The 47,285-nt window shown below is 67.9% G+C and carries 46 protein-coding genes and 1 pseudogene; 21 read left to right on the top strand and 26 right to left on the bottom strand.

Annotated features, from left to right (window positions below; translation table 11 throughout):
- Positions 1 to 282 precede the first annotated feature (282 nt).
- The 6 genes from tyrS to NI2_RS32630 all read right to left on the bottom strand — a co-directional run bounded on the left by tyrS (position 283) and on the right by NI2_RS32630 (position 5,824).
- A complete protein-coding gene (gene tyrS / locus NI2_RS32655) occupies positions 283 to 1,569 on the bottom strand; it encodes a tyrosine--tRNA ligase (protein ID WP_067499147.1) in 1,287 nt (428 codons plus the stop codon).
- A 51-nt stretch (positions 1,570 to 1,620) separates the two neighbouring features.
- Entirely contained in the window at positions 1,621 to 2,466 is an 846-nt protein-coding gene (locus tag NI2_RS32650) for an alpha/beta hydrolase (protein WP_067499145.1), read from the bottom strand.
- Positions 2,467 to 2,667: 201 nt separating this feature from the next.
- A complete protein-coding gene (locus tag NI2_RS32645) occupies positions 2,668 to 3,093 on the bottom strand; it encodes a DoxX family protein (protein WP_067499142.1) in 426 nt (141 codons plus the stop codon).
- Positions 3,094 to 3,201: 108 nt separating this feature from the next.
- A complete protein-coding gene (locus tag NI2_RS32640) occupies positions 3,202 to 3,825 on the bottom strand; it encodes a DNA-3-methyladenine glycosylase (RefSeq protein ID WP_067499140.1) in 624 nt (207 codons plus the stop codon).
- A 37-nt stretch (positions 3,826 to 3,862) separates the two neighbouring features.
- Complete coding sequence (sigJ, locus tag NI2_RS32635; protein ID WP_133734294.1) at positions 3,863 to 4,681, bottom strand: RNA polymerase sigma factor SigJ; 819 nt, start codon at positions 4,679 to 4,681, stop codon at positions 3,863 to 3,865.
- 63 nt (positions 4,682 to 4,744) lie between these two features.
- Complete coding sequence (locus tag NI2_RS32630) at positions 4,745 to 5,824, bottom strand: NAD(P)/FAD-dependent oxidoreductase (protein ID WP_243750152.1); 1,080 nt, start codon at positions 5,822 to 5,824, stop codon at positions 4,745 to 4,747.
- A 252-nt stretch (positions 5,825 to 6,076) separates the two neighbouring features.
- Between NI2_RS32630 and NI2_RS32625 the strand changes: the two genes are divergently transcribed.
- From NI2_RS32625 to NI2_RS32610, 4 genes are all read left to right on the top strand, one after another.
- Positions 6,077 to 7,573 (top strand): multicopper oxidase family protein, encoded by a 1,497-nt coding sequence (locus NI2_RS32625; RefSeq protein WP_067499137.1) that lies wholly within the window; start codon positions 6,077 to 6,079, stop codon positions 7,571 to 7,573.
- Between the two features lie 73 nt (positions 7,574 to 7,646).
- Positions 7,647 to 8,378, top strand: a complete 732-nt coding sequence (locus NI2_RS32620) for an ABC transporter ATP-binding protein (RefSeq protein WP_067499135.1) — start codon at positions 7,647 to 7,649, stop codon at positions 8,376 to 8,378.
- Entirely contained in the window at positions 8,375 to 9,130 is a 756-nt protein-coding gene (locus NI2_RS32615) for an ABC transporter permease (RefSeq protein ID WP_067499133.1), read from the top strand. The genes NI2_RS32620 and NI2_RS32615 overlap by 4 nt, the downstream gene beginning before the upstream one ends.
- A gap of 52 nt (positions 9,131 to 9,182) precedes the next feature.
- On the top strand, positions 9,183 to 9,803 hold the full coding sequence (locus NI2_RS32610; protein ID WP_067499131.1) for a TetR/AcrR family transcriptional regulator: 621 nt from the start codon (positions 9,183 to 9,185) through the stop codon (positions 9,801 to 9,803).
- 6 nt (positions 9,804 to 9,809) lie between these two features.
- Here NI2_RS32610 and NI2_RS32605 read toward each other — a convergent pair whose 3' ends face one another.
- From NI2_RS32605 to NI2_RS32595, 3 genes are read right to left on the bottom strand one after another with little or no spacing between them, the layout of a single operon-like run.
- Positions 9,810 to 10,034 (bottom strand): Trm112 family protein, encoded by a 225-nt coding sequence (locus tag NI2_RS32605; protein ID WP_067499129.1) that lies wholly within the window; start codon positions 10,032 to 10,034, stop codon positions 9,810 to 9,812.
- A 10-nt stretch (positions 10,035 to 10,044) separates the two neighbouring features.
- Positions 10,045 to 10,488, bottom strand: coding sequence for a GtrA family protein (locus NI2_RS32600; RefSeq protein ID WP_067499127.1), 444 nt, complete (start codon positions 10,486 to 10,488; stop codon positions 10,045 to 10,047).
- A complete protein-coding gene (locus NI2_RS32595) occupies positions 10,485 to 12,716 on the bottom strand; it encodes a hypothetical protein (RefSeq protein ID WP_067499157.1) in 2,232 nt (743 codons plus the stop codon). The genes NI2_RS32600 and NI2_RS32595 overlap by 4 nt, the downstream gene beginning before the upstream one ends.
- Positions 12,717 to 12,930: 214 nt before the next feature.
- Between NI2_RS32595 and NI2_RS32590 the strand changes: the two genes are divergently transcribed.
- Positions 12,931 to 13,971: a glycosyltransferase gene (locus tag NI2_RS32590; protein ID WP_243750153.1), complete on the top strand. Its 1,041-nt coding sequence runs from the start codon at positions 12,931 to 12,933 to the stop codon at positions 13,969 to 13,971.
- The gene (gene rffA, locus NI2_RS32585) at positions 13,968 to 15,104 is read left to right on the top strand and encodes a dTDP-4-amino-4,6-dideoxygalactose transaminase (RefSeq protein ID WP_067499122.1); all 1,137 of its coding nucleotides are present in this window, start codon (positions 13,968 to 13,970) and stop codon (positions 15,102 to 15,104) included. Before NI2_RS32590 ends, rffA begins: the two co-directional genes overlap by 4 nt.
- A 56-nt stretch (positions 15,105 to 15,160) precedes the next feature.
- Here the strand turns inward: rffA and NI2_RS32580 are convergent, their stop codons facing one another.
- Positions 15,161 to 18,118 (bottom strand): AMP-binding protein, encoded by a 2,958-nt coding sequence (locus NI2_RS32580; RefSeq protein ID WP_067499155.1) that lies wholly within the window; start codon positions 18,116 to 18,118, stop codon positions 15,161 to 15,163.
- 496 nt (positions 18,119 to 18,614) lie between these two features.
- On the opposite strand from NI2_RS32580, the gene NI2_RS32575 reads away from it, so the two are divergent.
- The 4 genes from NI2_RS32575 to NI2_RS32560 all read left to right on the top strand — a co-directional run bounded on the left by NI2_RS32575 (position 18,615) and on the right by NI2_RS32560 (position 22,861).
- Positions 18,615 to 20,021, top strand: coding sequence for a family 2B encapsulin nanocompartment shell protein (locus NI2_RS32575; protein ID WP_067499119.1), 1,407 nt, complete (start codon positions 18,615 to 18,617; stop codon positions 20,019 to 20,021).
- 11 nt (positions 20,022 to 20,032) lie between these two features.
- Complete coding sequence (locus tag NI2_RS32570; RefSeq protein WP_067499116.1) at positions 20,033 to 21,379, top strand: family 2 encapsulin nanocompartment cargo protein terpene cyclase; 1,347 nt, start codon at positions 20,033 to 20,035, stop codon at positions 21,377 to 21,379.
- Complete coding sequence (locus NI2_RS32565) at positions 21,376 to 22,251, top strand: geranyl diphosphate 2-C-methyltransferase (protein WP_067499114.1); 876 nt, start codon at positions 21,376 to 21,378, stop codon at positions 22,249 to 22,251. The genes NI2_RS32570 and NI2_RS32565 overlap by 4 nt, the downstream gene beginning before the upstream one ends.
- A 238-nt stretch (positions 22,252 to 22,489) precedes the next feature.
- Positions 22,490 to 22,861, top strand: a complete 372-nt coding sequence (locus NI2_RS32560) for a hypothetical protein (protein WP_243750151.1) — start codon at positions 22,490 to 22,492, stop codon at positions 22,859 to 22,861.
- 1 nt (position 22,862) lies between these two features.
- Here the strand turns inward: NI2_RS32560 and NI2_RS32555 are convergent, their stop codons facing one another.
- The 3 genes from NI2_RS32555 to NI2_RS32545 form a co-directional block, all read right to left on the bottom strand.
- Positions 22,863 to 23,594 carry an aspartate/glutamate racemase family protein gene (locus NI2_RS32555; protein WP_067499111.1) on the bottom strand — a complete coding sequence of 244 codons (732 nt, stop codon included), beginning with the start codon at positions 23,592 to 23,594 and terminating at the stop codon, positions 22,863 to 22,865.
- Entirely contained in the window at positions 23,594 to 25,081 is a 1,488-nt protein-coding gene (locus NI2_RS32550) for an NCS1 family nucleobase:cation symporter-1 (protein ID WP_067499151.1), read from the bottom strand. The genes NI2_RS32555 and NI2_RS32550 overlap by 1 nt, the downstream gene beginning before the upstream one ends.
- 83 nt (positions 25,082 to 25,164) lie before the next feature.
- On the bottom strand, positions 25,165 to 25,887 hold the full coding sequence (locus NI2_RS32545; protein WP_067499109.1) for a GntR family transcriptional regulator: 723 nt from the start codon (positions 25,885 to 25,887) through the stop codon (positions 25,165 to 25,167).
- A 106-nt stretch (positions 25,888 to 25,993) separates the two neighbouring features.
- Between NI2_RS32545 and NI2_RS32540 the strand changes: the two genes are divergently transcribed.
- Entirely contained in the window at positions 25,994 to 27,172 is a 1,179-nt protein-coding gene (locus NI2_RS32540; RefSeq protein ID WP_067499107.1) for a serine hydrolase domain-containing protein, read from the top strand.
- Between the two features lie 117 nt (positions 27,173 to 27,289).
- Complete coding sequence (gene ilvA, locus NI2_RS32535; RefSeq protein ID WP_067499149.1) at positions 27,290 to 28,504, top strand: threonine ammonia-lyase; 1,215 nt, start codon at positions 27,290 to 27,292, stop codon at positions 28,502 to 28,504.
- A gap of 33 nt (positions 28,505 to 28,537) precedes the next feature.
- Here ilvA and NI2_RS32530 read toward each other — a convergent pair whose 3' ends face one another.
- The 3 genes from NI2_RS32530 to NI2_RS32520 form a co-directional block, all read right to left on the bottom strand.
- The gene (locus NI2_RS32530; RefSeq protein ID WP_067499105.1) at positions 28,538 to 28,861 is read right to left on the bottom strand and encodes a DMT family transporter; all 324 of its coding nucleotides are present in this window, start codon (positions 28,859 to 28,861) and stop codon (positions 28,538 to 28,540) included.
- Between the two features lie 31 nt (positions 28,862 to 28,892).
- Complete coding sequence (gene argH, locus NI2_RS32525) at positions 28,893 to 30,314, bottom strand: argininosuccinate lyase (protein WP_067499103.1); 1,422 nt, start codon at positions 30,312 to 30,314, stop codon at positions 28,893 to 28,895.
- Positions 30,315 to 30,465: 151 nt separating this feature from the next.
- The gene (locus NI2_RS32520; protein WP_067499100.1) at positions 30,466 to 31,668 is read right to left on the bottom strand and encodes an argininosuccinate synthase; all 1,203 of its coding nucleotides are present in this window, start codon (positions 31,666 to 31,668) and stop codon (positions 30,466 to 30,468) included.
- 174 nt (positions 31,669 to 31,842) lie between these two features.
- Between NI2_RS32520 and NI2_RS34605 the strand changes: the two genes are divergently transcribed.
- The 4 genes from NI2_RS34605 to NI2_RS32515 all read left to right on the top strand — a co-directional run bounded on the left by NI2_RS34605 (position 31,843) and on the right by NI2_RS32515 (position 33,394).
- A complete protein-coding gene (locus NI2_RS34605; protein ID WP_166655845.1) occupies positions 31,843 to 31,983 on the top strand; it encodes a hypothetical protein in 141 nt (46 codons plus the stop codon).
- A gap of 21 nt (positions 31,984 to 32,004) precedes the next feature.
- A complete protein-coding gene (locus tag NI2_RS35500; protein WP_255284058.1) occupies positions 32,005 to 32,139 on the top strand; it encodes a hypothetical protein in 135 nt (44 codons plus the stop codon).
- 245 nt (positions 32,140 to 32,384) lie between these two features.
- Positions 32,385 to 32,537 (top strand): hypothetical protein, encoded by a 153-nt coding sequence (locus NI2_RS34335; RefSeq protein ID WP_157104720.1) that lies wholly within the window; start codon positions 32,385 to 32,387, stop codon positions 32,535 to 32,537.
- 56 nt (positions 32,538 to 32,593) lie between these two features.
- Complete coding sequence (locus NI2_RS32515; RefSeq protein ID WP_067499097.1) at positions 32,594 to 33,394, top strand: aldose epimerase family protein; 801 nt, start codon at positions 32,594 to 32,596, stop codon at positions 33,392 to 33,394.
- On the opposite strand, the gene NI2_RS34820 is transcribed toward NI2_RS32515, so the two are convergent.
- From NI2_RS34820 to NI2_RS32470, 10 genes are all read right to left on the bottom strand, one after another.
- A complete protein-coding gene (locus tag NI2_RS34820; RefSeq protein ID WP_218018539.1) occupies positions 33,360 to 33,689 on the bottom strand; it encodes a Fic family protein in 330 nt (109 codons plus the stop codon). The genes NI2_RS32515 and NI2_RS34820 overlap by 35 nt on opposite strands.
- A 177-nt stretch (positions 33,690 to 33,866) precedes the next feature.
- Positions 33,867 to 34,361 (bottom strand): Fic family protein, encoded by a 495-nt coding sequence (locus NI2_RS35580; RefSeq protein ID WP_218018538.1) that lies wholly within the window; start codon positions 34,359 to 34,361, stop codon positions 33,867 to 33,869.
- 233 nt (positions 34,362 to 34,594) lie between these two features.
- Positions 34,595 to 35,098, bottom strand: a complete 504-nt coding sequence (locus NI2_RS32505) for an arginine repressor (protein ID WP_067499094.1) — start codon at positions 35,096 to 35,098, stop codon at positions 34,595 to 34,597.
- A gap of 34 nt (positions 35,099 to 35,132) precedes the next feature.
- On the bottom strand, positions 35,133 to 36,065 hold the full coding sequence (gene argF / locus NI2_RS32500) for an ornithine carbamoyltransferase (RefSeq protein WP_067499092.1): 933 nt from the start codon (positions 36,063 to 36,065) through the stop codon (positions 35,133 to 35,135).
- Positions 36,062 to 37,264: an acetylornithine transaminase gene (locus NI2_RS32495; protein ID WP_067499090.1), complete on the bottom strand. Its 1,203-nt coding sequence runs from the start codon at positions 37,262 to 37,264 to the stop codon at positions 36,062 to 36,064. Before NI2_RS32495 ends, argF begins: the two co-directional genes overlap by 4 nt.
- On the bottom strand, positions 37,257 to 38,162 hold the full coding sequence (gene argB, locus NI2_RS32490) for an acetylglutamate kinase (RefSeq protein ID WP_067499087.1): 906 nt from the start codon (positions 38,160 to 38,162) through the stop codon (positions 37,257 to 37,259). The genes NI2_RS32495 and argB overlap by 8 nt, the downstream gene beginning before the upstream one ends.
- The gene (gene argJ, locus NI2_RS32485) at positions 38,159 to 39,385 is read right to left on the bottom strand and encodes a bifunctional glutamate N-acetyltransferase/amino-acid acetyltransferase ArgJ (RefSeq protein ID WP_067499085.1); all 1,227 of its coding nucleotides are present in this window, start codon (positions 39,383 to 39,385) and stop codon (positions 38,159 to 38,161) included. Before argJ ends, argB begins: the two co-directional genes overlap by 4 nt.
- Positions 39,382 to 40,440 carry an N-acetyl-gamma-glutamyl-phosphate reductase gene (gene argC / locus NI2_RS32480; RefSeq protein WP_067499083.1) on the bottom strand — a complete coding sequence of 353 codons (1,059 nt, stop codon included), beginning with the start codon at positions 40,438 to 40,440 and terminating at the stop codon, positions 39,382 to 39,384. Before argC ends, argJ begins: the two co-directional genes overlap by 4 nt.
- Before the next feature lie 27 nt (positions 40,441 to 40,467).
- A complete protein-coding gene (locus NI2_RS32475) occupies positions 40,468 to 41,691 on the bottom strand; it encodes a cation:proton antiporter (RefSeq protein ID WP_067499081.1) in 1,224 nt (407 codons plus the stop codon).
- A gap of 105 nt (positions 41,692 to 41,796) precedes the next feature.
- Complete coding sequence (locus NI2_RS32470; protein ID WP_067499079.1) at positions 41,797 to 42,444, bottom strand: TetR/AcrR family transcriptional regulator; 648 nt, start codon at positions 42,442 to 42,444, stop codon at positions 41,797 to 41,799.
- Between the two features lie 139 nt (positions 42,445 to 42,583).
- Between NI2_RS32470 and NI2_RS32465 the strand changes: the two genes are divergently transcribed.
- The 5 genes and pseudogenes from NI2_RS32465 to NI2_RS34330 all read left to right on the top strand — a co-directional run.
- Positions 42,584 to 43,720: a VOC family protein gene (locus tag NI2_RS32465; RefSeq protein WP_067499076.1), complete on the top strand. Its 1,137-nt coding sequence runs from the start codon at positions 42,584 to 42,586 to the stop codon at positions 43,718 to 43,720.
- Positions 43,717 to 44,655 carry a fumarylacetoacetate hydrolase family protein gene (locus NI2_RS32460; protein ID WP_067499073.1) on the top strand — a complete coding sequence of 313 codons (939 nt, stop codon included), beginning with the start codon at positions 43,717 to 43,719 and terminating at the stop codon, positions 44,653 to 44,655. The genes NI2_RS32465 and NI2_RS32460 overlap by 4 nt, the downstream gene beginning before the upstream one ends.
- A complete protein-coding gene (gene mhpA, locus NI2_RS32455; RefSeq protein ID WP_084477125.1) occupies positions 44,645 to 46,297 on the top strand; it encodes a bifunctional 3-(3-hydroxy-phenyl)propionate/3-hydroxycinnamic acid hydroxylase MhpA in 1,653 nt (550 codons plus the stop codon). The genes NI2_RS32460 and mhpA overlap by 11 nt, the downstream gene beginning before the upstream one ends.
- Positions 46,294 to 47,100, top strand: a complete 807-nt coding sequence (locus tag NI2_RS32450) for an SDR family NAD(P)-dependent oxidoreductase (RefSeq protein WP_067499071.1) — start codon at positions 46,294 to 46,296, stop codon at positions 47,098 to 47,100. Before mhpA ends, NI2_RS32450 begins: the two co-directional genes overlap by 4 nt.
- Positions 47,097 to 47,285, top strand: a pseudogene (locus tag NI2_RS34330) (mammalian cell entry protein); the annotation flags it as partial. The gene NI2_RS32450 and the pseudogene NI2_RS34330, both read left to right, overlap by 4 nt.

Here is a 47,285-nt window from a genome sequence, read left to right as displayed (position 1 = left end):
CCAGCAGATCACTGAATCTCTTCAGATCTTCCGTTGGGCAACTGTTCCAGCCTAACCACGCTCCCAGGCGATGTCAATCGTTACCCTGGTCACTTGATCTTGGCCTGTCAGGCGCTCTCCGGCTCTTGCGTCCGTGTCGCTCCGACTTCCAATAAGTTACGCGCCGGATAACGCAACGTCAAATCGCCTGGACACCACCGGATCCCCGCAGGTCAGCGCCTCGATGGACGCTGCGGAACCGGCCTGAATCACACGAATGTGATTCAGGCCTCCGCTCCTGGATCAGGCTATCCGACGGACACCCGCCATGTTCTTCTTTCCGCGACGCAGTACCAGCCACTGGCCGTGCAGGTAGTCGGTGTCCGACGGGGTCCAGTCGATGTCGCTGATGCGCTCGTTGTTCACCGAGGCACCGCCTTCGTTCACCGCGCGCCGTGCCGCTCCCCTGCTCTCGCACAGGCCCGAGGCCACGAGCAGGTCGACGATGGTGTCGGGCTCGCCGGGCGCGACCTCGGCGACCTTGCCGTCGATCGCGGTCTCGCGCAGGGCCGCGCCGAGCGTCGACTCGGGCAGTTCGCGCAGGTCACCACGACCGAACAGGGCCTGGCTCGCCAGTTCCACCGCCCGGGTCTCGGCTTCGCCGTGCACCAGGGTCGTCATTTCGGCGGCCAGCCGCTTCTGGGCCTCGCGTGCGAAGGGCCGTTCGGCGGTGGCCTGTTCCAGCTCGTCGAGTTCTTCGCGGCTCAGGAAGGTGAACCAGCGCAGGTACCGGACGACATCGGCGTCGGCGGTGTTCACGAAGTACTGGTACCAGGCGTAGGGGCTGGTGAGTTCCGGGTCGAGCCAGAGGCTGCCGCCGCCGGTGGACTTGCCGAACTTCTTGCCGTCGGCCGAGGTCACCAGGGGGACGGTGAGCGCGTGCACGTGCGCCCCGTCGACACGCCGGTTGAGTTCGACGCCGGCGATGATGTTGCCCCACTGATCCGAGCCACCGACCTGCAGTGTGCAGCCGTGTTCACGGCGCAGCTGCAGGTAGTCGTTGGCTTGCAGCAGCATGTAGCTGAACTCGGTGTAGGAGATGCCTTCGCCTTCGAGACGCCGTTTGACGGTGTCGCGGGCGAGCATGACGTTCACCGAGAAGTGCTTACCGATATCGCGCAGGAAGTCGACGGTGGTGAGCGGCCCGGTCCAGTCCATGTTGTTCACGATCACCGCGCCGGTCGGCGAATCGTCCAGGTCGACGAACCGCTCGAGCTGGCCGCGAATGCGCTGAGCCCATTCGGCGACCGTGTCCGTCGAGTTCATGGTGCGCTCACCCACGTCACGAGGGTCGCCGATGAGGCCGGTCGCGCCGCCGGCGAGCACGATCGGGCGGTGACCCGCGCGCTGGAAGCGCTTGAGCGCGAGCAGCGGGACGAGGTGGCCCGCGTGCAGGCTGGCGGCGGTGGGGTCGAAGCCGGCATACAGCGTCAACGGCTGCGCGGCCGCGGCTGCGCGCAACTCGTCGAGGTCGGTGGACTGCGCGATCAGGCCGCGCCAGGTCAGTTCGTCGAAGATGTCGCCGGTCACGAGGATCTATCTTTGCGCATCGCGTCGGCCGGGCGCACCCCGGTTATGGCCTCAGGTCCGGACGCGGGTGATCCAGGCGATCAGCTCGGCTTCGACCTCGTCGCGGTCGACTTCGTTGAGTACCTCGTGCCTGGCACCGGCGTAGACCCGATAGGTGAGGTCGGTCAGGCCCGCGTCGCGGTAGCGCTGGACCAGCAGATCGCTCAGTCGCAGTCCCGCGTTGAGCGGGTCCTGGTCGCCGACCATCACATAGATGGGCAGATCGGGACGCACGACCGGCTTCGCCAGCCGCTCGGTGGCGACGGTGGCCAGCTCGCCGAGGTTCGTCGGGTCGATGGCGAAGCCACACCAGGGATCGGCGATGTAGGCGTCGACCTGGGTTTCATCGCGGCTGATCCAGTCGGCGTCGGTGCGGGTCGGCTGGAATCGGGCGTTGAAGAAGGCGGTCAGGTCCCCGCCCGCCGCGGCCATCTCAGCGAACAGCCCGTCGACGGCGGTCGACCCGCAGAGCACGACGTCGTCGACGAGGTCGGCGTGATCGAGGATGTACTGCTGCACGGCGAAGGATCCGAGACTGTGCCCGAAGACGGTCACCGGCAGGCCGGGATGACGTTCGCGCAGGATCTCGGTGAGCGCCACCAGGTCGGCGACGAGCAGGTTCCAGCCGTCGGGGCCCAGCTCGCCCGGTACCTCGCCCATGCTGAGGCCATGGCCTCGGTGGTCGTCGGCGTAGACGGCGAAGCCGAGAGCGGACAACCGCTCGGCGAGATGGCCGTAGCGCTCGGAGTGTTCGCCCATGCCGTGCGCGATCTGCACGATGCCCTGCGGTTCGGTGTCCGATGGCAGCCAGCTGCGCACATGGATCTCGGTGCCGTCGGTGCTGGAAAAACTGAACACGGGCGCTCCTGGGATGCGATCTCGAACCGGTCCCTGATCGTCGCACCTGCGTGGCGCGCGCCACAGTGGCTTCGCAGACGAGATCCGCGCCGACACTTTGTCTCCCGCGACCGAACCCACCGTTCGGTCGCGGGACTGCCCCGAACACGCCGAGATCACCGGACTCGGTGTCCGGTGATCGTCAGCGTGCCGGGTTGTGGCTCATCGCGTCAGCGCGGTGATGGTGGCGCGGCGTTCGTAGGCGATCCAGGCGAAGATCGCGGCGAGCACCAGCGGGAAGATCGCCATTCCGGGCAGGTCGGCGATGAAGGCCTGGGTCGCGGCGGCGAGCACGGTGAGCACGGAGAGGCCGACGGCAGCGAGACCGCTGAGTCGCGGCACCATGAGGCCGATACCGCCCGCCACCTCGACCACGCCGATGAAGATCAGCAGGCCGAAGGGGATGGTGAAGTTCGCGGCGCCGTTCTCCATCAGAGTGTTCGGGATGACGAGCTTGGGGCCGCCGGAGGCGATGATGAAGAACAGGCCGAGCACGATCTGCAGGGTCCACAGGACGCGGTTGCGGATCTTGCCGGGGCGGTAGGTGGCGGCGGAGGTGGAGTTCGCGGAAAGCGTGGCGGTGGTCATCTTCTCGTCCTTCTGGTCGGTCGCGCTCGGTGGGTAGCGCGTTCAACTGATAGGACGGACCGTCGCCGCAGAACTCATCGCTGTCGGCGAAGAATTTCGAAATTCCTGCTAGATCGCGGGTTTGGTGGCACGCGGACTGCGCCGGTAGGTCGAGACGGCCGACGAGCCGGGCAACCAGAACCGCCAGGGCACCTCGGCGGCCAGGCTCACCCCCACGCGCGGACCCGAGGCGATCTCGTCGAGCGGCACCGGGGGCTTGAGCTCGAGCCGCACCTGCGAGAACCGGTCGAACAGCTCGGTTCCGTAGTCGGACGGGCTGATTCCCAGCGCACTGCCCACATTGCCCGGTCCCCGCGCGAGGTCGGCGTCGGTGCGTGCGGCGGGCCTGCGGTCACGGGCGATCTCGGCTCCCTCGACCACTTCCCCGGCCCGGACGAGCACCGCGCACGCGACACCGTCGAAGCCCGCGGTCACGTTGACGCACAGGTGAATTCCGTACGAGCGGTACACGTAGAGCCGCCCGGCGGGACCGAACATCACCGCGTTGCGCGCGGTCGGTCCCGGCCACGAGTGCGCCGCCGGATCCGGCCACGGCCCGGTCGCATCGCTCCCGTAGGCCTCGACTTCCACGATGCGCATCGCCACCGGCCCCGACCTCAACACCGATCCGAGTACCCGGCACGCCGCGGCGGCCGGATCGACAGCGAGTTCTTGAGCAGACACGACGTCCATTCTCACCCGCAACGATCGGCGCGGGCGCCACACCCCGTCAGCCGAGCAGGCCGCGCCCCTGGTTCAGGCCGGCGAGTTTGGTCGGGTTGACCTGGAAACGCAGGTTCTGGATCCGGCCGTCGACCAGGTCGAAGGTGAAGGCGGCACCTGGCGTGCCCGCGAAGGTGATCAGTGCGCCGAGTTCACCGTTGATGTCGGTGGCGGCGAGTTCGGCGCCGGTCGACGACGGTTTGGCGAGCACGCCGAGGATCCAGCGCGCGACATGATCGGGGCCGTGCAGGGGGCGGCGAGCGGCCGTGACGATGCCGCCGCCGTCGGACCAGCAGGTCACATCGGGAGCGAGCAGGTTCATCAAGGCGTTGAGGTCGCCACCGGAGCAGGCGGCCATGAACTGTTCGGTGACGCGGGCGCGAGCGGCCTTGTCGGCGTCGAAGCGGGGGCGTCGTGATTGGACGTGGCTCTTGGCCCGGTGCGCGATCTGGCGGATGCCCGCCTCGGAGCGGTCGAGTGTTTCGGCGATCTCGGCGTGGGAGTAGCCGAACACCTCGCGCAGCAGGAAGACCGCCCGTTCCACCGGGGTCAGCGTTTCCAGTACGACGAGCATGGCGGTGGAGACGGTGTCGGCCGATGCGGTGTCCTCGGCGATATCGGGTGTGGTGAGCACCGGCTCGGGCAGCCACGGGCCGACGTACTTCTCGCGGACGGCGCGGGCGCTGGTGAGCCGGTTGAGTGCGAGATTGGTGACGGTGCGGACCAGGTAGGCGCGGGGGTTGGCCACCGCCGACCGGTCGCTCTCGTGCCACTTCAGCCAGGCGTCCTGCAGGACGTCCTCGGCGTCGGTGACGGTACCGAGCATGCGGTAGGCGGTGGCGAACAGCAGCTGCGATGGTCGACGAAGGGGTCGTGCTCCTGCATGTGCTCAACCATGACGGACGAGATCGCGGGTCGCCGCGCCGCCCTTGGACAGCTGCACATCGACGGGCATCCGCTTGGTCACCTTGATCGCCGGTACGGGGGTGCTGCTGACCATTTCCTTGTAGGTGCGGGCGGCCCAGCCGGTGAGGTAGAACCGGCCGGGGGTGTCGTCGGCGCGGGTGAACTGGATGACGGCAGCGCGGCGTCCGAGGCTGACGGGCTGGTGGATGTAGCCGAACCGGAAGGGACGCACCGTCTTTCCGCGCAGCTCGGCGGCGATCGCATCGGCGGCGTAGGTGGCCGAGGGCAGGCCGCTCTGGCAGGTGCCGTGGATCCGGCCCCACGGTTGACGGATCGCGGCGGCGTCACCGATGGCGCGGATCGTGGGGTGCGAAACCGACTTCAACGTGGGCCCCACGACGATCAGCCCGCGTTCGTCGGTCTCGATCCCCGACTCGGCGGCCAGGGGTGACACGCGCACGCCGCTGGTCCACAGGGTCAGATCGGTGGCTATCCGTCGGCCGTCGGCGAGGACGACGGAATCGGCGGTCACCTCGGTCACCCGCTGACCGATCTCCCGCACGATGCCGAGCCGGTCGAGCACGGTGTTCAGGTAGGCGCGGGCCTTGGTGCCCATCATGGCGCCGAGTTCGCCGGAGCTGACGAGGGTGACGCGCACCTCCGGGTGGCTTTCGGCGATCTCGGTGGCTGCCTCGATGCCGGTCAGGCCACCGCCGCACACGGTGACGGTGCGGCAGGCGGCCACCCGGCGTGCGAAGTCGTGCGCACGCCGGGGATCGTTCAGTGTCCAGGCGTGGTCAGCGACGCCGGGGACCACGGAGGTGTCGGTGCTGCTGCCGAGGGCGTAGATCAAGTCGTCGTAGGTGATGTCGCCGAATCCGTCGACGTACACGCGGCGGGCGTTCGGATCGATGGCGGTGGCGAACCCCTGGACGAAGCGGATGCCGGTGCCGTCGAGGATCGTCGGGATGTCGTGGTGTGCCAGCTCCTGACCGGCCGCGATCTGGTGCATCCGGAGCCGTTCGGTGAACCGGGCCGATGGGTTGACCAGGGTGATGTGCACGTTGGTCTTCCTGGTGCGGCGGGCCAGGCGGACGGCCGCGAGCAAGCCGGTGTAGCCCGGCGCCGAGGACGACGATGCGGTGCGTGGTGGTGGTCATGTCCTGCTCCTTCTCGGTGAGGTTGTGCATGGGACAAGACAGGACGGTCGACCGTGACAACCCGTTGGAGTGACCCGCATCACAGCGGAAAGTCAGGGTCCGAATGGGTGACGCTCCCGATGTGACGGCGGGTCGGGCAGACCTAGCGTCGTGGGATGCGAACTCTCCGTCGGCTCGTCCTCGGCATCTGCGCACTCGCGATCGCTTTCGTCACAGTGATCGCGAGCGTGGTGACGTGGACGTGGTCGTCGGCCGACGTATCGACGGTCGGCACAACAGAGTTCACGCGACCGCTGAACATTCCGCCCCTGGCCGACAGCACCATCGATGCCGACGGGACCAGGGTCTTCTCCCTGGACATGCGCACGGGGACAACCGAATTCGAGACCGGTCGAGCCACCGAGACATGGGGATTCAACGGCAGCTATCTCGGGCCGACATTGCGGGCGAACCGGGGCGAGAAGGTCCGGGTGCGGGTGCGCAACGAGTTGCCCGAGGCGTCGACCGTGCACTGGCACGGAATGCACCTGCCCGCCGAGATGGACGGCGGGCCGCATCAGATGGTCGAACCGGGCGACATCTGGACGCCGGAATGGACAGTGGCACAACCCGCTTCGACACTCTGGTACCACCCACATCCGCACGGTGAAACCGAAGACCACGTGCGGCGCGGACTCGCGGGCATGTTCCTCGTCGACGACGGACCCTCACCCGCCCTGCCGAGCACCTACGGCGTCGACGACCTGCCGGTGATGGTGCAGGACGTGCGGTTGCGCGACAACCGGCTCGACGGCGCGCACAAGATCTTCCGCAATTCCGGCTTCCTCGGCGACCGGACGATGGTCAACGGCACCCTTGACCCATATCGCGAGGTGGGCGACGAGCTCGTCCGATTGCGACTGCTCAACGCCTCGACCGCGCGGGTCTACACCTTCGCCTTCGACGACACTCGCCCGTTCGCACTGGTCGGCACCGACGGTGGACTACTCGAACGGCCGGTGACTCTCGATCGGGTGCGGCTGTCGCCCGGCGAACGCGCCGAGATCGTGGTTCGGATGCGGCCGGGTGAGCGCACCGTGTTGCGCAGTGGTCGGTTGGATGTGGGCATGGACTTCTGGGGAAACCGATTCTCCGGTGGTGACGACAGTTTCGACGTGCTCGAGTTGCGGGCGGCCGAGACCCTGAGGCCCTCGAAGGACATCCCGGAACACCTTGCCGCGCAAACTCTTCCGAACCCCGACGACTCGGTGACCGAGCGGCGGTTCGAGCTCGCCGGTATGGCGATCAACGGGAACGCGATGGCCATGGACCGGATCGACACCGTCGTCACCCGGGGCGCCACCGAGACGTGGGTGGTGGCCAATGTCGACGGTCAGCCCCACAACTTCCACGTTCACGATGTGCAATTCCGGATCAGCGAGTACAACGGCGGCCCGCCACCGCCCGAACTGACCGGTGCCAAGGACACCGTGTTCCTGCCGCCGAACACGACGGCGCGGCTGGTGCTGCGTTTCGACGGACCCGCCGATCCGGACACGCCGTACATGTACCACTGCCACCTGCTGTGGCACGAGGACCAGGGAATGATGGGCCAGTTCGTGGTCGTGGAGCCCGGTCAGGCCGCCGCGACACTCCCGGGCCACGAGCACTGACCCTTGCCGTGCCGTCGGTGCGGAGTTAAATTCATCAGGTAGTGAATTCAACACTTGATGAATTGAGGCGACCATGTCGCGCACCGCATCATCACCCGCCGTGGAAGTGGTAGGACTGACCGTCCGCCGAGGGAAACGCACCGTGCTCCACGGACTGGATCTCCAGATCGAGCCGGGAACCATCACCGGGCTGCTCGGGCCGTCCGGATGTGGCAAGACCACCCTGATGCGCAGCATCGTCGGCACCCAGCTGGTGGAATCGGGCACGGTCACCGTGCTGGGCGAAGCCGCGGGTAGCGGCGGCTTGCGGCACCGGGTCGGGTATGTCACCCAGGCGCCGAGCATCTACGCCGATATCAGCGTCCGCGACAATGTCGCCTACTACGCGGCGCTCTACGGGCGCGACCGCGACGACACCGAGTCCGCCCTCGCCGCAGTCGGTTTGACCGATCACGCCGACCAGCTGGGCGACCAGCTCTCCGGTGGGCAGAAGACCCGCGCCTCGCTGGCGTGCGCACTGGTCGGCGGGCCCGAGCTGCTGGTTCTCGACGAACCGACCGTCGGCCTCGATCCGGTGCTGCGGGTGGAACTGTGGCAGCGATTCCGCGAATTGGCCTCGGCGGGAACGACGCTGCTCGTCTCGAGTCATGTGATGGACGAGGCCGAACACTGCGACCGGCTGCTGCTGATGCGCGACGGCGAGCTCGTCGCCCAGCTCAGCCCCGCCGAACTGCGGGAACGCACCGGCGAACAGAATCTCGAAACGGCGTTCCTCACCCTGATCACGAAGGGAACGCGGGCATGAGCACTCCCTACACCGCGACCACCGGGCGGATCCTGCGGCAGCTGCGCAACGATCACCGCACCGTCGCCATGATTCTCGTCGTCCCAGCTCTGCTGATGACGCTGCTGTACTTCATCTATCAGGACACACCACAGGCGCCACACGCTCCGCTGACTTTGTTCGACCGGGTGGGCATCACCATGCTCGGCATCCTTCCGTTCATCGTGATGTTCCTGATCACCGCCATCGCCATGCAGCGCGAACGCACCTCCGGCACCTTGGAACGGCTGCTCACCACTCCCCTGCGCAAACTGGATCTGCTCGCCGGATACGGCACCGCGTTTTCGCTGGCAGCCGCCGCGCAAGCCGCCGCGGCCTGTGTTGTGGCATTCTGGCTGCTCGATCTCGAAGCAGCCGGTAGTCCGGGGTGGGTAATGCTGATCGCCGTGGTCGACGCCGTGTGCGGGGTGGCGCTCGGCCTGCTCGCCAGCGCTTTCGCCCGGACGGAATTTCAGGCGGTGCAGTTCATGCCGGTGATCGTCGCGCCGCAGATCTTCCTGTGCGGCTTGCTCGTTCCGCGCGACCGGCTGCCCGGCTGGCTCGAGGCGATCAGCGATGTGCTGCCGTTGAGTTACGCCGTCGACGCGCTCCAAGAGGTGTCGGCCAATGCCGAACCCACCGCGACGATGTGGCGCGATATCGCCGTCGTTGCCGGGTTCGCGGTTGTGGCACTGTGTCTTGGCGCGGCGACGCTGCGCAGACGCACGCCGTAGCGGAGCACGGCGCGGAGCGGGTCCGCGCGTCGGTCGGTGGAGGAGTCCTGGGATGAGCGCGAAGAGATCGCCTGGCACACGGTCGGGGCGACGGCCGGGCAATGTCGACACCCGGGCGGCGATCCTCGACGCCGCCCGCGCGCGCTTCGCCGAGGCCGGGTTCGACAAGACCTCGATCCGCGCGGTGGCCGCCGCCGCGCAGGTCGACCCCGCCCTCGTGCACCACTATTTCGGCACCAAGCAGCAGCTGTTCGCGGCCGTCGTCGAATTCCCGGTCGACCCGGAAGCCACTCTCGCCATTGTGGATTCGGCGCCGCTGCACGAACTCGGTGCGGCGATCGTGCGCGCGGTGGTAGGGATATGGGACTCACCCGCCGGGCCAGGCATCGTCGCCATGGTGCGCAGCATGCTCACCGGCGACGCCGACATGACCCGCACATTCCTGCTGAAGGTGGTGCTGGAACGGGTGCGGTCCCGGATCGCGCGACCGGACGACGACGGTCACGCCCGGGTGTCACTGGCGGCGGCTCAGATGATGGGTGTCTTGATCGCGCGCAAAGTGATCTGTGTGGAGCCGCTTGCCTCGATGCCGCTCGACGCGGTCGTCGAGGCGGTCGGGCCGAGTATGCAGCGGTACCTGACGGGTCGGATCGATGCCGCTCAGCCGTACTGAACCGGCTCAGGATTCGGCGAGGAAGAATTCGTGTTCGGCGTCGGTGACGTCGCGGGCCTCGTCGATCAGCAGCACCGGGATACCGTTGTCGACCGGGTAGGCGCGACGCAGGCGGGGGTTGTAGAGCACGCTGGCACCGGCTTCGGTGCGCACCAGCTGCAGCGGGCCCTTGTCCTGGGGGCAGGCCAGCAGGCCGAGCAGAGTTGCGTCGATGGTGGATTCGTGCGCCATGGCGCCTAACCTACCGCGCCCGCCGGAACGAGATGTAGCGGTGTCCGAAGAAGCTGAGTACCGCGACCAGACCCATCACCACCACCGACGCGGGTTCGGCGGGAAACCCGAACGCCTTCACCGCGAGTTCCACGAGCACGACGTTCAGCACGAGCCCACCCGCGTTCACGCCGCAGAAGGCGACGAAGTCACGCAGGAGTCTGCCGCTGACCCGGAATACCAGGGTCCGGTGCAGGACGAACGCCACCACCGTGCTCACCGCGTACGCGGCGACGACGGACAGGCCGGGGCGGTCGTCGCCGAGCACCTGCAACCAGCACACGACGAGCACCATGCCGAGCAGCGTGTTGAACCCGCCGACGATCGCGAACGCCAATTCCTGACGCTTGACGATCCGCAGCAGTGGGCCGGGCGTGGCGAGCACGCCGTCGGCGGGGACCGCCTCGGTGGTCATCGCAGCGCGTCCGCGAGTTCGGCGTCGCCGTCGGGGATGGTTTCCGCGGCGGGCGCTTCCTGTTCGGGCTTGCGGCCGCGCACGTACAGCCACTGGAAGAACGCGAGCCCGAGCAGGCCGAGGCCGATCGCGGCGCCACCGATCTTCCAGCCCGGCGGACGCCAGGTCAGTTCGAGTTCGGCATCGGTGGTTCCGGCGGGGATGTCGACGGCGACGAAGCTCTTGGCGACCACCTTGAACGGGATGTCCTTGCCGTCGAGGCTCACCCGGTAGCCCGGCCAGCCCAGCCGCGCGAACACCACCCGTCCACCGTTTTCCGCGCTCACCCGCACCTTGCTGGTGGTGTCGCTCTCGGAGGTGGAGACCGCGGTCGCGTTCTCGACGGCCGAGATGCGGCCGTTGCGGGTGGAGATCAGCCCGTCCTCGCGTTCGAGCACCGCGATGTACTTCTCGTGGCCGGGGTAGTCGACCCACTTCCAGCCCGTCGGGGCCGGTTGGGTGGCGGCGTCAGGGTAGAGGGCGCGGTGCAGGACGACCCGGTCGACGTTCATCAGGTCGACCACGGTCTTGCCGGTCGACGGCTCGACGGCGAACGCGCGCCGGTAGGCGTCGGGGCAGACGCTGGTGTCCCAGCGCATGCAGAGCATGTCGCCGAACCAGTAGTGCCCGTTCGGGGTGTAGCCGCTGACGTAGGTGCGTTCGATGTCCTTGGCGTAGTTGCCGAACACCAGCGAACCGTAGGCGCCGTCGAGGGTGCGCTCTCCCGGCGGGATCAGGGCACGGTCACCGAGTTGCAAGGTCGTGCCCGCGAATTCGGGGAACGCGGCGCGGGCGGCGGCCCGGTCGCTCGGCAGGTTCCAGCTCATGGGTGTCGGCTGGGCGCGTTCGACCTGGATGTAGGCGATGGGGAACACCGCGATGATCGCGAGGGCGACCGCGGCGTTCGTGCTCTTCTGCACCGCCAGCCACACCACGGCCGCACCGAGCGCCGCGAGCGCGAGCGCGGCGATCACGTGGGCGATCCAGTTGTGCGGGTCGGCCGAGAACGACCGCACCCACAGCAGTCCGATCAGCACAGCCGCCGCGATGCCTCGCGCCCGCCAGTCCTTGAAGGTCGCGAACCGGCCGAGCAGCACACAGACCAGCAGCAGCAGACCGAGCGCGACCATCGGCAGCACCCGGGCCGGCCAGCGCAGCGGGCCGATGGTGCCGGGACCCGCTGTCCACATCAGTGCGGCGATCGCGAACACCGCGATGCCGGTGAGCTCACGCCACGCACCGCGCGCCCGGTTCCAGTCCACGAATGCCAGTGCCGGAACGAGGAACCAGGCGATGTAGACCACCGGCATCGGCTGCACGTAACCCCACCACGAGGTGAACGCGGGCAGCGTGGAGGGCAGGCTCGCGTTCAGCGATTCCGACCACGGCACGGTGAGGAACTGATCGTTGTTGATCTGGGCGGTGCCGCGCCAGGTGACCTTCGCCGACAGCATGCTCGGCAGGTAGGTGGCCAGCCCGGCCAGGGCGGCGAGGCCGGAGACGAACAGCAGCCGCAGCGTCGGTCGCCAGGTCCGCTGGTAGACGAGTTCGCCGACGGCGACCGCGCCGATCATCAGTCCGGCCTCGACCGCCGGGAAGATGTACTGCACCGAAATCGCCAGGTACAGATACACGAAAACGGGGATCGGGCCACCGTTACCCCGCGCGTAGCGCACACCGGACGCCCACGCGTGCACCATCCACGCGGTGCCGGTGAACGCCGTCATCCAGCTGGCCTCGTCGAAGAACAGCAGCCAGCCCGTGAACGGGATCGACACACCGGCCAGCGCCGCCCACTGCACGCGCGAGCCGTAGACCAGGCAGATCCGGTAGACACCGAGCCCCAGGATGATCGCGAAGATCAGCTTCACCACGGTCGCGTAGAGCACGAGGTTGTCCACCGAGGGCGCGATCAGATCGATCAGCAGCTGCGGCGGATTCAGCAGGCCCGCTTCCTCGATCGCGTAATTGCCCGCCATCCAGTGCTCGGGAACCATCACCGGCAGGTCGCCGTCGCGCAGCCGGTTGCCGAGCATCACCCACAGCGGCACGTACTGCGATTCGGTGTCGTCGGTGTAGAAGTGCCGGACGTTGGCGAGTAGCACCGCGCCATAGCCCGCGATCACGCCGAGGGCGGTGATCAAGCCCCAGATGTAGACGGAACGTCGGGACGGGTTTCTACTTTCCACCACGAGCACCAGACCCTACAGGCATCCCCGCGTGACAGCGCCTCGCACAGCCCGATCCGGCACCGCCGACCCGTCACCGTGCGGTGTTAGAGTGCCCACACCCCTCGCCTGCCAAGACACCGAAAGTCGACCCATGCCGCTTCCCACCGCACATTCGTCCCGGTCCGGCGCTGTGCCACGCGCGGGCGCCGCCGAGCGCAACGGTTCGCATCCGGTGCATTCGGTGTCGGTGGTCGTCCCCGTCTACCGGGGTGAGGACACGATCGCCGCGCTGGTCGCCGAACTGGACGGGCTCACCGGGCCGAGCACGACCCCGTCGGGTGCGCGGTTCGCGGTGGAGGAGATCATCCTCGTCCACGACAACGGGCCCGATCGCTCCGATGTGGTGCTGCAGGAACTGGAAGGCTCCTACCCGCAGGTGCGCGCGGTGTGGTTGAGCCGCAACTTCGGTCAAGACGCGGCGACCATCGCGGGCATGGCGGCCGCGCGCGGCGACTGGATCGTCACGATGGACGAGGACGGCCAGCACGACCCGGCCTTCATCGCCGACTTCCTCGACGCGGCACTGGCCTCGCGCGCGGATCTCGTCTACTCCAAGCCGTCCAACACCCGCCCGCACGGCTTCCTGCGCAACCTCACCTCGCGCGGCGCGAAGATAGTGCTGGCCACGGTGTTCGCCTTTCCCGATTCCACCCGGTTCGAGAGCTTTCGCCTGATCCGGGGCGATATCGGTCGTCAGCTCGCCGAGGTCGCGGCCAACGGCGTGTACCTGGATGTGGCGCTCACCTGGGTGGTCGGCAATACGGTCTCGGTGCCGGTGGTGTTGCGCGCCGAGGGCCGCGACGAGTCCGGCTACAACTACCGTCGCCTGTTCTCGCTGTTCTGGAAGATGGTGTTGTGCAGCGGAACTCGCGGCCTGCGGCTGGTGAGCATGCTCGGTGTGAGCCTGGCACTCGCCGGTGTCGCGATGGCCGCGTTCATCGTGGTGCAGGCGCTCACCCAGGACAATCACGACCCCGAGGGCTGGGCATCGATCATCGTCGTGCTGCTGCTGTGCTCGGGCGCCACCCTCTTCTCGCTCGGCCTGATCGCGGAGTATCTCGGTGTGGCCCTGCACATCCTGGTCGGTAAGCCGCTGTACCTGACCGTGCAGACCCCGACACCGCGCCCGGATACGATGCACGCGCCGGTCTCCAACCATCGAGTCGACGTCGCGGTGCCGGCAGCCGTGACGGACAAGGACCTCCGCGAGTGAACGACCGGATCATCTTCAGCAGGCCGTTCCGTGCCGCCGCCGAGCGTGCCAACCTGTCGGCCGTCCTCGATTCCGATCACAGCCACGGCGACGGCCAGTTCACCAAGTCGGCGACGGCCAAGATCAAGGCCATCACCGGCGCCGAACACGCGCTGCTCACCACCTCCTGCACGCACGCGCTGGAACTCGGTGCGCTGCTGCTCGAACTCGGCCCCGACGACGAAGTGATCGTGCCGAGTTTCGCGTTCACCTCGGCCGCCACCGCGATGGCGCTGCGCGGGTCGACCTGTGTGTTCGTCGACATCGACGACGCGACCGGCAATATCGACCCCGCCGCGGCCGCCGAGGCGATCACCGACCGAACCAAGGCGATCGTGGTGATGCACTACGGCGGTGTCGCCGCCGACATGGAACCGCTGCTGGCGCTGGCCGCGCAGCACGGTGTGGCGATCATCGAGGACAACGCGCACGGCCTCGGCGGAACCTGGCGCGGCAGGCAACTCGGCACCATCGGCACGGTGGGCACCCAGAGTTTCCACGACACCAAGAACGTCCATTGCGGTGAGGGTGGCGCGCTGCTGCTGTCGGACGAGATCCTGATGGGTCGCGCCGAGATCATGCGTGAGAAGGGCACCGACCGGGCCCGTTTCCTGCGCGGGCAGGTCGACAAGTACTCGTGGCAGGACATCGGTTCCAGCTACCTGCCCAGCGAACTCAACGCCGCGGTCCTGGACGCGCAACTGGCCGAGTTCGACACCATCCAGGCCGCCCGCCACCGGGTGTGGGACACCTACGCGGCCGCGCTGCCCGACTGGGCCGCCGCCAACGACGTGCGCCCGATGACGGTGCCCGCCGACCGTGGCCACACCGCGCACCTGTTCTACCTGCGGATGCCCACCGAGGACAGCCGCGACGGGATCATCGCGCACCTCGCCGAGCGCGGGATCGTCGCCCCGTTCCACTACATTCCGCTCGATTCGAGCCCGGCGGGGCTCAAGTACGGGCGCACACCGGTGCCGTGCACGCGGTCGGCGGAGTTCTCGGCCACCATCGTGCGGTTGCCGTTGTGGCCGATGCTCAGCGAGGCGCAGCTCGGTCGCGTCATCGATGCCGTGTCGGAGTACCGCGTCTAGGTTTCGGAGATGACGAAGGCCGCCCGGTTCGCCGGGCGGCCTTCGTCGTCGATGTGTCAGTCGCCGCCGAACAGTGCCGCCGCGCCAGCGTCGGTGAGCACCTCGTAGGTGTCGGTCTCCCGGTTGTAGATCCAGGTGCCCGGCCCGGCCTTCGGGTATCCGGCCGCCTGGACCGCCGACGCCGAGGGCCGGAAGCTCGCGCTGCGCGGGATCTCCTCGACCACGTAGACCAGGTCGGGCCGCTGACTGCGATCGAGCGCACGCATCGCCTCGGTGACATCGCCCGGTTCGATCCGGAACCCGTCGCGCACGCTCAGCGCGGCCGCGGCAAGGGTTCCCGACGGGGTCGGCAGGGCGAAGGCCACCTCGAGGTCGACCGGGGTGATGTCGTTGAGCACGTCGACGATCGGCTGGGTGAACACCGGACCACGAGCGGTGCGGATCACCGTGTCGCGGCGGTCGACGAGCCAGTAGTCGCCGTCGCCGTCGCGGCGGAACAGATTCTCCGTCGGCCACCAGGCGTCGCCCGCGCGGAACACCCCGCGCAGTCCGCCGTCGGAGATGTCGCCGCCGTCGACGGCCTTGCCGAGCAGCAGGCCGGGCTCGTTGTCGGCGCAGCGCCGGGCGAAGCCGTCGTCGCCGACGAGGATCTGCTCGCTGACCGGGTCGTAGGCCACCAGTTCCACCGTCGCGGTGCCGGGAACCGGCCTGCCCTTGGCACCGATCTTGGCGCCGGTGACATTGGCGAGCACCACGTCACCGTCGATGGAGGCGTAGAACTCGAGCACCCGCGCCGGCGGGAATTGCTCGATGGTCCTGCGCCACAGCCCCTTGGGCATACCGGAGCCGATGAACAACCGGATCGGATGGTTGTACCCGGCCGGGAAGACCTGCGCGTCGAGCAGATCGCGCAGCATGGTCCAGGTGTAGGTGACGACGGTGACGCCGTAGCGGTGCACCTCCTCGGCGAACCGGCCCGGGTCCATGTCCACCGGCCTGGCCAGCGCGATCCGGCTGCCGCCCGCGATGGCGCCACCGAGACTCACCAGCAGACCGGACGAATGATGCAGTGGCGCAAGGCAGTACACGGTGTCGCGGCGGTCGAGGTCCGCGGCGCTCGCGGTGCCGAAGGCGGACAGGGCCCAGCGGTGGTTGGTGATGTACTTCGCCTCGAGCCGGTCGCCGGTGCCGAGCACCAGCACGAAGGCCAGTTCGCGGGCGAGGCCGGGGTTGGGCCGATACCACGCGGGCACGCGAACCGTGTCGGGGTCGATCTGTTCGAGGTCGATCACCCGGTCGCTCGTCGGCACCGCGAGCCGGCGCTGATCTCCGCCGCCGAGCACGAGCACCCGGGCGTTCGTCCCGGCGGCGGCACGCAGGTTCTCCGGGTCGGTGACGAGGGTCTTCACGCCGGTGAGTTCGATGGCTCGATCGAGTTCGGCGCCGGGGGCGAGCAGCACGGCGACGGCTCCGAGGCGCGAGAGCGCGGCCACCGAGGCCAGCGCGCTCGGACGGGTCTCCATCACGATGCCCACCCGCATGGCGGGCCGGATACCGACCGAGATCAGGCCGCGCACCACATTGTCGACCCGCTGCTCGACGGCGGCATTGGTGTGCACGCGGTCGTCGAACAGGACCAGGTCCTTCTGGGGCGCGCGCCTGGCGTGTTCGCTGAGCAGTTTGCCGAGGGAGATGCGGGTGTGCGGCTGGATCATGCCCAGGCGGGTCAGACGCGGCAGTGCGCGCGCTGCCTCGCCCGCCATCTCGATGGAGCCGCGAATCGTGCTGCCCGCGACCCCTTCCAGCGCCTTGCCGACCCCGGCGCCCGCCTCGGCGAGGCTGGCGGCGGTGTGCACCATGCGGGTGGCCGCCGTGCGCGGTGCGTTGCCCGGCACGTGTTCCTGCATCGGGACGATGGTCTCGGGCAGCGGGCCGTGACCGTCCATCCAGGCGATCCAGTCGCGCACCATCGGCCAGGTGTGGTTGGTGGCCGTCGAACCGGCGACCAGACCGAAATGCCCCGCGACGAGGCTGGCTTCGTACACCTCGGCGTGCGGCGCGGCACGCACGATGCCGCGCACGGCGGCAGGCTGGCCGATGTCGTCGACCTCGCCGACGAAGGCGAGGATGGGGCACTTCAGTTCGGCGAGCGAGACAGGATGATCGCGAATCACAAAGCCGCCGAGCATCATTCGGTTGTGCGCGACGAACTGCTTGAGCAGATCGGCGACGGCGGGGCCCGCGTATCCGACCCAGCCTTCGCTGTTGAGGAAGCGGCGCTGACGCTCCTTGGGCAGCAGCGCCTCCCGGTCGTGCAACTGCAACAGGAAATCGATGCGCGACTTCGCGGTCTTCACCGGGTCGAGCATCTGGAAGCCGAAGCGCACCATCGATTCGGTGATCGGCAGCCGGTGCATCACGTGGTCGGCCAGGAAGTCGGCCACCTCGGACACCAGGCCGTAGGGCAGCCCGAACGGCATGCCGGCCACGATGTCGACGGGGCTGCCGAAGGTGACGATGGAGGCGACGCCCTTGCCGTAGCGGTAGGCGGTGGTCTGGTAGGCGAACATGCCGCCCTGGGAGTAGCCCATCAGGTGCACCTGCGCACCGGTGGCCTCGCACACGGTGTCGATGGCGGAGTTCACGGCAAGCACGTGATCGGCCAGGTCGCGTTCCCAGCCGCCCTCCTCGGTGGCGGGGGAACCGAAATCGATGACCCAGCAGTCGATTCCGCCCGCGTTCAGAATCCCGACGGCACCGCCCGCCGCGTTCACGTCCCAGATGTCGGCGTTCACCATGAGCGGCGGAACCAGCAGCGCCACCGGACGACCGGGTGTCGTGTCGTCGGGGAAGTAGTGCCGCAGGCGGTACATGCGCCTGCGTTCGACGACCTCGAACGGCGAGGACTCGACGTCGTGCGCCAGTCCGCCGAAGCGGATCACCTCCAGCCCGTTCTGCGCGGTAGCCAGCAATCGCTGCACCGACCCGACCACACCTTTTGGACTGATATTCACCGTTCCCACCTGACCCTACTGACTGTGATGCACCTCACACACCCCGATGTGCTCATATGAGCTAACCACACCGGACCTCCATTATGTGTCGGCTGTGACAGGCCGCATGTTGCGGCGTTTCATGTCACACCACGCCGATCGGGGGCCCCTTCGTCACCGGCGCGGCCGCAGCCCGAAACGAGCGTGTTGCGGAGCCGGAAGTCCAGGTGTCGGGTCGGCCGTTCACGGACACCGCCGTGTCCGCAATCGCCTATCGCACAAGGGATCTCCCGGTCAGGACCCGATTTTTCGCGATCGTGCGCGAGCACGGCTTCCAGCACCTAACATCGTTGTCGTCCGGAACGCTCTGCCGCACACCACTTTTCGTGCAACACGTTTCACACGCCGGGTTCGCCCGCGCAGGACCATTCGCATTCGCTTCACCAACGTCCCAACCTGTCGTCGCACGACGACAGGTCGATCGGCCGTACCCGAATCCACTCGAGGTGAGGATGCTATGACCATCGAAATGCCGCTGCCCACAGACAATTCCGTACGCAAGAGCCTGTCGACCACCGCAGCACAGAAGCTCACCCACACCACCAAATCCGAGCCGCAGATGCAAGGCATCAGTTCGCGCTGGCTCTCGCGCGCACTGCCGTGGGTGCAGGTGGCGGGCGGTATCTACCGGGTCAACCGAAGGCTTACCCATACCGTCGGCAACGGGGAGGTCGAATTCGTCGTCGACGGCGCCCGGGCCAGGGTGATCCCGCAGGAATTGCGCGAACTGCCGCCGCTGCGCGACATCGACGACGACGACCTGTTGCGTCCCCTCGCGGACAGTTTCGTGCAATACGATCTCGACCCCGGAACCGTGCTCGCGGAATTCGGGAATCCGATGGATCAGGTCATTCTCGTCGTCCATGGGAAATTGGCCAGGATCGGTTCGGGTGAATACGGGGAGGCCACCAAACTCGGTCTCCTGTACGGCGGTGACTATTACGGCGAGGAGATGCTCACCGACCCGTCGGCGATCTGGCCGGACACCGTGAAGACGGTCACCAAGACCACCGTCCTCTGCCTGCCGAGGCAGGAATTCGAGCAGTTCCTCGAGTCGACCCCCGGCCTGGCGCGGATCCGGGCGGATACGTCGACCGCGTCGACCCGGAACCAGAACTCCAAGGGCGAGGCCGATATCGAGATCGCCTCGGGGCATTCCGGGGAACCGTTGCTCGAGGGCACCTTCGTCGATTACGACGCCAGTCCGCGCGAGTACGAACTGAGCCTGGCCCAGAGTGTGCTGCGGATCCACACCAGGGTCGCCGACCTGTTCAACGACCCGATGAACCAGGTCGACCAGCAGCTGCGACTCACCGTCGAGGCGCTCTACGAGCGTCGCGAACACGATCTGGTGAACAATCCCGACTTCGGCCTGCTGCACAATTGCGATCTCAAACAGCGCATCACCACCGAATCCGGCGCACCGTCCCCCGACGACATGGACGAATTGCTCAGCATGCGCCGTGGAACGAAATTCTTCCTCGCCCACCCGAAGGCGATCGCCGCGTTCGGTCGTGAATGTTCGCGCCGCGGCCTGTACCCCGACCCGGTGGAATTCCAGGGCCACCGGGTGCCCGGCTGGCGCGGTGTGCCGATTCTGCCGTGCGGCAAGATCCCGATCAGCGAAACCCAGACCACCTCGATCATGGCGATGCGTATCGGCGAGAAGGACCAGGGCGTGGTCGGCCTGCACCAGACCGGCATTCCCGACGAGTACGAGCCGAGCCTGAACGTGCGGTTCAAGCAGATCGACGATCAGTCGATCATGTCGTACCTGGTGAGCTGCTACTACTCGGCGGCGGTGCTGGTGCCCGACGCGCTCGGTGTGCTCGACGACGTCCTCGTCGCGCGCCGGGCCGACTGAACGGTCAAGCCATGTCCCTGCTCAGCAGAGCCGCCGCTCCCGCGGCGGTCGGCGACCTCGCCGCGACTGTCGTCGCCCTGTTACACGGCGCGTCAGCCCCGGCCGACGTGTTCGCGGGTGCGTCACCGGTCGCCCGACCCTTCGCGCTCCACTCGAATCGCGGCGCGGAGCTCATCGGCCGTGTGCCCCGGCTCGCGGCACCCACCTCGGCGGCGCGGAGCGGCATGTCCGATCTGGTGAGCCCGCCCGCCGCGCACCGGCTGCGCGGTCCGACCGGGCTCGGCACGTCGGGCCTGCAGGTGTCCCTGCACGCGAACCGCACCACCGAGCAGCCCGAAAGCGTTGGAAGACAAGACATCCCGGCGCTCTACTGCCCGCCGCCGGAACGTGACGACCCCGCCCTGGCCGAAGCCGTCAATGTCGGACTGCTCGCGTGGGCCGCCGAGATCGGCCTGTACGAGGGCCGCCTCGACGAACTCGGCAAGGCCGATTTCGGCAGGCTCATCATGCTGGCCCACCCCGACTGCGACGACCCCGATCTGCTGCTCGCCGCGGCCCGCTGCGCCGTCGCCGAATGGTCGGTCGACGACTACTACTGCGAGGAGGACGCCCCTGGCGACACCGCACCCGACGGCACCCCGTCCAGCGCCGCCGCCGAACTCGGGCCACGGCTCGAACTCGCCGCCGCCGCCATGGACCCGGCGCACCTGCCCATGCGCTACGCGCCACGGCTCGAACAGGCCATGCAGGCCGACCCGATCCTCCGCGCGTTCCGCACCTCGTTCGCGCACCTGGCGGGGTACGCGAGCGACGCCCAGCTGGCCAGACTCCGGACCGAGATCGCGGGCTGGTTCATCGCGCTCGGCGCCGAGGCCGGCTGGCGGGCGGCGGGGCGGATGCCGCCGGTGTGGGAGTACCTGACCAACCGGCAACCGCACAGTTTTCTGCCGTGCATGGCGCCGATCGACGCGGTCGGCCGCTACGAACTCGGCGCACCCGAGTACACCGACCCGGCCGTCCGGCGGGTCGTCACGACCGCGGCCCTGGCCGCACAGATGGTCAACGATCTGTATTCGATGGCGCGCGAAGACCTTTCGGGCGGGCGGGAGTTCAACCTGCCGACCGTCCTCGCCGCCGAGGAGGGGTGCAGCCGGGCCGATGCCGTGCTGCGCACCGCCGAGATCCACGACGAACTCATGCACCGCTTCGAACGCGAGGCCGCACCCTTGGCCGCCGCGGGTTCACCGCAATTGCGCCGATTCCTGACGGGCCTGTGGGCCTGGATGGGCGGCAACCGCGCCTGGCACGCCGACAGCCGCCGGTACCACGACACCGCACCACGAGAGGACGACCGATGACCATCGCGAATGCCCACACCGACAGCTCCGTCCTGCGCACCACCTACCAGCGTTCGGTCGCTGCCTACTGGAACAACAATCCCAACGACGACCGGGTCAACACGAAGCTCGGCGAGGTGGACGGCCTCTACCACCACCACTACGGCATCGGTGAACCCGACTGGTCGGTGATCGAGGGCCCGGAGGACACCCGGCAGGAGCGCATCGTGCGCGAACTGCACCGCCTAGAGACCGCCCAGGCCGATCTCCTCCTCGACAACCTCGGCGCCATCACCCCCGCCGACCGCCTCCTCGACGGCGGTTCGGGTCGCGGCGGAACCAGCTTCATGGCCGCCGAGCGCTTCGGCTGTTCGGTCGACGGGGTGAGCATCTCCGAGTACCAGGTCGGTTTCGCCAACGACCAGGCCGTCGAACGCGGTGTCTCCGATCGGGTGCGCTTCCACTTCCGCAATATGCTCGACACCGGTTTCGACGACGATTCGGTCCGGGCCGTGTGGACCAATGAGACCACCATGTACGTCGATCTGTTCCCGCTGTTCGCGGAGTTCTCCCGCGTGCTGGAACCGGGCGGGCGCTATGTGTGCATCACCGGCTGCTCCAACGATGTCATCGGCGGCCGGTCCGCATCGGTGAGCTGGATCGATGCCCACTACGGCTGCATGATCCACCCGCGCAGCGAGTACTTCCGTGCGCTGTCGGAGAACGGTCTGGTGCCGACCACGGTCATCGATCTGACACCGGACACGATTCCGTACTGGGACCTGCGGACGCATTCCGAGCTCGCGACCGGGGTGGAACAGCCGTTCCTCACGGCATACCGGGAGGGGAGCTTCCAGTATCTGCTGATCGTGGCGGACAAGGTCGCCTGCTGACCTCCGACCGACCCGCTCTCGGTGTGCCCGGTAGTCGCCATCGACCACCGGGCACACCCGTTCCCCTCCTTGCCGTCTTTTCCCGGCCATGCCGGGTGAGCTGTAATCCTAACGCAACTCCTGATAGATGCGTATATCTACATTTAACTATGCCTACAACTTCCTTGGCTAACTCACAGGCTCGCCACAGTCGCAAGCCAGGCCGCGGGAGCACCCTCGACAGGGAACGTTTCCGCAGATGGTGAGTGAGGTAGCGATGGTCGAGCTCGAGGTCGACAACGACACGGTGACGGTCCATGTACTCGGTGGGCATCGGCTGCTCGCGCTGCGCCAGCAGGTCGTGATCGACCGCGCCGCCATCACCGAGATCACCACCGCCGAGGTGGATCTGCGCCCGCCGTGGGTCCGCGCGCCGGGCACCTTCATCCCCGGCGTGATCGCCGCAGGCGTCTATCGGGGCAAGGGACGGAAAGAGTTCTGGGACACCACGTTCGGTGGAAACGCGGTCCGCATCGACCTGAACGGACCCGACTTCACCCGCCTGGTCGTCGACGTCGACAACCTCGACGCGGTACTCGACGCCCTGACCGGGGAGCTGGCCGACGCCTGACCTATTCCGACCCGAACGATTCCAGCAGCCCGGTATAGGGCTTGGCCGGCGGTGTCGCGAACTCGCCCCTCCCCGATTTGCACAGCCCGAGGGTGAGCAGAGATTGCACGGTCGACGTGGCGGCCGCGACACCGTCGATCACCGGCACGCCTATCTCCGCTCGGATGTGCGCGCACAGATCCGCCATTCCGGCACAGCCGAGAACGACCGCGTCGGAACCGTCGGCCAGGACCGCCGCCCGGCACGCTTCGGTGACGACCTTACGTGCGTCCGGGTCGGTGTCCAGCGCGAGCACGGGCAATTCGCACGCGTGCACTCCGTAGCAGAAACGTCGCAGGCCATAGTGTTCCGCCAGGTCCATCGCGCGGCCTGTGGTGCGCTGGAGGGTGGTCACGACGCTGAAGCCCCGCCCCAGGTGACTCGCTGTTCGCATCGCCGCCTCCGCGATCCCGATCACCGGTCCGGTCGCCAGTTCGCGTGCGGCGTCCAGGCCCGGATCACCGAAGCAGGCGATGACGTAGCCGTCGACACCGTCGGCCTCGCCTTCCCGGATGGCGGCCAGCAGTCCGGGAACGCTCATCGCCTCGTCGTAGTGGCTTTCGATCGAGACCGGTCCGGTCGCGGAGGTGACCGCGTCGAGCACGGTGCCCGCGCCGACGACGGCCCGGGCGCACCGCTCGATCGTGTCGGTCATCGCCCGGGTGGTGTTCGGATTGACGACCCGGATTCGCATCAGGCGAGAACCTCCGGCCGGGTCCTGCGCCTGGCTGCGGTGAGCAGGTAGTAGGTGGCGAAACCGAGGCCGCAGCCGATGAACCAGCTGTACTGAGCCGCGGTGTGCATGCCGGGCAAACCGTTGGCCAGCACCGGGAACACCGCGACGCCCGCGCCGACCGCCGTGGCGACGATCGCGGCAGGGTGGTAGCCCTTGCGGTAGTAGTAACTGCCCTGTTCCGACATGGTGAAGAGGTCGTCGACGATCACATTCTGCTTGCGCACCAGGTAGTAATCGCAGATCAGCACGCCGAACAGCGGCCCGATGAAGGCGCCGAGCACCTCGAGCGTGTAGTGGATCACCTCGGGATTGTTGTAGAGGTTCCACGGCGTGATCAGGATCGAACCGACCGCGGCGATCATCCCGCCCGCGCGCCAGCTGATCCGTTGCGGGCTCACATTGGAGAAGTCGAACGCGGGCGAGATGAAGTTGGCGACGATATTGATACCGATGGTGGCGATGGTGAAGGTGAGCGCGCCGAGCACGATCGCGAACGTGGAGTCGATGCGGGCGACGGTCGCGACCGGATCGGTGATGAGCTCGCCGTAGAAGGGCACCGTCAGCGAGGCGGTGATCACGACGAGCAGGGAGAACAGCAGGAAGTTCACGGGCAGGCCGAGCAGGTTGCCGGTCTTCACGGCCGGAAAGCTCTTGCCGTAGCGGGAGAAATCGCCGAAGTTGAGCATCGGACCCGAGAAGTAGGACACCACGAGGGCGATCGCGCCGAGCATCACCGGCACCGACGCCCAGCCGGTGTAGGTCACCTCCCCCAGGTTCAGGTCGATGGCGCTCCAGCCGGCGCGCGAGATCAGGTAGCCGCAGAGCACGAACATCACGACATACACGGCGGGACCACAGAAGTCGATGAACTTGCGGATGGATTCCATCCCCCGCCAGAACACGCACGCCTGCACCACCCACAGCAGCAGATAGCTGCCCCAGCCCAGCGCCGACAAACCGAGGAAACCGTAGTCGGCGGTGACGGCGTACGGCGCCAGACCCGGAAACAGTTTCACCAGAACGACATCCAGCGCGGCGGAGGCAAGGAAGGTTTGGATTCCGTACCAGGCCACCGCGATCAGACCGCGGATGATGGCGGGGATATTGGCGCCGAGCACCCCGAACGCGCTGCGACAGATCACCGGATACGGCACACCGGTCACCTGGCTCGGTTTGGCGACCAGATTGCAGAAGAAGTAGACGATGACGATGCCGATCAGTAGGGCGACGAGAACCTGCCAACTCGCCAGACCGAGCGCGAAAAGGCTTCCCGCGGTGACGTATCCGCCAACGCTGTGCACGTCCGACATCCAGAACGCGAAGATGTTGTAGGTGCCCCATGTCTGCTTGCGCAGCGGTGCGAGATCCTCGTTGGTCAATCGGGGATCGTAGGCGGGCGGATCGGTAGCGGGCGCACCGGTGGCGACGGTGATGGTATCGGTCATGGTCGTTCCCATCCGAAGGGTTCAGCTGCTGCGATGACCGTAGGTTTCAGCAGTTGCCCTGCGGTTTCCCGCGAATTTCGCCGCTATTGCGCCGAAGATATATCCTCCGGCGCGAGCAGACCGGTGTCGGTGGGAAGGGTCGCGATCACCGATTCCAGTCGCCGATGGTGCTCCTCGGCCGCGGCGAGCAGACGGGCCACATCACGGGCGAGGAAGGCGTCGAGCATCGCGAGGTGGTCGGTGTGCAGAAGCTCACGGTCGGCGCGATCGACGTGCACCATCGATTGCACGGGTTCGGTGACATTCCAGGCGGATTCGAGCATCTGCAACAGGCGGAACATACGCGACGGGCGGGTCAGCGCCACATGAAAACAGCGCGATTCGCGCAGATACGCCGCCGGATCGTCGTCGAGGATCGCCCGCTCGAGCAGGTCGTTCACGGCGAGCAGTTCGGCGCGTTCGGCATCGTCCGCCGACAGCGCGGCCGCGGCGAGCGACGCCGATTCCAGGGTATCGCGCACGATGTACATCTCCCGCAGTTCACGCGCCGTGAGCTGCGCGACCTGGTACCCACGCTGCGGCCGGTGGGTCACCAGCCCCTCCCCGATCAGGGTTTTCAGCGCCTCGCGCACCGGGATGTGACTCACTCCGAACAGTACGGCCACCTCGCGCAGCGGGATCACGGTGCACGGCGGGACGGCACCGTCGAGGATCACGCGGCGCAGTTCGCCCAGGATCACCTGTGGCCTACCGGGTTCGTCCACCACAAGCCTCGCGAGCAGCGCCGATCGTCGTCTCGAGGACATGCGTGCACGCTATGACCCGAGTATTGCGCCCACGCTGCCGGATGTGACGGTCAGGAAAAGATCACCGTACCGACCGGTCCCATGGGTGATTTGGCATGCTCGGGTGATGGGAGTTTCGACAACGCAGTCGGTGGATCGCCGTTTCGTCCGTCTGGTCACCGTGTTCGACCAGTTGTTCCGCAAGCCTTCGCACGGGGGTGGCGCGCTGTGCGTGTACTTGCACGGCGAACCGGTGGTCGATGTGTGGGCCGGGTACGCACGCCCGGGTGTGCCGTGGACGGCGGACTCGGTGGCGCTGGCCTTCTCCACCGGAAAAGGCGTGGCCTCCACGGTGATTCATCAGCTCGCCGAGCGTGGCGAGCTCGACTACGACACCCCGGTCGCCGAGTACTGGCCCGAGTTCGCGGCGGCGGGCAAGGGTCGCATCACGGTTCGCGACGTGCTCACCCACCGAGCCGGGCTGCACCGGTTGCGCGGGCTGATCTCCGGGCCGATCGACACCTTCCTCGACGACAAGGCGGTCACCGCCGCGCTCGCCGCCGCCACCCCGGACCCTCGTCATCTCGTCACCAGTGGTTACCACGGGATCAGCTATGGGCACCTGGCCGCCGAGCTGGTGCAGCGAGTCACCGGCCGCGAATTCGTCGACGTCGTCCGCACCGAACTCGCCGAACCTCTCGACGCCGAGGAGCTCTGGTTCCGCGTGCCCGCCGGGGCACGCCATCGCATCGCCACCACCTTCCCGCGTCTCACCGCGGCGGGCATGGATTGGGAGCGCGGCTCCGACCTGCTCACCCGCACCCGATTCGCGGCGGCGGCCGAAACCACCCCGCGCGGTTTCGCCGATCTCATCGTCGACCCGCGTGTGCACGACGCGGTGATGCCCGGCGTCAACGGTGTCTTCTCGGCCCGCGCCCTGGCCCGCGTCTACGGCGCCCTCGCCAACGGCGGCGAACTCGGCGGCACCCGCATCCTGTCCCCGGACACGATCCGCCGCGCCGCCACCCGTCAGGTCTTCACCCCCGACTATGTGCTCGCCTTCCGCATCCCGTGGGCGATGGGCTATCACGGCGTCCCCATGAAACCCTCACGCGCCGAACCGATCTCGGCCTTCGGACACTTCGGCCTCGGTGGCTCTGGCGCCTTCGCCGACCCCGAAACCGGCCTGTCCCTCGCCTTCGTCACCAATCGCCTCGGCGGCAAACTCACGCCCCTCGGCGACGCCCGCCTCACCCGCCTCGGCACCATCGCCCACAACATCGCCAAGGCCGCCCTCCGCGCCTGAGCTGGTCATTCGATCACCACGCTCCGGTGGCGGCATCGGCCGAGTGGCAGCCGCCACCAGAGCGTGGTGATCGCGCGCCCAGGTCCGTGGGAGGGCGGCGGCTGGCACGATGGGGCGATGGAGAGCGTTGAGTTCGGGCAGGTGGAAGCCGCCGCGCGGGTGGTGGGGGCGGTGGTGCGGCGGACGCCGGTGGTCGGGTCGCGGGTGCTGTCGGAGCGGGCGGGAGTGCCGGTGTGGTTGAAGTGCGAGAACCTGCAGCGGACCGGGTCGTTCAAGCCGCGCGGCGCGTACAACCGGATCGCGAATCTGTCGCCTGCGGAACGGGCTCGCGGAGTGGTGGCGGCGAGCGCGGGTAATCACGCGCAGGGGGTGGCGTGGTCGGCAGCGGAGCTGGGGATCACCTCGACGGTGTTCATGCCGATCGGGGCGTCCTTGCCCAAGCTCGTCGCCACCCGGGCCTACGGGGCGGAAGTGCATCAGGTCGGTGAGACGATCGATGAATCACTGGTCGCGGCAAAGGAATTCGCGGAGCGCACCGGGGCGACACTGATTCATCCGTTCGATCATCCCGACATCGTCGCCGGGCAAGCGAGTGTCGCGCTCGAGATTCTCGAGCAGGTGCCGGATGTGCGGACCGTGGTGGTGCCGACCGGCGGCGGTGGGTTGCTCGCGGGGGTGGCGATCGCGATGAATCATTGTGCGCCGCAGGTCGGAGTGGTCGGCGTGCAGGCGGCCGAGGCGGCGGCGTGGCCGGATTCGCTGCGGGCGGGCACGCCGATGCGGGCGTCGCGGATGTCGACGATGGCCGACGGTATCGCGGTGGGGATGCCGGGTGCGGTGCCGTTCGATCATGTGTCGAAACTGGTGTCACGGATCGTCACCGTCGACGAGGAATCGCTGTCCAAGGCTCTGCTGCTGTGTCTGGAACGGGCCAAGCTCATTGTCGAACCGGCGGGTGCGGCGGGGGTTGCGGCGTTGCTCGGCCCCGAATTGCGTGACCTGCCCGGTCCGATCGTGGTGATCCTGTCCGGCGGCAACATCGACCCACTGCTGCTCACCCGGGTGATCAATCACGGTCTGAGCGCGGCCGGACGCTATCTGGCGATGCGGGTGACGATCTCGGACCGGCCGGGTGCGTTGTCGGCGCTGCTGGGAGTGGTCGGCCGGGCCGGGGCGAGTGTGGTCGATGTGGTCCACTCCCGAACCGGGACGTGGCTCGCGGTCGACGAGGTGGAGGTGTCACTCACCGTGGAGATGCGGGGACCCGCGCACCGCGACGATGTGCTGGACGCGCTGCGCGACGCGGGCTTCCGGGTCCGCGCCGAGTTGTGAGCCGAGCGGGATTCGCATCGGCGCCGCCCGAAGTCAGTGCGCGCCACCGAGTTCCAGTGCCAGCACGCCGAGAATGACCAAGCCGATTCCACCGACCTGCACCAGCGACAGCCGCTCACCCAGGAACAGCACACCGATCAGGGCGATGGCGGCCACCCCGACGGCAGACCAGATCCCGTACGCGACGCCGATCCCCATCCCCCGTTTCAACACCTGGGACAGGAAGTAGAAGGCCGCACCGTATCCGAGCACGACCACCACCGACGGCACCGGTTTGGTGAATCCTTCCGACAGTTTCAGCGAAACGGTCGCGGTCACCTCGGATGCGATGGCCAGTGCCAGCAAGAGCAGGGTCATGGCGGCAGACTAGCGGGGCGCGGCAGGTTGTTCAGTTCAGCCAGGCACGGGCTTCGTCGGCGTTCTCGCGGACCTCGTCGAGTTGTTCGGCGACGCGGACGCCCGCAGTGCCGCCGCGGGCGTTACGGGAGGCGATCGAGCCGGGGACGGTGAGTACTTCGCGCACACCGGCGGTCAGCGATGGGTCGATGGCGGCGAATTCCTCGTCGGTGACTTCGTCGAGGCCGACACCACGTGCCTCGGCGGCGCGCACGCACGCACCGGCCGCTTCATGGGCGACGCGGAACGGAACACCTTGGCGCACCATCCATTCCGCGATGTCGGTGGCGAGCGTGAAACCGGCGGGGGCGAGTTCGGCCATGCGGTCGGTGTGGAAGGTGAGGGTGCCGACCAGGCCGGCGATGGCGGGCAGCAGGAGTTCGAGCTGGGCGACCGAGTCGAACAGGGGTTCCTTGTCCTCCTGCAGATCCCGGTTGTATGCCAGCGGTTGGGCTTTCAAGGTGGCGAGCAGGCCGGTCAGGTTGCCGATCAGGCGGCCCGCCTTGCCACGGGTGAGTTCCGAGACGTCGGGGTTCTTCTTCTGCGGCATGATCGACGAGCCGGTGGACCAGGCGTCGGCGAGGGTGACGTAGCCGAATTCCGGTGTGCTCCAGAGAATGATCTCCTCGGCCATCCGGCTCAGGTCGACACCGATCATGGCGAGGACGAACGCGGCCTCCGCCGCGAAGTCACGCGAAGAGGTGGCGTCGATCGAATTGGCCGCCGAGGCAGTGAAATTCAGCTCCGCGGCAATCTGCTCGGGATCGAGACCGAGCGAGGAACCGGCGAGCGCGCCCGAACCGTAGGGCGAGATCGCGGCGCGCTTGTCGAAGTCGCGCAGGCGTTCCAGGTCGCGCAGCAGCGGATGCGCGTGGGCGAGCAGGTGGTGGGCCAACAGCACGGGCTGGGCGGCCTGCAGGTGGGTCTTGCCCGGCATCACCGCGTCCGGGTGCGCGGCAGCCTGGGCGACGAGCGCATCGACCACATCGAGCACTCCGGCGGCCACGCGGCGCACACCGTCACGCAGCCACATGCGGAACAGGGTGGCCACCTGGTCGTTCCGCGACCGGCCCGCCCGCAGCCTGCCGCCGAGCTCGGTGCCGACCCGTTCGATCAGTCCCCGCTCGAGCGCGCCGTGCACATCCTCGTCGGAGTCGGCGGGACCGAACGCCCCCGAGGCCACGTCGGCGGCCAGCGCGTCCAGCCCGGCCAGCATGCCGGACAGATCCTCGTCGGACAGCAGCCCCGCCTTGTGCAGCACCCGGGCATGCGCCTGGGAGGCGCGGATGTCGTAGGGAGCCAGCGCCCAGTCGAAGTGCGTCGACTTGCTCAGCGCCGCCATCGCCTCGGCGGGCCCGGACGCGAAGCGCCCACCCCAGAGGGCACCGGTGTTCGTGCTGCCGCCGTCGGTCATCGTCTGCCGTCTCCTGTCCGCCTCCCCGGGACTTTTGCCGGTCGCGGGGAGGTCGCTGGGTTCTACACCGGGCTCACGTCATGGACCACAGCGGTTCTGGGCGTACCCGGTGAGTTACCCATGTTCGCGCGAAATCAGTCGGAGCCTTGAACTACTTCTGGTTGAGGTCCCGCCGTGCCGCGACCTTGGAGGACAGGCCGTGGATCTGGACGAAGCCCTTGGCCAGGGACTGGTCGAAGGTGTCGCCCTCGTCGTAGGTGGCCAGGTTGAAGTCGTAGAGCGACTGCTCGGAGCGGCGGCCGTTGACCACGGCGGAACCACCGTGCAGCACCATGCGGATGTCGCCGGAGACGTGCTGCTGGGTGTCCTGCACGAAGGCGTCCAGGGCGCGCTTGAGCGGGGAGAACCACAGGCCGTCGTAGGCCAGCTCGCCCCAGCGCTGCTCCACCTGCCGCTTGTAGCGGCCGAGCTCGCGCTCGATGGTGACGTTCTCCAGCGCCTGGTGCGCGGTGATCAGCGCGATGGCGCCGGGCGCCTCGTAGATCTCGCGGCTCTTGATGCCGACGAGCCGGTCCTCGACCATGTCGAGGCGGCCGACACCCTGACGACCGGCGCGGGTGTTCATCTCCTCGATGGCCTGCAGCACGGTGACCTGGCGGCCGTCGATGGCGACCGGCACACCCTTGTCGAAGGTGATGATGACCTCGTCGGGCGCCTCGAAGTTCACCGTCGGGTCGGCGGTGTAGTCGTAGACGTCCTTGGTCGGCGCGTTCCACAGGTCCTCGAGGAACCCGGTCTCGACCGCGCGGCCCCACACGTTCTGGTCGATGGAGAACGGCGACTTCTTGGTGACGTTGATCGGGAGCTTGTTCTCCTCGGCGAAGGCGATGGCCTTCTCGCGGGTCCACGCGTAGTCGCGGACCGGGGCGATGACCTCCAGGTCGGGGGCCAGGGCGCCGATGCCGACCTCGAAGCGGACCTGGTCGTTGCCCTTGCCGGTGCAGCCGTGCGACACGGTGGTGGCGTTGTGGAACTTGGCGGCCTCGACGAGGTGCTTGACGATCAGCGGCCGGCTGATGGCCGAGACCAGCGGGTACTGGCCCATGTACATGGCGTTGGCCTGGATGGTGGGCAGGCAGTACTCGTCGGCGAACTCGTCGCGCGCGTCGACCACGATGGCCTCCACGGCGCCGCAGTCCAGGGCTCGCTGGCGCACCACGTTCATGTCCTCGCCGCCCTGGCCCAGGTCGATGGCGACGGCCACGACCTCGGAACCGGTCTCCTTCGCGATCCAGCTGATGGCGACGGAGGTGTCAAGCCCACCGGAGTAGGCGAGTACGACGCGATCGGACATGTCTGTTGCGCTCCTTGAACTGGTGTCTGTGGACGGCTCGCGCCGTTGCTGCAAATGATTATGCACGATGATGCAAGCTCATTCATCACCGGGGTGCGACTCCTCGACGGCCGACACCATCTGTGAGACGCTGGTCACAGTAGCTACTCATCCAGTCGGGGTCGAGGAGTAAACGTGCAGCAATTACGTGATTTCGCTCAGGCCAACTACGACCTCATCGGGCTCGTCGTCATCGGCGTCGGGAATTTCGCCCTGACCGTCGGCAAGACCCTGTTCGACCTGAGCACCCCCATTCTCCAGGATTTCTTCGCCTGACCCTCGGCACCGGAGGACACCATGGAAGACGCCATCCTGCAATTCCTCATGGAGAACTACGAGCCCGGCGCGGCGGTCGGCCTGCACGTGGGCCGCGTGCTGTTCGACCTCAGCTCGCCCCTGATCCTCGCCGTCCTGAATTTCCTCGCGTCCTGAACACGGTCGTACCAGCTCGCGCGGGCAGCGCGCGTTCAGCTCGCGCAACTCCTCAGCGAAGTCGGCGAACCGCCGAGCGCGCCAGGCAGGTCTGAACGCCTGCCTGCGGTACCGCGCGGCCGGGGTCGGCCCACGGTTTGAAGGGCGCGAGATCGGGAAGCACCCTCGCAGGGTAGTGCGCCGTACATGGTGTACGGCACTCTGGGACAGCACTATTCGGCCCGCCAGAAGTGAGGACGAACAAGATGCTTCATTACATCGCGCAGGAATTCTCGACGCTCGGCAACGGTGTGCTCGATGTCGGTCGCGCCGTGGTCGAGCTGGTGCAGGACATCATCGATGTCGCCACACCGGGCCACAACGGTGGCGCGGGCGGCGGGGAGTACCCGTTCAACTGATGTCGATCGGCGCGGGCTGCGCCGGATGACGGGCCCGCGCCGATAGTGTCCCCGGCATGAGCGACGACGTGCGACTCAGCGCCGGTACCGCGACAGTCACCATCGCCCCCGACGACGGGGGCGCGATCCACAGCCTCACCGTGGCGGGCACGGAATTGCTGCGCCAGGACCCCGGGACCGGATGTTTCGTGATGGCGCCATGGGCAGGCCGGCTCGGCTTCGGGAAGCTCACCGTGGGTGATCGCACCTACCAGCTGCCGATCGACAACCCGCCGCACAGCATTCACGGCACCGTCCGCGACAGGGCGTGGGAAGTCGTGTCCAGGACGGCGAACGAGGCGATACTGCGTTGCCGGTTGACAGCGCCCTGGCCGTTCGCGGGCACGGTCGTGCAGACCTTCACCCTCACCGAGTCGGGCCTGACCCTGGCGATGCGCATCACCACCGACCGCGACCCGTTCCCCGCCCAGGGCGGCTGGCACCCGTGGTTCCTGCGCGATCTCGCCCCCGCCACCGGCCCACTCGAACTCGGCTTCCACCCGGCCTGGCAATACGAACGCGGCCCCGACTACCTCCCCACCGGCCGCCACATCGCACCTACTCCCCCACCCTGGGACGACTGCTTCGCCATGCCCGACGGCGTCCGCGCCCGCCTCACCTGGCCGGGCTTCCTCGAGTTCACGGTCACCAGTCCCGTCACCGACGTGGTCGTGTGGACATTGCCGGAGGAATCCCTCTCGGTCGAAGCACAATCCGGACCACCGAACGGGCTCAACACCGCCCCTCGGATGGTCACCCCCGATTCGCCGCTCGACATTCGCGTCAGCTGGACCTGGCAGCGGTTGTCGCGGAGTTGAACCGCAGCGCCTTGTTCACGCCCGGACGCGACCGGACCCCTGCTGCGAAATCATCGAGGGCCGTGAGAATTGCGTCGGCCTGCCAAACTCGGTTTCTGGCACGCTGCGACACCAAGCGCAGCACGCCCGACTGGACGAGTCGGGCGATCGCCCGCTGCGCCGCGACCGCGCTGATGCCGAAGGTTTCGGCAACGTAAGTGCTGTTCACGACCGGCTGCGCGATAAGACTGTCGATCACCTTCCATACGACGGAATCCGCGCGAGCGGTCGTCTGTTCCCGGTAGCCGGTGCGCACAGCGCGAAGGTCTTCGACCAATCGGCGTCCGGCACCGACCGCGTAGAACGTCGCCTCCACGAATCGGCGGACGATCGGCTCGGGATCCCCTGTGCGATATCCGGTCAGCGCATCGAAATAGCTAACCGTATTCACCAGCAAGCCCGCCGAGATCGGTACGGTGATGTGTCCGGTCAGCTACCGGGCGCTCAACATCGCGTGCACCAGGGCGCGGCCCGTTCTCCCGTTGCCGTCGGTGAACGGGTGGATCGTCTCGAACTGCGCATGAGCGAGCGCGAGATGAACCAGGGCGGGTAGGTCGTCGCGACGGGTGAAGCGGATCAGGTCGGCAATCGCCGCCGGTACCCGGTCATGAGGTGGCGGAACGAAATCCGCTACGTGCGGACCAATATTGCTGCCACCGATCCAAACCTGTTCGTCGCGCCATCGCCCGGCATGTGCGGGATCGGACTCGCCGAGTAGTGCCCGGTGCATGGCCAGGATCGAGGCGGCATCGATGTCCCCGCCCAGGCTTATCGCCGCCTCCATCGCGTGCACATTGGCGGTCACGATGCGTGCGTTGCGATTGCTGTGCTCGCCGAGCACAGCAAGGGCGAGCTGCCTGGCCCCCACCGTGAGGTTCTCGATCTGTGACGATGCGGAACTCTCCGTCCGCAGCAGGACTGAACTCATGGGACCGAAGGCAGTCGGCCCCCAGTCGGGCGGAAAGGTGCGCGTCGAACCGCGCCAGTTCCTGCGCGGCCTTTTCCGCCTCGGTGAGCAGTGAGACCGGCAATTCCACCGGCTGTTCGGCGATGTCGGTGAGCACCGCGGCCGAGTAGTCTCCCGCGTTAAGTAACGCGGATCGCTACCTAACCTTAGTGCTGCATTGTTCGGTAAAAGTCGGAGTAAGCGAACGACGACGGTCAGGCCAGGCTTTCGATCTTGGCGGCGAGTTCGGCGCCGGTGAGGGGTTCGCGGGCGATGACGGCGATGGTGTCGTCGCCTGCGATGGTGCCGACGATGTAGGGCAGGGCAGCGCGGTCGAGGGCGCTGGCCAGGAAGTGGGCGGCGCCGGGTGGGGTGCGCAGGACGGCGAGGTTGCCGCTGGAATCGGTGGAGACCAGCAGGTCGGCCAGCAGTTTCGACAGGCGGCCGGTGCCGCCGGTGACGCCGCGGACGGGGCTGCCGTCCTCGGGGACGATGTAGACCCCGGCGCCGCCGTCGGCGGCTCGCAGCTTCACCGCGCCGAGTTCGTCCAGGTCACGCGACAGGGTGGCCTGGGTGGTCTCGATGCCCTCGGCGGCCAGCAGTGCGGCCAGTTCGGTCTGGCTGCGCACCGAATGCGCCGAGAGCAGCTCGACGATGCGTGATTGGCGGCCGGCGCGGGTGCGGGCGATGGCGGGTGTGCCCTTCTCGGGTGCGCTCATCGCCTGCCCTCCGCGTCGGCCCCGGATCGCGGTCTCACGCGGCGGCTTTCGCGAGCAGCCACACCAGCAGCGCCTTCTGGGCGTGCAGCCGGTTCTCGGCTTCGTCCCACACCACACTGTGTGAACCGTCGAGCACCTCGTCGGTGACCTCCTCACCACGATGTGCCGGAAGGCAGTGCAGGACGATCGCTTCCGGGTTGGCGGCGGCCAGCAGTTCGGTGTTGAGCTGGAACGGGCGGAACGGCCCGACGCGATCGAGCCCGTCGTTCTCCTGACCCATGGAGGTCCAGGTGTCGGTGACGAGCACGTCGGCGCCGGTGGCTCCGGCGACGGGATCACCCGTAACGGCCACCGTCGCACCGGTTTCGGCGGCACGCTTGGCGGCGGCCTCCATGATCCAGGGCAGCGGCTCGAAACCTGCGGGCGCGGCGACGGTCACGTTCATGCCCGCCGTGACACCACCGAGCAGCAGCGAGTGCGCCATGTTGTTGGCGCCGTCGCCGAAGAAGGTGAGGTTGAGTCCGGCCAGCGAACCCTTGCGCTCGGCGATCGTCTGCAGATCGGCGAGGACCTGACACGGGTGGAACTCGTTGGACAGCGCGTTCACCACGGGAACCGTTGCGGTGGCGGTCATTTCGTCCAGCCGCGACTGCTCGAAGGTGCGCCACACGATGGCGTCGACGTAACGCGACAGCACGCTGCCGGTGTCGCCGAGGGTTTCCTCACGGCCGAGCTGGGTGTCGCGACCATCGACGACCACGGCGTGCCCGCCGAGCTGGGCGATGCCGAGTTCGAAGGAGAACCGGGTGCGGGTGGAGTTCTTCTCGAAGATCACCCCGACTCCGCGCGGGCCTTCCAGGGGGCGGTGCGCGAAGGGGTTCTTCTTGAGTTCGGCGGCGAGAGCGAGGATTTCGGCCTGTTCGGCCTGGCTCACGTCGTCGTCGCGCAGGAAATGGCGCAGGGTCACTTGGTCGCTCCCTTGGCATCGGCGGCGGCCTTGTCGAGGATCTCGGGCAGGTCGGCGACGAAATTGTCGGCCTGGGTTTCGGTGAGCACCAGGGGCGGTGCCAACCGGATCACGTCGGGCTTGGCGGGATTCAGCAGATACCCGGCCTCGCGGGCCCGTTCGTCCACGTGGGCGGAGATGTCGTTGCGCAGCACGATGCCGATCAGCAGGCCCGCCCCACGCACATGGTCGATCTCGGGGTGCTCGAGCAGGGCGATGCCGTCGCTGAGTTTCTTGCCGACCCATTCCACATGGCTCAGCAGGTCCTCGGAGTCGATGGTGCGCAGCACGGCCAGCGCCGCCGCGGCGCAGACCGGATTGCCGCCGAAGGTGGTGCCGTGCAGACCCGGGGTGAGCAGTTCGGCCGCCCGCCCCTGTGCCAGCACGGCGCCGATCGGGAGGCCACCACCCAGACCCTTGGCGAGGGTGATCGCGTCGGGCACGATCCCGGCCGCCTGGTGTGCGAAAAACGTTCCGGTACGGCCGATTCCGGTCTGCACCTCGTCAAGGATCAGCAAAGCTCCGGCCCGCGAGGTGATTTCGCGCGCCTTGGCGAGGTAGTCGAACGGCGGGACGACCACACCGCTCTCCCCCATCATCGGCTCGAGGAACACCGCGGCGGTGTCGGAGTCGACGACGGCTTCCAGGGCGGCGGCGTCACCGTAGGGCACGTGCACGACGCCGGGCGGCATCGGCTCGAACGGCGCCCGCTTCGACGGCTGACCGGTGAGCGCGAGCGCGCCCATGGTCCGCCCGTGGAACGCCTCCTCGGCGGCGACGATCTTGGACCGCCCGGTGAGCCGCGCGATCTTGAACGCGGCCTCGTTGGCCTCGGTGCCGGAGTTGCAGAAGAACGCCTTGCCCTCGCCGTCACCGAAGTGGGCGAGCAGCTTCTCGGCCAGTTCGATCACGGGTTCGCTGGCGTACAGGTTCGACACGTGGCCGAGGGTGCCGAGCTGCTGGGTGACCGCCTCGAGGATGGCGGGATGCCCGTGGCCGAGGCTGTTGACCGCGATACCACCGAGGAAATCGACGTAGCGCTTGCCGTCGGCGTCGTAGACCACGGCCCCGGCGCCACGCACCAGCGCCACCTTCGGGGTGCCGTAGTTGTTCATCATCGCGGCCGACCACCGCTGCTGCAGTTTCGCCACTTCACTCATCTTCGGCCTCCCCCGGGGTCACCATGGTTCCGATTCCTTCTCCGGTGAATAGTTCAAGTAGTACCGAATGCGGGACGCGCCCGTCGATGACGTGGGCACTCGGCACCCCGCCACGGACCGCGCGCAGGCAGGCCTCCATCTTCGGCACCATGCCCGCGTCCAGGCTCGGCAGCAACTCGGCGAGGGCGTCGGCGTCGATCCGGCTGGTGAGCGAGGATCGGTCCGGCCAGTCGGTGTAGAGGCCCTCGACATCGGTGAGGACGACGAGCTTCTCCGCGCCGATGCCCTCGGCCAGCGCGGCCGCGGCGGTGTCGGCGTTGATGTTGTGCACCACGCCGTCGGCGTCGGGGGCGATGGTGGAGACCACCGGGATGCGCCCCGCGTCGATCAGGTCGAGCACGGCGCCGGGGTTGACCTCGGTGACATCGCCGACCAGGCCGATATCGGTGGCCACCCCGTCGACGGCGACGGTGCGTCGGGTGGCGGTGAACAGGTGCGCGTCCTCACCGGAGATGCCGACCGCGTACGGCCCGTGCGCGTTGATCAGCCCGACCAGCTCGCGCCCGACCTGACCGAACAGCACCATCCGCACCACATCCATCACCTCGGGGGTGGTGACGCGGAATCCGCCACGGAATTCGCCTTCCATGCCCAGCTTTCTCAGCATGGCATTGATCTGCGGGCCGCCGCCGTGCACGACAACGGGGTGCACGCCGACGGTGCGCAGGAACGCCATGTCGGCGGCGAAGGCGGACTTGAGGTCGTCGTCGATCATGGCGTTGCCGCCGTACTTCACGACGACGATCTTGTCGCGGAACTTCTGCAGCCACGGCAGCGCGTCGGCGAGGACGTGCGCCTTGTCGAGTGCCGAAAGGCTGTGCAGCACACCGGCGTTCATGAGCTGTACGCCGAATTCTCTTCGACGTAGCCGTGCGAGAGGTCGGTGGTGCGCACCATGGCGGTGCCCTCACCCACATTGAGCTCGATCAACACGTCGATATCGGCGCCGGACAGGTCCACCTCACGCGCGCCCGGAGCGCCGACACTGTCGACACAGACCGGATTCCCGTTGAACGACACCGCGATCCGATGCGGGTCGAGGGTCACCGGGGCGATGCCGACGGCGGCGAGTACCCGGCCCCAGTTCGGGTCGGAGCCGAACAGCGCGGTCTTGACCAGGTTGTCGCGGGCGACGGCACGGGCGACGGTGAGCGCCTCGTCCTCGGTGGCCGCGCCGGTGACGGTGACCCGCACCCGCTTGGTGACGCCCTCGGCGTCGGCCATGAGCTGAGCGGCAAGGTCGTCGCACACGGTGAACACGGCGGCGTCGAGGTCGTCCTGCGAGGGGCTGACGCCGCTCGCGCCGTTGGCCAGCAGCAGCACGGTGTCGTTGGTGGAGCAGGAGCCGTCGACGTCGAGCCGGTCGAAGGTGTATTTCGTCGCCTTGCGCAGTGCCTCGTCGAGCTGTTCGGGGGTGGCCACCGCGTCGGTGGTGAGCACGACGAGCATGGTGGCCAGCGAGGGGGCGAGCATGCCCGCGCCCTTGGCCATGCCGCCGACGTTCCACTTGTCCTCGTGGTGGAAGGCCGATTCCTTGGGCACCGTGTCGGTGGTCATGATGGCGTGGGCCGCGTCGGAGCCGCCGGTGAGACCGCCGCCCATCTCGTGCACGATCTCGGTGATCGCGGGGACGAGTTTGTCCATCGGCAGCCGGTCACCGATCAGGCCGGTGGAACAGACCGCGATCTCGCCCGCACCGGTCTCGGTACCCCAATTACTCAGTGCCGCGGCGAGTTCCTCGGCGGTCCTGTGGGTGTCCTGGAAACCGCCGTGGCCGGTACAGGCGTTGGCGCCACCGGAATTGAGGATGACCGCGCGCACGTGACCGGACTTCAGCACCTGCTGCGACCACAGCACCGGGGCGGCCTTCACCTGGTTGCGGGTGAACACGCCCGCCGCGGCGTATTCGGGGCCCTCGTTGAGCACCAGCGCGAGGTCGGGTTTGCCGCTGGCCTTGATGCCCGCCGCGATGCCCGCCGCGCGGAAGCCGAGCGGGGCCGTGACGCCCTGGGTGTGGATGAGTTTGCCGTGGTCCGGCGCGTGCGGATCAGGGGTTGTCACGGTGCCACTCCTACGGTGGAAAGTCCTGCGGTCTCGTCGAAACCGACGGCCAGATTCATCGATTGCACCGCGGCGCCCGCGGTGCCCTTGGTCAGATTGTCGATCGCGCCGATCACCACGAGCAGGCCCGCGTCGGCGTCGACGGCGACCTGCAGGGTGATGGCGTTGGAACCGAGCACCGAACCGGTCTGCGGCAGCATGCCTTCGGGCAGCAGGTGCACGAAGGGCTCGTCGGCGTAAGCCTTTTCGTAGACGGCCCGGGCCTGCGCGGCGTCGACCTTCACCGGTGCGGTGCAGGTGGCGAGGATGCCGCGCGGCATCGGCGCGAGCACGGGCGTGAAGGACACCGAGACATCCACGCCGCCCGCGGCTTTCAGGTTCTGCGCGATCTCCGGGGTGTGCCGGTGGGCACCCGCCACGCTGTAGGCGCGCACGCTGCCCATGACCTCGGATCCGAGCAGGCCGATGTCGAGTCTGCGGCCCGCACCCGAGGCCCCGCTCACCGCGACGACGTTCACGTTCGGTTCGATGATGCCCGCCGCGACGGCCGGGGCGAGCGCGACACTGGACACCGTCGGGTAGCAGCCGGGCACCGCGATGCGGCGGGCACCGGTGAGCCGGGCGCGCGCGCCGGGTAGTTCGGGCAGACCGTAGGGCCAGCTGCCCGCATGGGCGCTGCCGTAGTACTTCTCCCAGGCGGCGGGGTCGGTGAGCCGGAAGTCGGCGCCGCAGTCGATGACGACCGTCGACTCGGGCAGGGCCTGCGCGATCGCGCCGGACTGGCCGTGCGGCAGACCGAGGAACACGATGTCGTGTCCGGCCAGGGTCTGCGGGGTGGTTTCCTGCAGGACGCGGTCGGCCAGCGGCAGCAGCTGCGGCTGCAGTGCGCCGAGGGCGGTGCCCGCGTTGGATCCGGCGGTCAGCGCCCCGATCTCGAGGCGCCCGGCTCGGTATTCGGGATGGCCGAGCAGCAGACGCAACACCTCGCCACCGGCGTACCCACTGGCACCGGCAACCGCCACCCGTAATACGGGTCCTCCGGACGTTTCCACCATGTGATGATTATGCACGAGTATGCAAGCTCATTCATGCGCGGGTGTGACGGACTCGGCGCCACGTGCCCCGATCAGTCGCGCGACCAGCGGGAACACCAATACCGTCGTGGCTCCCGCGGCCACCAGTATCGAGGCTACCTCGCTACTCAGCAGGCCGGTGCGGGTCGCGACCTGCGTCACCGCGACGATGATCGGCAGACCGGTAGCCGCGTAGAGGGCCAACTGCACCCGCTCGCGGCCCGTGGGAAGGTTCGACCCGTGCGGCACGAAGCGCTCGCTCAGCCACACCGGCAGACCGCGTGCGATCGCGATGGTGAGCACGAACCACACCCACAGCGCCGGGTTGCCCGCCACGGCGGACACGTCGATACCCATTCCGGAGACCACGAAGAACACCGGGATCAGCAGGCCGTAACCGATGGCCTCGAGCGAGGCGTCCACGTCGGGGTGGCCTGCGGCGATGAGTTTGCGCAGGATCATGCCAGCGGCGAAGGCGCCGAGCACCACGTCGAGGTCGAATTCCTCCGCGATCACCATCAGGACGAGGAGTAGCAGCACGACTCCGCGCACCGGGAGCTGCGAGGTGCCGCCGTCGAGCCGGCCGAGCGCCGATCCGAGGTCGGGTATCCGGTCGAGCATGCGCACCGGGATCAGCCCGACGAGCACCGCCGCGACCACGAACATCAGCACGGTGACGAGCGCCGACATGGAGTCGCGGCTGCTCAGCAGCACCGACATCGCGACGATGGGCCCGAGTTCACCCACCGCGCCGTGCGTCATCACCGCGCGACCGAGTGGCGAGTCGGCGATTCCGGCCTGCTTCAGCATCGGCAGGAGTGTGCCGAGCGCGGTGGAGGTGAGCGCGATGGCCACGGCGATGCGGGTGCCCGTCGACCGGTCGGTGGCCAGGGTGACGATCCCGAACGCGAAGACCAGGCACACGAGCCAGACCAGCCAGGCCGTTCGCCCCGATTTCCCTCGCAGCAGGGCCGGGTCGAGTTCGTAGCCCGCGAGCAGGAACAGCATTCCCAGCCCGAGCTCGCTGACGAGGTCGACGCCGCCCCCGGCGTCGGCCCACCCGAGCACGTACGGGCCGAGCACCGCACCCGCGACCAGCAGGATCACCACATCGGGCAGATATCCGCGCAGCAGGCGCGACACCACCGGCGCGATCACCGCGACCAGCGCGATCCAGAACAGCGACACGATCGGCGTCGGCCCGTCGGCACCGGCGGAAGCGAGCAGCTCCATGCGGGTCATCGTGGCACAGCGCACCAGCCGATCCCCGACACCGCGCGAGTCCCCGCGTTACCACGCGAGTTCCGCGCAAGACAGCACAGGGGTGGCACCACCCGGTCAGCCGTCACCGTCCGTGCCGGGCACGGCATCCAGCGACACCGGCGCACTGCACAACTCTTCAGCATCCTCACGCGAGAGGCCAAGTGCGACAAGGATTCCGACGGTCATGTCGTCTACGGTCACGGCACAGTCCCGGTCGGGCTGTCGGAGCAACAGTCGCCCGAGGCCGAGTAGCGATCCGGTCACCAGCGCCATCGCCAGGTCGGTGTCCTCGACGACGAAACGTCCCGCGCGTGTCGCGGCGGCGATGTCTCGTTCGGCGCGCGGCGCGAGGCCGTGGTCGGATTCGATCAGTGAGGCGGCGGAGTTGATCAGGATCCGGCTGAGGTCGGGCTGCAGCCGAAACAGTCGCCCGACGATACGGAACGACTTGGCGAATCTCTCCGCCGGATCGGCCAGGTCGGTCGTCAGCGCGTCGAGGTAGTCGCCCAGCGACTCCAACGCGCTGTCGACCGCCGCGACGAACAGTTCTTCCCGGCTGGCGAAGTGGTTGTAGAACGAGCCCATTCCCACGTCCGCGGCCTGCGTGATCTCGAGGATGGGGGCGTTGAGCCTGCCCTCGGCGATAAAGCGTTGCCCGGCCGCGATCAGGGCCGAGCGAGTGCGAGCTTTGCGGCGTTCGAGCCTGTTCGCTGCGGTGGGCATCGTCGTTGGTCACCTTCCGGCAGTGGTTCGACCTGCCGCGATCTTATCCACCATCAAATCTGACGAATTCCCCAGAACCCTTGACTGAACGGATAGTCATAATTGAAGATATCGTCAGTAACAGCGAGCAGGAGGCGAGATGTCGGTAGGCCACAGCGACACACATCGCGGCTTGCATGTCGATCAGGGCGCGCTGCCGGGCGAGCACTCCGGCCGCGCCGGAAACCCGATCGTCAAGGTCGCCGACCTCGCCTGGCTCGAGTTCGGCAAGCCCGACCTGCTGCGGGCCGAAGCGTTCGCGCTGGCGTTCGGGTTCTCGGTGGCTTACCGCGGTTCGGCGGAGATACACCTGCGCGGCACGCAGGCAGGCACGCCGTGCGTGATCGTCCGCAAGGCAGTGCGCTCCCACTTCGCGGGTGCGGCGTTCCAGGCCGCCGAGGAGTCCGATCTGCTCAGGCTCGCCGAGGCCACGGGTCATCACGTGCAACGGCTACCCGAGAGCCTCGGTGGAATGGGCGTCACCTTGCACGACCCGGGTGGCGGGACCGTCCGGGTCGTGGCGGGCACGCATCAGTTGCCGAAGCTACCGGGGCAGCCCGCGCGCCCACTCAACGTCGGTGCGTCCACCGCGCGGATCAACACGACGCAGCGACCACCGCGGGTGCCTGCCCGGGTCGAGCGGCTCGGCCATGTCGTGGTCTCGCGCACCCGCTTCCTCGAGAACCTGAACTGGTATCTGGAGCATCTCGGCCTGATCGTGAGCGATTTCCTGTATTTCGACGGGCAGCGCGCACGCGGGCCCGTGATGGCCTTCATCCGCTGCGACCGCGGGAACACGCCGACCGACCATCACACCCTCGCCATGACGCTCGGCCCCTCGGATCGTTACGTGCATTCGGCGTATCAGGTGTGCGACCTCGACGCGCTCGCGGCCGGTGGCGAGTTCCTGACCGCGCGCGGCTATCGGCGGTCCTGGGGAATCGGACGGCATATCCAGGGCAGTCAGATCTTCGACTACTGGCGCGATCCCGACGGTTTCCTCGTCGAGCACTTCACCGACGGCGACCTGTTCGACAGCTCACTGGAACCCGGCTGGGCACCGATGACGGCCTCGGGGCTGGCGCAGTGGGGCCCACCGGCGACCAAAGACTTCCTCGGTATCGCACCGAGCCGCAACTCGCTGCGGGAACTCCGCTCCCTCTTCTCTTCGCTCCACCGAGACAACGAATTCGACGCCCAGCGCTTGCGGGGCCTTCTGAAAGTAGCCGACTCATGAGCATTTCCGTGGTGCGCACCATCGACGCATGGTGGGTGCTGACCCCAGACGGCGCTGCCCGAATCGACACCGAGGCCGTGACCACGGGCGAACTGCTGGCCGACCGCGGCGCGATCGAAGTGGCGCGCCGCGGCACCGACACCACGCCGGTGGAGACCCTGGCGCTGGTCTCCCCGGTGACCGCGCCGTGCCGGGTGGTCGCGCAGATGACCAATTACGTGTCGCACGTGCGGGATTCGGGGATGGACCCGCAGACGGTTCCGCTGACATTCTTCCGCAAATCGTCCGGATCCATCAGCGGTCCGGAGGACGACATCGTCAAACCGCCGCACGTGCGGTTGCTGGACTACGAGATCGAGATCGGGCTCGTCATCGGCGCGCCGCTGCCGGTCGGCACCACACTCGACACGTCGAATATCGGGGGCTTCATCGCCGGTTTGGTCATCACCGACGATGTCTCCGCCCGCGACGTCCAACTGCCCAAAACCCAGTTCTACGAGGGTAAGTCCTATCCCACCTTCACGCCGGTGGGCCCGGTGTTGCTGCTGCTCGAAGCAGGCGAGTTCGACAGATTCCACGAGCTGTGCCTGACGTTGCGCGTCAATGGCCGGGTGCGCCAGCACAGCACGGTGGCCGACATGATCTACGGCCCCCTAGAAACCCTGCGCGCCCTGACCGGTTTCCAGCGCATGGATCCGGGCGACCTGTTGCTTACCGGCACCCCGGGCGGAACCGCCTTGAAGGCCCCCGCCAAACCCGTCGAGATTCTCGGTTCGCTGATCCCGCCCGCGCTCAAGTGGAAGATCTTCTTCGCCAAGCAGGCATCGAACCCGGACTACCTGCACGACGGCGATGTGCTCGAGCTGACCGTCTCGACACCGGACGGCGCGCTCGACCTCGGCGTTCAGCGCACCAGGGTGCGTTATGGGCACTGAGCAAGGCCGGATCGAGCACTACCCGGTGGCGATCGTCGGGGCGGGTCCGACCGGCATGACCGCCGCATTGCTGTTGGCGCGCTACGGCATCGAGTGCTTGGTCCTCGATCGCTGGGAGAAGGTGTATCCGCAGCCGCGGGCGGTGCACCTCGACGACGAGGTGTACCGCATTCTCGCCGACCTCGGTCTCGGCGACGCGTTCGCGGGGATCTCCCGGCCCGGCCGCGGCCTTCGGCTGGTCGACTCCGCCATCGCCACGCTCGCCGAGTTCGACCGCGATCCCGCCCGGATGCCACACGGATTCCCGCCGGCCAACATGTTCGACCAGCCGGATCTCGAAGTCCTGCTGCGGTCGCGGCTGGCATCGACGGCGGGCGTCCGGATGCGCGGCGGCTGTGAGGTGCTGGACGTGGCGAACACGCCCGAGCACGCTCGCGTGCGATATTTCGCTGCAGAAGCCAGTGAAACACGCACTGTCACAGCGAATTTCGTGCTCGGTTGCGATGGCGCCAACAGTGTCGTGCGCGCGTCGATCGGTGCACGCATGCGCGATCTCGGTCTGGAACAGCGGTGGCTGGTGGTCGACATCGCCACCGACGCCGACCTCGGACAGTGGGATGGCGTGCACCAGGTGTGCGACCGGGAACGGGCCGCGACGTACATGCGCATCGGTGCCGCCCGGTACCGCTGGGAGTTCCGCCTGCGTGACGACGAGTCCGCGGACCAGTTCGCCACACTCGACGCCATCGAGCCGCTCCTGTCCCCCTGGCTACGCGAGGTGAGCGATCCCCACCTGACGCTGATCCGGTCCGCCGGGTACACTTTTCGCGCCCAGGTGGTCGACCGGTGGCGGGATCGCAGGATCTTCCTGCTCGGCGACGCGGCACATCTCACCCCGCCGTTCATCGGGCAGGGCATGGGCGCGGGTCTGCGCGACGCCCAGAATCTGATCTGGAAGCTGGTCGCCGTCCTCGGCGCGGCACTGCCCGACGCCGCACTGGACTCTTATCGAACCGAGCGTGAACCGCACGTCAGGTCCATGATCGCGCTGGCCGTCGCCATCGGATGGGCGATGACGTGCGGCGCGACGACCCGCACGCTGGCCTGCAAGTGGGTGTGGCCCGTGCTCGGCCGGGTTCGCGGCCTCGAAGCCAAGCTGACCGACAGCGCCACACCGCGACTGACCCGGTCGATGTTCGTGGCGCGACGCGCGTTTCGGCCGCTCGACCTGGCCGGATCGCTGTGCCCCAACTACCTGGTCGAGGGTGGCAGGCGGGTCGACGACATCGCTGCCGGGCGTTTCCTCTTCGTCGCGACCGCCCCGATCTCCCGCCAACAGCGGACCGAACTCGACCGGCGCGGTGCCGCGGTACTGGCGGTATCGGCGTCGTCGGAACTCGGCGAATGGCTGCGCCGTGGACGAGCGAGCGCCGCGATCGTGCGTCCCGACAACACCGTACTGGCGGCCTCTCGCTCGGTCTCTTCCCTTCATACCCGCGTACCGAGTTGCCCCACCCTGTCGACCGCGCCCGCAGACCGTGGTCGAACCGGCCCGCAGACCGAAGTGCTTCGTAGACAACATCATTCGCAGGCCGCTGAGTCTTCCGCTCGCGCTCGTTCGGCCGGACAGGAGTCGGTATGAAGACAGCGATCGTCACCGGAGCGTCCTCCGGAATCGGGCGGGCCGTGGCCGCCGCCCTGGTCGCGCGCGGCTACCACGTCCTCGGGACGAGCCGTGACAGTTCCACCGTGGCCGATCCCGTGCCGGGGGTGGACTACCGCGATCTGGATCTCACCGATCGTGGCTCGATCGCCCGTTTCGTCGACGCGCTCGACGGCACAGCCGTCGACGTGCTGGTGAACAACGCCGGGGAGAGTCAATGTGGGCCGCTCGAAGAGCTGCCGATGGACGCCGTGCGGAGGTTGTTCCAGCTCAACGTCTTCGGTGCGGTCGAACTGATCCAGCTGCTGCTGCCGAGGATGCGGGAACGGGGTCGCGGCAAGATCGTCAATATCGGGTCCATGCTCGCGAGCTTCCCGCTCGCCTACCGAGCGTCCTATGTCGCGACCAAAGCCGCCCTCAAAGGCTTCGCGACCGCCGCGCGCTACGAGCTGAAGCCGTACGGCATCGACATCACCACCGTCGAGCCCGGCTCCATCGCGACCGGACTGTCCGGGCGCCGCACGAAGTACCTCGGCGACGACTCCCCCTATCGTGCGCGGTTCACCGCGGCGATCGCCGCCCTCGATGCCAAGGAAGCCGAGGGGATCTCGGCAGACGACGTCGCCCGCACCGTGCTCGAAGCCGTCGAGGCCGCGCCGACGTTGCCGCTCTATGCCGTCGGCTCCCATGCGCCTGTCGTGTTCCTGGCTCAGCGGTTGTTGCCGCGCAGGGTGATCGAGGCCGTCGTGGCCTGGGCGTACGGCGGCAGGAGCGCATCGTGAAACTGCTGCGCAACAGATGGTTTCGCTTCCTCGTCACCGCAGCGGCGGTGACAACGATCGCGAGCTGTTCGCTACCTGGCGCCGAACAGGCACTCGGTGGCTCGACCGAGATCACCGCGGATTTCGAGAACATCGCGGGGATCTTCGAGGGCAACGATGTGATGGTCCTCGGTATAGCGGTGGGT

The sequence above is a fragment of the Nocardia ignorata NBRC 108230 genome (assembly GCF_001612905.1).
Classification (GTDB): Bacteria; Actinomycetota; Actinomycetes; order Mycobacteriales; family Mycobacteriaceae; genus Nocardia; species Nocardia ignorata.
Note: the sequence above shows the minus strand (reverse complement) of the source record. Positions and strands in the feature narration are given on the sequence as shown.

Bases quoted from the DNA above. Each gene is read 5' to 3' on its own strand.
- NI2_RS32450 (WP_067499071.1), top strand. From the start codon at position 46,294: ATGAAGACAGCGATCGTCACCGGAGCGTCCTCCGGAATCGGGCGGGCC.
- NI2_RS32515 (WP_067499097.1), top strand. From the start codon at position 32,594: ATGAGCGACGACGTGCGACTCAGCGCCGGTACCGCGACAGTCACCATC.
- NI2_RS35580 (WP_218018538.1), bottom strand. From the start codon at position 34,361: ATGAGTTCAGTCCTGCTGCGGACGGAGAGTTCCGCATCGTCACAGATC.
- NI2_RS32600 (WP_067499127.1), bottom strand. From the start codon at position 10,488: ATGACCACCGAGGCGGTCCCCGCCGACGGCGTGCTCGCCACGCCCGGC.
- NI2_RS32520 (WP_067499100.1), bottom strand. From the start codon at position 31,668: ATGTCCGATCGCGTCGTACTCGCCTACTCCGGTGGGCTTGACACCTCC.
- argH (WP_067499103.1), bottom strand. From the start codon at position 30,314: ATGACCGACGGCGGCAGCACGAACACCGGTGCCCTCTGGGGTGGGCGC.
- NI2_RS32530 (WP_067499105.1), bottom strand. From the start codon at position 28,861: ATGACCCTGCTCTTGCTGGCACTGGCCATCGCATCCGAGGTGACCGCG.
- NI2_RS32550 (WP_067499151.1), bottom strand. From the start codon at position 25,081: ATGACCGATACCATCACCGTCGCCACCGGTGCGCCCGCTACCGATCCG.
- ilvA (WP_067499149.1), top strand. From the start codon at position 27,290: ATGGAGAGCGTTGAGTTCGGGCAGGTGGAAGCCGCCGCGCGGGTGGTG.
- NI2_RS32570 (WP_067499116.1), top strand. From the start codon at position 20,033: ATGTCCCTGCTCAGCAGAGCCGCCGCTCCCGCGGCGGTCGGCGACCTC.
- NI2_RS32645 (WP_067499142.1), bottom strand. From the start codon at position 3,093: ATGACCACCGCCACGCTTTCCGCGAACTCCACCTCCGCCGCCACCTAC.
- NI2_RS34335 (WP_157104720.1), top strand. From the start codon at position 32,385: ATGCTTCATTACATCGCGCAGGAATTCTCGACGCTCGGCAACGGTGTG.
- NI2_RS35500 (WP_255284058.1), top strand. From the start codon at position 32,005: ATGGAAGACGCCATCCTGCAATTCCTCATGGAGAACTACGAGCCCGGC.
- NI2_RS32615 (WP_067499133.1), top strand. From the start codon at position 8,375: ATGAGCACTCCCTACACCGCGACCACCGGGCGGATCCTGCGGCAGCTG.
- NI2_RS32505 (WP_067499094.1), bottom strand. From the start codon at position 35,098: ATGAGCGCACCCGAGAAGGGCACACCCGCCATCGCCCGCACCCGCGCC.
- NI2_RS32495 (WP_067499090.1), bottom strand. From the start codon at position 37,264: ATGAGTGAAGTGGCGAAACTGCAGCAGCGGTGGTCGGCCGCGATGATG.
- NI2_RS32640 (WP_067499140.1), bottom strand. From the start codon at position 3,825: ATGGACGTCGTGTCTGCTCAAGAACTCGCTGTCGATCCGGCCGCCGCG.
- argB (WP_067499087.1), bottom strand. From the start codon at position 38,162: ATGAACGCCGGTGTGCTGCACAGCCTTTCGGCACTCGACAAGGCGCAC.
- NI2_RS32560 (WP_243750151.1), top strand. From the start codon at position 22,490: ATGGTGAGTGAGGTAGCGATGGTCGAGCTCGAGGTCGACAACGACACG.
- NI2_RS32465 (WP_067499076.1), top strand. From the start codon at position 42,584: ATGTCGGTAGGCCACAGCGACACACATCGCGGCTTGCATGTCGATCAG.
- NI2_RS32620 (WP_067499135.1), top strand. From the start codon at position 7,647: ATGTCGCGCACCGCATCATCACCCGCCGTGGAAGTGGTAGGACTGACC.
- argC (WP_067499083.1), bottom strand. From the start codon at position 40,440: ATGGTGGAAACGTCCGGAGGACCCGTATTACGGGTGGCGGTTGCCGGT.
- NI2_RS32565 (WP_067499114.1), top strand. From the start codon at position 21,376: ATGACCATCGCGAATGCCCACACCGACAGCTCCGTCCTGCGCACCACC.
- NI2_RS32555 (WP_067499111.1), bottom strand. From the start codon at position 23,594: ATGCGAATCCGGGTCGTCAATCCGAACACCACCCGGGCGATGACCGAC.
- NI2_RS32575 (WP_067499119.1), top strand. From the start codon at position 18,615: ATGACCATCGAAATGCCGCTGCCCACAGACAATTCCGTACGCAAGAGC.
- sigJ (WP_133734294.1), bottom strand. From the start codon at position 4,681: ATGCTCGGTACCGTCACCGACGCCGAGGACGTCCTGCAGGACGCCTGG.
- NI2_RS32475 (WP_067499081.1), bottom strand. From the start codon at position 41,691: ATGGAGCTGCTCGCTTCCGCCGGTGCCGACGGGCCGACGCCGATCGTG.
- NI2_RS32610 (WP_067499131.1), top strand. From the start codon at position 9,183: ATGAGCGCGAAGAGATCGCCTGGCACACGGTCGGGGCGACGGCCGGGC.
- NI2_RS32540 (WP_067499107.1), top strand. From the start codon at position 25,994: ATGGGAGTTTCGACAACGCAGTCGGTGGATCGCCGTTTCGTCCGTCTG.
- mhpA (WP_084477125.1), top strand. From the start codon at position 44,645: ATGGGCACTGAGCAAGGCCGGATCGAGCACTACCCGGTGGCGATCGTC.
- NI2_RS32625 (WP_067499137.1), top strand. From the start codon at position 6,077: ATGCGAACTCTCCGTCGGCTCGTCCTCGGCATCTGCGCACTCGCGATC.
- NI2_RS32605 (WP_067499129.1), bottom strand. From the start codon at position 10,034: ATGGCGCACGAATCCACCATCGACGCAACTCTGCTCGGCCTGCTGGCC.
- NI2_RS32545 (WP_067499109.1), bottom strand. From the start codon at position 25,887: ATGTCCTCGAGACGACGATCGGCGCTGCTCGCGAGGCTTGTGGTGGAC.
- NI2_RS32470 (WP_067499079.1), bottom strand. From the start codon at position 42,444: ATGCCCACCGCAGCGAACAGGCTCGAACGCCGCAAAGCTCGCACTCGC.
- NI2_RS32460 (WP_067499073.1), top strand. From the start codon at position 43,717: ATGAGCATTTCCGTGGTGCGCACCATCGACGCATGGTGGGTGCTGACC.